A 56,270-nucleotide genomic window follows, 5' to 3' on the forward strand; every position below is an offset into this window, starting at 1 on the left:
CCGTGCCCGTCTTGGACACACGGCCGACATCGTTTCGGCCCAGGTCCAGCAACATCAGATGCTCGGCCAGTTCCTTGGGATCGGACAGCAGGTCGGCGGCCAGTGCCTTATCTTCCGCCGCGTCCTTGCCACGCCGGCGGGTGCCGGCGATGGGGCGGATGGTGACGGTGTCGTCACGCAGGCGGACCAGGATTTCCGGGCTGGAGCCCACAACGGACAGGCCGCCGAAATCCAGGAAGAACAGGAAGGGCGAGGGGTTCAGGCGGCGCAGCGCGCGGTACAGCGCGAAGGGCGGCAGGGTGAAGGGGACGGAAAAACGCTGGCTTGGCACGACCTGGAAGATGTCGCCGGCGCGGATATATTCCTTCGCCTTCTCCACAATGCCGTAATATTCCTGCCGCGCCGTGTTGGAGGTGGGTTCGGGCAGGGCCGTCACGTCCAGCGTGGTTTCATGGCCGGCCGGTACGGGGCCTTCCAGATCGGCCACGGTTTCCGCCAGCAGCGCCTTGGCGGCGGCCAGCGCCTGATCGGCCGTGACGTCCGGACGGGGACGGATGGGTGTCACTACCGTCACGACATTTTCGATCCCGTCGAAAATCGCCATGACCGTCGGCCGGATCATGATGCTGTCATCAACGTCCAGGTCGTTGGCATTGCTGTCGGGCAGCTTCTCCATCAACCGGACCATGTCATAGCCCAGATAGCCGAACAGGCCGGCCGACATGGGGGGCAGTTCCGCCGGCAGGTCGATGCGGGACTCCTCCAGCAAGGCCGCCAGCACCTTCAGCGGGTCGCCCTCGCACGGGGTGAAGCTATGAGCGTCGGTGGCGGCGTTGCGGTTGATTTCCGACGCCGTGCCGCGACAACGCCAGATCAGGTCCGGCTTCAGCCCGATCAGGGAGTAACGCCCGCGCACCGATCCGCCGGTCACCGATTCCAGCAGGAAAGCGTTGGGACGCCCGCGCACCAGCTTCAGCATGGCGGAAACGGGCGTGTCCAGGTCGCTGACCAGCCGGGTCCACAGCACCTGCGCCGCCCCGGTCTCATAGGTGCGGGCAAAGCTGGCATCATCCGGGAAGGTGCGCACGGGAATTTACTCCTGCGTGGTGCGGTAAAGCTGGTTGATCAGGGTCTGGTTGATGGTCACGCCGTAATGGGCGCGCAGCGCGGCAAGGTACTGCAGGACCAGTTCGTCCTGCATGGCCTGCTGCGTGCTGCCGCCCAACTGGCTGAGCTGGGCTGAGGCCGGGGCCAGGGTCGGATCGGCCGGGATCACGCTGGTCAGCTTGGCCACCACCTGGCCCGTCGGCTTCTCCGCAGTAGTGACGGCACCGATTTCGGCCCCGAACAGCGTCTGCACGGCGGCGGCGGGGATGATGGCGCTGGGTGCACCGCTGCGCATGATCGGATCGACGGACTGGGCCAGGGCGCCCTTGATACCGGCGGCGGCGTCCTTGGCGGACGCGCCGGCCTTCATCTTGGCCGCCACCTCGTCGGCCAGCTTCTTGGCGGCCAACTGCTTCTGCTCGGCCTGCCAGTCGCCCAGCACGACGGACTTGATCTGGTCCAGCGGCTTCACCGCCGGCGGGTCGATGGCTTCCACCTGCACAGCGAAGAAGGCGTCGCTGCCCGCTTCCTCCACACTGCCGGTCTGGCCGGCATTCAGGGTGAAGGCGGACGCCAGGATCTTGTCCAGCGCCGGCAGACCCTCGCCGACAGCCCTGCCGGCCGTGTCGGTGCCACGATTGTCGAACTTCTCCAGCTTCACGATGCGGGCACCCACGGCCTCCGCGGCTTCCGCCATCGGGGTGCCGCCGGCCAGCGAATCCTCCAGCTTGGTCGATACCTCGAACAGCTTCTCCACGGCCTTCTCGTGCCGGACCTTGACCGCCATCTCATCCTTCACCTGGTCGAAGGTACGTTCACCACCGGTCTTTACCGCGGTGATGATGGCGACATGGAAGCCGAAGGCGCTTTCAACGGGACCGATGGGCTTGTTCACCTCGGCCGTGAAGGCGGGGTCGGCCAGTTCGGTCGGCAGCTCGGACTTCTGCACATCGTCCAGCGACACGGCGTCCACGCCGGCGGCCTTGGCCACATCCGCCATCTTCTTGCCCGAGGTGACCGCGGCCAGGGCCTTTTCAGCCGCCGCCTTGTCGGCGAACACGGCCTGGGTCAGGCTGCGCTTTTCCGGGGTGATATAGTCGGCGCTGTGGCCGTTGTAATAGTCGTGCAGGTCTTCGTCGCTGATCTGCACATCCTTGACCAGGGCGCCGGCTTCCAGCAGGGCGACATTGACCGTGCGGTATTCCGGGGCCGTGTAGCGGACGGCCTTTTCCTTGTGGAAGGCTTCCAGCGTCGCCTGATCGGGCGACGGCGCCTCCGGCATGGCATTGTTGGGGATGGTCACCGCCTCAAAGGTCCGTGCTTCGAACCGGTAGCGGTAGAGCGCTTCGGCCAGGGTCTTGGGTGCCTTGGCACCGACGGTGATGGCGCCGACCAGATCGCTGCGGGCCATGTCGCCGCGCACGTCCTCCACGAAGCCCTGCTCATTCAACCCGTTCTGCTGCAACAGGGCGCGCATCAGGTTGACGTCGAACACGCCCAGGCCGGACTTGAAGGCCGGGACCTTGGCAATCTCGGCAGCGACGGTGGCATCGGCCACGCGCAGACCCAGATCATCGGCGGCCATCGCCAGCAGCGTCTTCTGGATCAGCTGTTCCAGGGCGCGGTCGCGCAGGCCGAACTGGCGGGCCTGCGCCTCGGTGAATTCCGGCCCCACCATCTGCTTCATGCGGTTGAATTCGGTCCGGTAGGCCTTGTCGAATTCCTGGGGGGTGATGGTGCGGTCACCGACCTGGGCTACACCCGACTGGGTGCCCTTGGTCAGATCGCCGATGCCCCAGATGGCGAAGCTGATGATCAGGACGACGAACAGGATCTTGACGACCCAGGAGCCTGCGGTGCTGCGGATGATCTGGAGCATGGGAAACGCTGTTATCCATCTTGTGGCACAGGGTCCGCCGCTTATCGCGCGGGCACCGGCCGGGTCACGACCCGGCCGGACGCCAAAACGTCACAAGCCGGAAAGCGCGGCATCATAGGGAACCGATCCGGGCGGGGCAAGCCCGGGGGGCGGGCGTTGCCCATGCGCGTGCGGGCGGGGGCTACGACGTCCGTCGCCATTTCATCCAGACCGTCATACACGCATAATGGAATGGTCAAAAAAGGCCGGCGGACCGGGGCAAACCCGGCGGACCAGGCCAGACAAGAAGAATAGAGGATTGAAATGACCGTTCGTCGTTATCTGATCGCCGGCAATTGGAAAATGCATTGCCGGCGGGCCGATGGGCTTGCGCTGGCGACATCGCTGGCCTCGCTTGTCGGCGCCAAGGCTGATCCGCGATTCGACCTGCTTCTCTGTCCGCCCGCAACCATTGTCGGCCCCGTGGCCGACGGGGTGGCCGGCAGCGCCGTCTTCGTGGGCGGGCAGGATTGCCATGCCGATCCGCAAGGTGCCCATACGGGCGACATTGCAGCGGAAATGCTGGCCGATCTGGGCGCCAGCCATGTCATCGTCGGCCATTCCGAACGCCGTACCAACCATGCCGAAACCAGCGCCCAGGTGCGCGGCAAGGCCGGTGCCGCCCTGCGCGCCGGCCTGACGGCCATCGTCTGCGTGGGCGAGACGGAAGCACAGCGTGATGCCGGTCAGGCCGAGGCTGTCGTGGCCGAGCAGTTGGCCGGCTCGATTCCCGCCGGTGCCACGGCCGCCAATCTGGTCGTTGCCTATGAACCGGTCTGGGCCATCGGCACGGGCCGGACCCCGACCATCGCCGACATTGCAGCCATGCATGCCATGATCCGGGCCTGCCTGACCGGCCTGGTCGCCGATCCGGATGGCGTCCGCATCCTTTATGGCGGTTCGGTGAAGCCGTCGAATGCCGCCGAAATCCTTGCTGTGGCGGATGTCGACGGGGCCCTGGTCGGGGGTGCCAGCCTGAAGGCCGACGACTTCTGGGCAATCGCGCAAGCCTGCCCCTAAGCACTTCGCTCTGGCATGTCGCCGCGGGACCGGTTAAGAAGCGCGACAGTTCAATGACACGCGGCACCGGCCGCTTTCCCAAGGCGGGAGAGCGGTCGGGCTTGCGTTTGGGCGTTTGTTGCGCCATTTGCTGTTCTGCGGCGGTGCGGGCCCCCGGTTCCGGATCGCCAGTTCGACAAAAGCAGGGATGTTGGGATGCAAGAGGTAGTCCTGGTCGTGCATCTGTTGATCACGCTGGCCTTGATCGGCGTGGTCCTGGTGCAGAAGTCCGAAGGTGGCGGCCTTGGCGTCGGTGGCGGCACCATGGGTGGTTTCATGACCGCCCGTGGCAGCGCCAACCTGCTGACGCGCACGACCGCCATTCTGGCGGCCCTGTTCTTCTGCACGAGCCTGATCCTGGCCATCATGGCCGGCACGGGCAAGAGCGACAAGAGCCTGTTCGACAAGCTGCCGGCCCCTGGCAGCGAAGCCCCGGTGGCGCCCGCCGAGCCGGCCAAGCCGACGGTCCCCGTCGGTCAGTAACGCCCTTCAGGCGTTGTTCAAGACGCCCTCCGGGCGTAGGCCCGGTGGATAGGCAAGAGGCGGCAGACATGCCGCCTCTTTCCGTTAGGGCGTGTTTATGGTGGAATGGGCATCCGTGCCCCGATGTTAAATCCAAGGATGGGCCGGAAGGGCCCAACCTGTTGGCATGTTTGGCGAAGGTTAGGGTTCCATGACGCGCTTCATCTTCATCACCGGCGGTGTGGTTTCGTCCCTGGGCAAGGGTCTGGCTTCCGCCGCACTGGGTGCGCTGCTGCAGGCGCGCGGCTACAAGGTCCGCCTGCGCAAGCTGGACCCCTATCTGAATGTCGATCCCGGCACGATGAGCCCGTACCAGCATGGTGAGGTGTTCGTCACCGACGACGGTGCCGAAACCGACCTGGATCTGGGCCATTATGAGCGCTTTACCGGCGTTCATGCGACGAAGTCAGACAACATCACCACGGGCCGCATCTATTCCAACGTTCTGGCCAAGGAACGCCGTGGCGATTATCTGGGCGCCACGGTGCAGGTGATTCCGCACATCACCGACGCCATCAAGGATTTCATCGCCGCCGATCTGGATGGCGAGGATTTCGTGCTGTGCGAAGTGGGCGGCACTGTCGGCGACATCGAATCGCTGCCCTTCCTGGAGGCCATCCGCCAGTTCGGCAATGACCAGGGGCCGGAGAACGTCCTGTTCTGCCACGTCACCCTGGTGCCCTATATCCCGGCCGCGGGTGAGCTGAAGACCAAGCCGACCCAGCATTCGGTGAAGGAACTGCTGTCCGTCGGCATCCAGCCGCAGATGCTGCTGTGCCGCGCCGACCGTGACATTCCGGAGAATGAGCGCCGCAAGATCGCGCAGTTCTGCAACATCAAGAAGGAATGCGTGATCGCCGCCCTGGACGTCGACACCATCTATCAGGTGCCGATCTCCTATCACGAGCAGGGCTTCGACACCGAGGTGCTGAAATATTTCGGCATGGCCCATGACAAGGCCCCCAATCTGTCCCGCTGGGAAGAGATCGTGCGCCGCGTGCGCAACCCGGAAGGCACTGTCACCATCGCCGTGGTGGGCAAGTACACCAGCCTTCTGGACGCCTACAAGTCGCTGGGCGAGGCGCTGACCCATGGCGGCATCGCCAACAATGTGAAGGTCAAGCTGGACTGGATCGACGCCGAGATCTTCGAGACGGGCGAGGCTATCGAGCGTCTGGCCGGCGTCCATGGCATCCTGGTGCCCGGCGGCTTTGGCGAGCGCGGTACGGAAGGCAAGATCCGCGCGGTGCAGTTCGCGCGTGAGCACAAGATCCCCTATTTCGGCATCTGCTTCGGCATGCAGATGGCCGTGATCGAAAGTGCGCGCCACCTGGCCGGCCTGACCCATGCCGGGTCGACCGAGTTCGGCAAGCCCGATCCGGCTGTGGTCGGCCTGATGACGGAATGGGTGCAGGGCAACCAGCTGGTCCAGCGCCAGGAAGGCGGCGATCTGGGCGGCACCATGCGCCTGGGCAGCTACAAGTGCCACCTGCTGCCGGGCACGCGCGTCCATGACATCTATGGCGGCGATGACATTATCGAACGTCACCGTCACCGCTATGAAGTGAACATCAACTACAAGGACAAGCTGGAGCAGGTGGGCCTGAAATTCTCCGGCCTGTCGCCCGATGGCGTGCTGCCGGAGATCGTGGAACTGCCCGAACATCCCTGGTTCGTGGGCGTGCAGTTCCATCCGGAACTGAAGTCCAAGCCGTTTGATCCGCATCCCTTGTTCACCAGCTTCATCTCTGCCGCCATCGCGCAGAGCCGGCTGGTCTGATCGGACAGGACGTGAAAGGCCGGGGCGGGTGACAACCTTCCCCGGCCTTCTTTATTTTCAGCGACCCCAGCCCCATATGGCCGCGCAAAGGAGCAGCAACCATGACCCGCACCGTCAATGTCGGCCCGCTGTCGATCGCCAATGACCGGCCCTTCACCCTGATCGCCGGGCCCTGCCAGCTGGAAAGCCGCGACCATGCCTTCATGATGGCGGGCGCGCTGTCGGAACTGACACGCAAGCTGGGTATCGGCCTGATCTACAAGACCAGCTTCGACAAGGCCAACCGCACGTCGGTCAGCGCCCAGCGGGGCCTGGGCATGGACCAGTCGCTGCCCATTCTGGCGGACATCCGGGAAAAATTCGGCTGCCCTGTCCTGACCGATATCCATACGGCCGAACAATGCGCGCCCGTGGCGGAAGTGGTGGATGTGTTGCAGATCCCCGCCTTCCTCTGCCGGCAGACGGACCTGCTGCTGGCGGCGGGGGAAACGGGCAAGCCCATCAATGTGAAGAAGGGGCAGTTCCTAGCGCCGTGGGACATGAAAAATGTCGCCGCCAAGATCGCGTCCACCGGCAATCACAATATCCTGCTGTGCGAACGCGGGGCCAGCTTCGGCTACAATACGCTGGTCAGCGACATGCGCTCCCTGCCGATCATGGCGCAGACGGGATATCCCGTCGTCTATGACGCCACCCATTCCGTGCAGCAGCCGGGCGGGCAGGGGACCAGCAGCGGCGGCCAGCGTGAATTCGTGCCCGTCCTGGCCCGCGCCGCCATCGCCATCGGTGTGGCGGCCGTGTTCATGGAAACGCACGAGAATCCCGACAGTGCGCCCAGCGACGGGCCGAACATGGTGCCGCTGGACCAGATGGAAGGCGTGCTGACCACCTTGCTGGCCCTGGACCGTATCGCCAAGGCGAGCCCGGTCTCTATCTGACAAGATTCGGCATCGGCGGTGATATGGGGGCGGTCGGACAGGGCGGGTCCGCTTTGACTTTGGGTGCGGCATGCATCACCATCGACATATAACCAACGGGTGTGCCGGCCCGCATAAAAGCCAGGAAGGACGCAATCCATGTCAATGCTGGAAGGTAAGTCGCGCGCCCCGCGGCGCGGCGGGCCTGTGTCGCGCGCCATTGGCGGGTTCGCGCTGAAGCTTCTGGGTTGGCGGGTGGCGGGCAGCTATCCGGACCTGCCCAAGTTCGTCACCATTGGGGCGCCACATAGCTCCAACCATGATTTCATCGTGGCCATGGCGACGATCCTGGCGATCGATGTGCGCATTCACATCCTGGGCAAGCATACCCTGTTCTGGGGGCCGATGGCGCCGATCATGCGCTGGTGCGACGTGCTGCCCGTGAACCGGTCCGCGCCGAATGGGGTGGTCGGGGAATGCGTGGCGGCCATCCAGGACAATGACGAGATGGTCATCGGCATCGCGCCCGAGGGCACCCGAATGCCGAAACCCGGGTCAAACTGGAAGACCGGCTTTTGGCATATTGCGCGACAGGCCGGCGTTCCGATCATACCTGTCGCGCTGGATTATGCCACGCGCACGGTTCGTATCGGCGCTCCGGTCACACCGACGGACAATATGGAAGCCGATTTCGCCCTGCTTTCCGCCTTTTATGCGGGCGTGAAGGGCGCACGGCGGACACTGCCGGATGCCATTCCGTTTCAGAAGCCAAAGACCTGACGGGACCACACGGCGGCCGGGTCGTCGAACTGTCCCTTGTCCGCACGCGGCGTCGGGGTTATCCCCTTCAATCCGTGTCACACCCCCACAACGCGGGGTCACGCGAGCCCTTGCGAGGAGATAAAGGCCCATGTCCGCCATCATCGACATTCATGCGCGCGAAATCCTGGACAGCCGCGGCAACCCGACCGTCGAGGTCGAGGTCCGGCTGGAATCCGGCGCCCTTGGCCGCGCCGCCGTTCCGTCGGGTGCCTCCACCGGCGCGCATGAGGCCGTCGAGCTGCGCGATGGTGACAAGTCCCGTTATCTGGGCAAGGGCGTGCTGAAGGCCGTCGAGGCCGTCAATGGCGAGATCTTCGACACCCTGTCCGGTCTGGAAAGCACCGATCAGGTCGGCATCGACCAGGCCATGATCGAGCTGGACGGCACGCCCAACAAGGGCCGCCTGGGTGCCAACGCCATTCTGGGCGTGTCCATGGCCGTGGCCAAGGCGTCGGCCGAGGAACTGGACCTGCCGCTCTACCGCTATATCGGTGGCGCCAATGCCCGCATCCTGCCCGTGCCGATGATGAACATCATCAATGGCGGCGCCCATGCCGACAACCCGATCGACATTCAGGAATTCATGATCATGCCCGTGGGCGCCGAGACGGTGGCCGAGGGTATCCGCGTGGGTGCGGAAATTTTCCACGCCCTGAAGAAGAAGCTGAAGGCCGCTGGCCACAACACCGCCGTAGGCGACGAGGGCGGTTTCGCCCCCAACCTGTCGTCGGCCACCGATGCCCTGGACTTCATTGTCGCCGCCATTGCCGACGCCGGCTACAAGGCTGGCGAGAATGTACTGCTGGCGCTGGACGCCGCCTCCACTGAGTTCTTCAAGAACGGCAAGTACGAGTTGGAAGGCGAGGGCAAGAGCCTGACCCCGGCCGAAATGGTCGCCTACTGGGCCGATCTGGTGTCGAAGTACCCGATCGTGTCGATCGAGGACGGCATGGCCGAGGATGATTGGGAGGGCTGGAAGCTGCTGACCGATACCATCGGCGGCAAGGTGCAGCTGGTCGGCGATGATCTGTTCGTCACCAACCCCATCCGCCTGACCGACGGCATCAAGAAGGGCGTGGGCAATTCCATCCTGGTGAAGGTCAACCAGATCGGCACCCTGACGGAGACGCTGGAAGCCGTCCGCATCGCCCAGAACGCGGGCTACACCGCCGTTCTGTCGCACCGTTCGGGCGAGACCGAGGACAGCACCATCGCCGACCTGGCCGTCGCCACCAATTGCGGTCAGATCAAGACCGGCTCCCTGTCGCGTTCTGACCGGATCGCCAAGTACAACCAGCTGATCCGCATCGAGGAAGGCCTGGGCGGCGCTGCCGTCTATCCCGGCCGCGCGGCGCTGAAGCGCGGCTGATCGGCCGGCCGGCAGAACATGGGAAGGGGCGGTCTTTCGGGGCCGCCCCTTTTTCATTGGCGACCAGGCGGTTCCTTTAACTCTTTCGGACGTACCCGGCTGATTTAGCGTGATTTTTTGACGCGTTTCCACCTTTCTCATTGACCGGTCGACTCGGGCTGTGATTCCATCGCGGCCATGACGATGATCCGCACCCTTCGCTCCGCTCTTGGTCGCACCATCCGACAGATTGTCGGGCCGGTGATCGGCGTTTCCGTGGTCGCCTACTTCGCCTACCACACGGTGCATGGTGATCGCGGTCTGGTCGCCCTGACGCACCTGCAAAGCGAAGTGGCCCGCGCCCAGTCAACCCTTGACCAGGTGAAGGCCGAGCGGGATGAGATGGAGCGTCGCGCCAGCCTGCTGCGTCCCGACAACCTGGATCCCGATCTGCTGGAGGAGCGCGCCCGTGCGGTGCTGAACCAGTCGCACCCTGACGATTTGGTAATCCTCTTTCCGCGACGCTCTGCCACGCAGTCAACGCAGGGCGTCCCCGAGCAGGGTCGGTAAGTTACTGAAAAGGCGACGATTAGCCTGAATTGGGTTAATGCCGATTTTCTCAAGTAAAACAATCTTTTGCACTGCACACTCCTTGCCATCGGCCGCATGTGACGGTACCTCTGTATCGCATCGCAATGCGATGACCAGTTGCACCCCGCATCCCTGGGAGGAGCCCGTGGCAGTCACCAAGCGCCGCACCACCCGTACCGAGGCCCAAGCGGCCCCGGCCTTGCCCAGCAAGGACGAGCTTATCCGCTACTACCGCGATATGCTGTTGATCCGCCGCTTTGAAGAGAAGGCGGGCCAGCTGTACGGCATGGGCCTGATCGGTGGTTTCTGCCACCTCTATATCGGCCAGGAAGCCGTCGTTGTCGGTATCCAGGCCGCAATGCGTGAAGGCGACAGCGTCATCACCTCCTACCGTGACCATGGCCATATGCTGGCCTGCGGCATGGAAAGCCGTGGCGTCATGGCTGAACTGACGGGCCGTGCCGGCGGTTATTCCAAGGGCAAGGGCGGTTCCATGCACATGTTCAGCCGTGAGAAGAAGTTCTACGGCGGCCATGGCATCGTCGCGGCGCAGGTGCCGATCGGCGCCGGCCTGGGCTTTGCCCACAAGTACCTGAATGATGGTGGCCTGAACGCCTGCTACATGGGTGACGGCGCCATCAACCAGGGTCAGGTTTACGAGACGTTCAACATGGCAGCACTCTGGAAGCTGCCGACCCTGTTCATCATCGAAAACAACAAGTATGCCATGGGCACCGCCCAGGCCCGCGCCTCGGCCGGCGAGTTGTTCGAGCGCGGCAGCGCCTACGGCATTCCGGGCTATCAGGTGAACGGCATGGACGTGCTGGAAGTGAAGGCCGCCGCCGACAAGGCCGTGGCCCATATCCGCGCCGGCAATGGCCCCGTCATCCTGGAAATGAAGACCTACCGTTATCGCGGTCACTCCATGTCCGATCCGGCCAAGTACCGGACCAAGGAAGAAGTGAACAAGATGCGGTCGGAAAGCGATCCGATCGACAATCTGAAGAAGCTGCTGCTGGACCAGGGCATCACCGATGAGGAAGCCCTGAAGGTGATCGACCGCGAGGTGAAGGATATCGTCACCGACGCGGCCGAATTCGCCACCACCAGCCCCGAACCCGATCCGTCCGAACTGTGGACGGACGTTCTGGTCGAAGCCTGAACCGGCCGCAGCGGAGGATTAGAGACATGCCCGTAACGGTTCTGATGCCGGCCCTGTCGCCGACCATGACGGAAGGCAAGCTGGCCAAATGGCTAAAAAAGGTCGGCGACACCGTGAAGAGCGGTGACGTCCTGGCCGAGATCGAGACCGACAAGGCGACCATGGAAGTGGAAGCCGTCGATGAAGGTACGGTCACCGCCCTTCTGGTTGCCGAAGGCACCGAGAATGTGGCTGTGAATACCCCCATCGCCACCATTGCCGCCGAGGGCGAGGATGCCAGCGCTGCCCCGGCGCCGGCACCCGCCATTGCTTCCGCCGCCGCACCGGCCCCCGCTCCGGTGGCTGCTGTCCCGGCCGCCCCCGCTCCGGCACCGAAGGCGACGCCTGCGGCATCGGACGAGGATAAGTGGTACAGCTCCACGCAGACCATGACGGTCCGTGAGGCGCTGCGCGATGCCATGGCCTCGGAAATGCGCCGTGACGAGACGGTGTACCTGATGGGTGAAGAGGTCGCCGAATACCAGGGCGCCTACAAGATCTCCCAGGGTCTGTTGCAGGAATTCGGTGCCAAGCGCGTCATCGACACGCCGATCACCGAACATGGCTTCGCCGGTCTGGCCGTGGGCGCGGCTTTCGGCGGCCTGAAGCCGATCGTTGAGTTCATGACCATGAACTTCTCGATGCAGGCCATCGACCACATCATCAACTCGGCCGCCAAGACGCTGTACATGTCCGGCGGTCAGATGGGTTGCCCCATCGTGTTCCGCGGCCCCAACGGTGCCGCCGCCCGCGTGGGTGCACAGCACAGCCAGTGCTATGCCTCCTGGTACGCCCACGTTCCGGGTCTGAAGGTCCTGGCGCCCTACAGCGCCGCTGACGCCAAGGGTCTGCTGCGCGCCGCCATCCGTGACCCGAACCCGGTCGTGTTCCTTGAGAACGAGATCATGTACGGGCACAGCTTCGAGGTGCCGACCGATCCCGACTTCATCCTGCCCATCGGCAAGGCGAAGGTGGAGCGTGCCGGCACCGATGTGACCATCGTCGCCTATTCCATCTGCGTCGGCCATGCCCTGGCCGCTGCCGAAAAGCTGGCGGCCGAAGGGATCAGTGCGGAGGTCATCAACCTGCGCTCCATCCGTCCGCTGGATGTGGACACGATCGTGGAGAGCGTGAAGAAGACCAACCGTCTGGTCTCCGTCGAGGAAAGCTGGCCCTTCGCCGGTATCGGCGCCGAACTGGCCGCGACCATGATGGAGCACGCCTTCGACTATCTGGACGCGCCCGTCGTCCGCGTCTGCGCCAAGGATGTGCCGCTACCCTACGCGGCCAACCTGGAAAAGCTGGCGCTGCCGCAGCCCGACGATGTCGTGGCCGCCGTCAAGTCCGTCACCTACCGCAAGTAAGGCAGAGGGAGGCTTTAAGATGCCCGTTGATATCCTGATGCCCGCGCTGTCGCCGACCATGACGGAAGGCAAGCTGGCGCGCTGGGTGAAGAAGGAAGGCGACAAGATCAAGTCCGGCGATGTGCTGGCCGAGATCGAAACCGACAAGGCCACCATGGAAGTGGAGGCCGTGGACGAAGGCACGCTGGGCAAGATCCTGGTCGCCGAAGGGACCGAGGGCGTGGCGGTGAATACCCGCATCGCCGTCATCCTGGAGGAAGGCGAGGATGCGTCGGCCCTGTCCGCTGCGCCAAAAGCCGCTCCGACTCCGGCCGCTGCTCCGGCTGCTGCTGCTCCGGTGGCTGCTGCTGCCCCGGCCGCCCCGGCTGCGGCTCCCGCCGCTGTCGCCCATGGTGACCGTGTGTTCGCCAGCCCGCTGGCCCGCCGCATGGCGGCGCAGAGCGGTCTGGACCTGACAGGCGTGGCCGGCTCCGGTCCGCATGGGCGCGTGGTCAAGGCCGATGTCGAAGCGGCACTGAAGGGTGGGGCGCCCAAGGCTGCTGCGGCTCCGGTTGCTGCTGCCGCTCCGGTCGCTGCCGCCCCGGTGGCTGCCCCGGCGCCGGTCGCTGCGGCTGCCGCGCCGAAGGGTGTGGACGCCAAGGCTTTGGCCGACAAGCTGGGCATGAAATACAAGGTTCTGCCCAACAGTGGCATGCGCAAGACCATCGCCAAGCGCCTGACCGAAGCTTGGCAGACCATTCCGCACTTTGGTCTGGCCGTCGATTGTGAGATCGACAACCTGCTGAAGCTGCGCGCCGAACTGAACCAGAAGTCGGGGGAGAAGATCTCCGTCAACGATTTCGTGGTGAAGGCGGTGGCCATCGCGCTGGCCAAGTACCCGGCGGCCAACGTGTCCTGGCACGAGGATGGCATTCTTCAGTATGAGAATGTCGACGTCTCCGTCGCCGTCTCCACCGATGGCGGGCTGATCACCCCCATCGTGAAGAATGCCGACCGCAAGGGCTTGGCCACCATCTCCGCCGAGGTCAAGGAACTGGCGAAGAAGGCCAAGGATGGCAAGCTGAAGCCGGAAGAGTTCCAGGGCGGCACGTTCAGCGTGTCCAACCTGGGCATGTTCGGCATCAAGAGCTTCACCTCCATCATCAACCCGCCGCAGAGCTGCATCCTGTCGGTCGGTGCGGGTGAGAAGCGCCCGGTGGTCAAGGGCGACGCGCTGGCGATTGCCACCGTCATGTCCCTGACGCTGACTGTCGATCACCGTTCGGTGGACGGTGCTGTGGGTGCGGAGTTCCTGAAGCTGCTGAAGGGCCTGATCGAAGACCCGATCACCCTGATGCTGTAAGCCTAGTCGTCAATGGCCGCAGGGCGGGTCTTGTTCCGACCTGCGGCCGCTGGAATTCAGGATATCGGGGTGGCGGGGATATGAAGGCGGTTGTTGGTTACCTCCTGTACATCCGTACCCAACTTGCTTGTCTTCTGTTTCTGGTACTCGGCTCATTGGGGCTGGCGCTGATCCCAAAAGAACTGGAGCTGAATTTTCCATTGACCGTTGCGTTTGTCGGGGTTGGCCATTTCTGTCTTTGGATGATCATGGACATGCTGGTCCCCCTCTTTCTCAACACCGTTCGTGACGCGTGGAAGAAAGGTGGCTGGTTGACGCCGTTCCGAATTTATGTCGCGATCATGGATGAGCAGGGTTTTTTGTTGTCCCTGGGTTTGGCCTTCTTCGCGTTGCTAGGCTTAGTCTTTCTTTTCGGCTCAATACATGGCGAGATGAAGGAGGCGGCCGGTTTTCCCTTCCGTTACTTGTTCTTCATCTGCCTGTTGATGACAGGGATCCTGCTGGCCCATGCCGGCTGGTACATCTGCCGCCAAGGGAAAATGGATAGCGATAAGCAATGACGGCAACCCTGCGCGACGCCACCCTCGCTGATCTACCCATCATCTTCCGTTTCGTCCGCGATCTGGCCGAATACGAAAAGCTGGCTGATCAGGTGGTGGCCACGGCGGCGGATTTCGAGAAGGCGCTGTTCGGGGACAATCCCCGTGCCTTCGCCTTGATCATGGAAATAGGCGGGGTCCCGGCTGGCTTTGCCCTTTGGTTTTACAATTTCTCCACTTTCCTGGGCCGGCATGGCATCTGGATCGAGGATGTGTATGTGGCTCCGGAATTCCGGGGGCAGGGTCTGGGTGGCAAGGTATTTCGCCATCTGGCTCAACGGGCCGTGGCCGAGGGGCTGGGCCGTCTGGAGTGGTGGGTGCTGGATTGGAACAAGCCGGCGATCGATTTCTATCAGGGGATCGGGGCCGTGCCGATGGATGAATGGACGGTGCAGCGGGTAACGGGCGAGGCCTTGCTTCGTCTGGCCGGCCAAGCGCCCTGAAACGAAGGAAAGCGACACTCATGGCCGAGAATTTCGACCTCATCGTCATCGGCGCCGGCCCCGGCGGTTACGTCGCCGCCATCCGCGCTGCCCAGTTGGGCCTGAAGACCGCCGTGGTGGAGCGCGAGCATCTGGGCGGCATCTGCCTGAACTGGGGCTGCATCCCGACCAAGGCGCTGCTGCGCTCCGCCGAGATCGCGCATTACATCCAGCATTCCCAGGCCTATGGCATCAAGGTCGAGGGCAAGGTGACGTTGGATGTGGAAGCCATCGTCAAGCGTTCGCGCGGCGTGGCCAATCAGCTGTCGGCGGGCGTCAAGGGCCTGTTGAAGAAGAACAAGGTCACCGTCCTGGACGGTTCCGCCAAGCTGCTGGGCGGCGGCAAGATCGCCGTCACCGCCAAGGATGGCAAGGTGACCGACGCCACGGCCAAGCACATCATCATCGCCACCGGCGCCCGCGCCCGCGTGCTGCCGGGCCTGGAGCCGGACGGCAAGCTGGTCTGGACCTACAAGGAAGCCATGGTGCCGACGGCGACGCCGAAATCGATGCTGGTCATCGGCACGGGCGCCATCGGTGTGGAATTCGCCTGCTTCTACAAGGCCATGGGCGTTGACGTGACCCTGGTCGAGGTGCTGGACCGCATCCTGCCGGTGGAAGACGAGGAAATCAGCGCCTTTGCCGCCAAGGCCTTCACCAAGCAGGGCCTGAAGATCAAGACCGGCGCCAAGGTGGTGAAGCTGGACCGCCATGCCGACAGCGTGACGGCCCATATCGATGTGGGCGGCAAGGTGGAGACGGTCACCGTTGACCGCATCATCTCCGCGGTCGGTATCGTTGCCAACACCGAGGGGCTGGGCCTGGAAAACACCAAGGTCAAGCTGGACCGCGGCCACATCGTCAATGACGGCTATGGCCGTACCGACGAGCCGGGCGTCTATGCCATCGGCGACGTGGCCGGTGCCCCCTGGCTGGCGCACAAGGCCAGCCATGAAGGCATCATCTGCGTGGAGAAGATCGCGGGCCTGCCGCATGTTCACATGATGGACAAGACCAACATCCCCGGCTGCACCTATTCCTTCCCGCAGGTCGCCAGCGTCGGCCTGACGGAAGCCAAGGCCAAGGCCGCCGGGTATGAGGTGAAGGTCGGCCGCTTCCCCTTCATTGGCAATGGCAAGGCCATTGCCCTGGGCGAGCCGGAGGGTCTGGTTAAGACCGTGTTCGATGCCCGGACCGGGGAGTTGCTGGGCGCCCACATGATCGGTGCGGAAGTGACCGAGCTGATCCAGGGTTACACGATCGGCAAGACGGCGGAACTGACGGAAGCCGAGTTCATGCACACCGTCTTCCCGCATCCGACTCTGTCGGAAATGATGCATGAGTCGGTGCTGGCGGCCTATGGCCGGGCCATTCATTACTGATCGGCCGCACCATCGGGGACCTTGTGGTTTTTCCCCCGCATGCGCACATAGAGGGGCACGTCCGATCGGGCGTGCCCTTCTTGTATTCTTGACCGGGCCCGACGACGCATCTTGAGCCAGGAAACGATCCAGAAAAATGCCGGCGGTGTCCTGGCCTGGGCGTGGTGGACCGCGCTGGTCGGCGCGGGCGGGATGATCCTGCTGCTGACGCTGATGCGATGGATCCCCGGTGGCTGGACCGTGGCCGACCATCTGCGTTACGGCCTTCTGGGCGTAGCGCTGGTCCTGGCGCTGCTGGCCGCCCGCGCACGGAATTGGCCGGCCTTGGCACCGCTGGCGCTGTCCATCCTGATCAATGGCGTCGTGATCGCGCCGACCCTGGTTCCCGCCCCAATGCCGGCCGGGGCCGGTCAGGGGGGGGAAGTCCGGCTGATCCATGCCAATGTCTGGGTCAGGAATAACGACCTGACGCGGTTGGTGGCGCAGGTCGATGACGGCAATGCCGACATCCTGGTGGTCATTGAACGTTTCGCTTTCAACGGCACGGACTGGATGGCACCGTTCCAGCAGCGCTTGCCCCATATGGCTGGCTGCGCCGAAGCCGATTGCGGCAGCAATGTCTTCTCCCGCTGGCCGATGCGACGCCTGGGGATCGTCACCAGCCAGTGGCACGATGCCGAGGATATTCCCAGTTTCATGGCCGTGCGGGTTCTGCGGCCCGACGGGCCTTTCACGCTGGTCGTCGCCCATTTCAGCCAGCCGTTCAGCGTTGCCGAACATGCCGGGCAAGCCCGCTGGCTGGCCGACAAGCTGTGTGAACTGCCGTCGCCGGTCATCCTGACGGGCGACTTCAACGCCGCCCCCTGGTCGACGGCCATCCAGACCATCATCCGCGATGGCGGCGTGGTGCGGCTGTCCAACACGGGGCCCACCTGGCCCACCTGGGTGCGCCCCATCGGTGTTCCCATCGACCATGTGCTGGCCGGGCCCGATGTCGGTGCGCGGGACGTACATGTATTAGGGGATATCGGATCGGATCACCGGCCCGTCGCCGTCACCCTGCTGCTGCCCAAGGCGGAATGACGCTCAATGGCCGCCGCCGTCGCCGCTGCGCACGGGGCTGGTGACGATATCGGCGGTTGTCTTCACCGCCGTCGTGGCGACATCGGCCGTGGTTTCCACCACCGCGCCGACAACCGATGCCGTCGTGGTCACCACCGCACAGCCGGGCAGACAGGCAAAGGCCGCCACCAGAAAGAACAACCCCGCCTTTGACGCAAGCATGGTTCCCATCCCGACCATTTGCCCACCAAAGGGTTATACGGCCGACGCGGGCAGCACCAGCGCGAATAGTGTGTCCCTTGCCGATCGCCCCCTTCCCGTGACAATTTGGCCTGTGGAAGTGGGGTGCGACCAACGATCACCGGCGGCAAGACCGGGGCGGCCCGCAATGCCGGTCAGGCATTGACGGGTGGGGGAGCAACAAAGGATGACAAAGGTGATGTCGACGGCCGATGGCCGCATCGACCGCGTCGACGCCCTGCGCGGCACGGCGCTGATCGGGCTTTTCCTGGTACATATGGTCGAACATTTCGACCTGCTGCGTTATCCCGAAGGTGTTGTCCCCTGGCTGCGCCGCCTGGACAGCGTGGTCAATGATGCGGTCTTTTTCCTGTTTGCCGGAAAATCCTACGCCATCTTCGCCATGATGTTCGGGATCAGCTTTACCCTGATCCTGCAAAGCTGGTCGAAGACGGCGCCGGATGCTCGGGTGCGGCTGCGCTTTCTGTGGCGTCTGCTGATCCTGGGGGCCTTGGGCTATGTCCATGGGTTGCTTTATATCGGCGACATCCTGTCGGTGCTGGCAATTCTGGGCCTGCCGCTGGTCCTGATCTACCGGCTGCCGGACAGGGTCCTGTGGCTGCTGGCGGGCTTTCTGCTCATTCAGGTGCCGTCGGTCTGGGCGACGGTTTCGCTGCTGCTGACCCCGGAGGTGGAACCCACCAACCCCTCCCACTGGGCGCTCTATGGCCGCTTGTTCGAGGTGTCGATGAAGGCGTCGCTGGTGGAGATGCTGCACAACAATCTGTGGACCGGACAGACGGCGCGGTTCTGGTTCTTCATCGAATCCGGACGCTGGCTGCAGATGGCCGGCCTGTTTGTCATGGGTCTGCTGATCGGACGCCACCGGCTTTATATCGACAGTCCCGATGCGCGCCGTATCTGGGCGCGGGTCTTCAAGGGGGCCCTGGCCGCGTTCGTGCTGTTGTTCCCCCTGTCGCTCTGGGTCGACACCCTGCCCCTGAAGGGTATGGCGCGGTATGAGGCGACGATGCTGACAGGGGCCTGGGCCAATCTGGCGCTCACCTTTGCCTGGGCGTCCGGTTTCGCCCTGGTCTGGCCGCAGCTGGAGGGCGGGGCGCTGGCCCGGCATCTGGCCAGCTATGGCCGGATGAGCCTGACCTGCTATCTGATGCAGGCGCTGGTCTGGGTGCCCGTCTTCTACGGTTTCGGGCTGGGCTATTACAAGGAATGGGGCGTCTCTGCCAGCGTGGCGGCAGGAATCGTTTTCATCATCGCCCAGGTGCGCTTTGCCGGATGGTGGATGCGCCATTACCGGTACGGGCCTGCCGAGTGGTTCTGGCGCTGCGCCACCTTTCTGCGGTTCGACGTGCCGCTACGTCGGCCGGCCTCCGCGTGACGTCTCTCTTCAGCCCCCCGCCCCCGCCTTGCAGCCCATGCGGGGGTGGGTGGCGGCACACCGCGCTTGGTTCGGGACCATCGGCGGCTTATGTTCTTTGCCAAGGCAATCCCAAGGTCAGGCCATGACGATCGAAGAACCCCGCGTCCGCCACCCGGAAAAGGTCAACCGCCCGGACAATCCGATCCAGCGCAAGCCGGAATGGCTGCGCGTCAAGGCGCCGACCAGTCGCGAATATGCGGAAACGCGCGACCTGATGCGCGGGTTGAAGCTGCACACCGTGTGCGAGGAGGCGGCCTGCCCCAATATCGGGGAGTGCTGGAAGAAGAAGCACGCCACCTTCATGATCCTGGGCGCCATCTGCACGCGCGCCTGTGCCTTCTGCAATGTCGCCACGGGCAAGCCGCTGAACCTGGACCCGCATGAGCCGGAAAAGGTGGCCGAGGCTGTGGGCGGCCTGAACCTGGAACATGTCGTCATCACGTCGGTGGACCGTGACGACCTGCCCGATGGCGGTGCCGACCATTTCGCCCGCACCATCCGCGCCATCCGTCAGACGGCCCCGCAGACGACGATCGAGATCCTGACTCCGGATTTCATGCGCAAGCCGGGTGCGGTGGAACATGTGGCCGAAGCCCGGCCCGACGTGTTCAACCATAATCTGGAAACCGTGCCGCGCCTTTACCCCTCCATCCGTCCGGGTGCCCGCTATTTCACCTCGCTGGCCCTGCTGCAGCGGGTGAAGGAAGTCGATCCCTCCATCTTCACCAAGTCCGGCATCATGGTCGGTCTGGGCGAGACGAAGGAGGAGGTGGGTCAGGTCATGGACGATCTGCGCGCCGCTGACGTGGATTTCCTGACCATCGGCCAGTATCTGGCGCCCACGCCCAAGCATGCGCCGGTTGACCGGTTCGTGACGCCGGACGAGTTCGCCAGCTATGCCACCCTGGCGCGCGGCAAGGGCTTCCTGATGGTGTCCAGCAGCCCGCTGACCCGCAGCTCCTATCACGCCGGCGACGATTTCCGGAAGCTGCGCGCCGCGCGGGAGGCCAAGCTGGCCGGGACCCGCCCGGCGGCGGAATGACGACAGGTCCGGGTCCGACCCATGCCGACGCACGCTGAGCGGCGTATCCTGCCGCACACGCCGGAACAGCTTTATGCGCTGGTCGCCGATGTGGAACGCTATCCGGAATTTCTGCCCTGGGCCGTGGCCTGCCGCATCCGCAAGCGGCAGGACGCGGTCATCTGGGCCGATCTGGTCATCGGCTTCAAGATGATCCGGGAACGGTTCACCTCAAAGGTGACGCTGAACCCGGAAGCGTTGCGCATTGATGTGGAATATGTCGACGGGCCGTTCCATTACCTGAACAACCACTGGCTTTTCGAGGCGCATCCCGATGGCTGCACCGTCGATTTCTTCGTGGATTTCGAATTCAAGAACAAGGTCCTGCAAACCATCATCGGCGCCCTGTTCAACGAGGCCGTGAAGCGCATGGTGGCCGCCTTTGAAGGCCGCGCGAAGCAGCTTTACGGGTAAGGGTTAGCTTTTTGGGGGGCGCCTTCCTATCATTTCTCCGAGACTCGTATCAACCTTACTCGGTGTGATTTGGTGGTGAATGGTCTTCTGAATTAGAGACTCAAATAGGTCGAGTTGAACTGGGTTGTTGTTCTTCTTGACTCGCCATCTCAGATAGTAAAGGAATGAAGGTTCCGTGATGTAAAGCTTTTCTTCGCCCGGCATCCATTCTAGTAACTCAAATTTCCTAGTCTCCTGGAATTTTTTCAAAGCCCCAAGGGTTGAGTTGATTGAAGCAACAGGCGGTAATTCGGCTTTCTGAACGCCAAGCTTTCCTAGGCGCTCATTTATGCCATTCTTATCCAAAGAAAAATTAATTGGGTCAAGCGTAAAGCAAGCTAAGATAAGTTCATATGTTTTGTATTTTCTATTCTTCTCTCTTGGCCCTCTAATTAAAGTAGAATAATGAGACTCAAATTGCTTATATTTTACGGTCGCCACACCATGTAGGGCAATATCTAGAGTCTTGTCGGATATATTCAGGTCTGTTGCTTTTTTTGTTTGATCTTTTCTCTCGAATTTCCTGTCAGTTAATAGCTGGTAGCATATTTGCTGGACAATAATAGGTAGTCCAACAGCTTCAGTTGCGATCTTTTGTGTTATTGAGGACGAAATTTTTATTCCAAGATAATTGAAACCTTTCTTGCATATCTCCTCAAGATCTGTAGTTTCCCAGTGGCCAATATCAATCTGCGCAATGCGCCCAATAAGATCTCTGTTGCTGTTTGCAATATCTACGGCTCTGTGAGTTGTGCCAAGAACAATTACCGTTATTTCATTATCAACGAATCGCTTCCACTGCTGGAAAAGCAGTATTTTTTCATTATCGCTCAGATAATGAAAATCTTCAATTACCAGAATAAATCTACTTTCTTTGAGAATTTTGACTAAATGATCTGGGTTTGGTGTGGATATGGTTCTATTTTTTTGAACTGTTTTTTCGCGGTCAATTGAGCCAGCAGCCTTGCCGGTTAATTTGGCTTCACCTATGAGTGGAAGCGAAGATTCGACATTTCCGGTTGCCTCAATCTGTCCCGTTGCCTTTTTCCTTTCTTGTATCTGCGTAGTTTGTTCGTGCCCTAACGACTCCAGCGCCTTCCGCCATATTTCAGCGCAAGTAAGCTCCCTGTCGCATTGAACAACAAGTGGTGATTTGTCAATTTCCCCCAATACATTTCTGTATAAGGTGGATTTTCCCGTTTTTGATGGTCCTGTAATGAGGCATAGCTGTCCCTTTTCTTGAATTGCTGCCCTTAATGCGTTCTCGTGCTTACCACTATCTCTTTCAATATAAGTGATTGTAGGTTGGCCAACAGATTTAAAAACTTCTGAAATTGATTCTACCGCAGCCATTCCAGCCCCCTAAACACGGTAAACTTTAAGAATGGTAGCGAATAAGAAAAAACAAATCACCAGTCTTCTTAAAAGCGGGTTTATGTCGATACGAGATGACGTTGCCGCCCAGCCCTCTACGCCGTCGGGCGTTGTTCGAACCCGGTGACGCCCGGATCGGTGGTTTCCACCACTTTCACATTGATGACGATGGCCGAGGGCGGCCCCTGCCAGCAGGCGTCCAGCATGGCATCCACATCGGCGCTGCCGCCCGCAAATACGGCTTCCACGCTGCCATCGGTGCGATTGCGCACCCAGCCATCCAGCTGCCGGGCGCGGGCCTGTTCCACGGTCCAGCCGCGATACCAGACGCCCTGAACGCGCCCGGTGACGGTGACGCTGACGGCGCGCCTTTCGTCCATTGGATTTGCCATGAATGTCTCGCTTTAGTTGGGCCTATCCAGCCTGTTGACGGGGCACTTGTCAATCATGCTCGCCAAGGACGCGGTTCTGGGGCAGCATGGGTCTGTTGCCGACCAGCCGGGAGGGGGGCCATGAATGCCAGCCTGATCCGTCCTGCCACACCCGCCGATGCCGCGGGGATCGCCGCCGTTCATGTGGAAAGCTGGCGGGCCACATATCCTGGCATCCTGCCTGACCGATACCTGATCGGCATGTCGGCCAGTGTCCACGAACGGCGCTGGCGTGGGCTGCTGACGGGGGCGTCGCCGCGTGGCCGCCGCACCTTTGTGGCCCAGGATCGCACAGGCACGGTGGTCGGCTTTGGTTCCTGCGGCCCCCAGCGTACGCACCTGCCCGGCTTTGGCGGGGAATTCTATGCGCTTTATCTGCTGGACCATGTCCAGGGGCAGGGGCTGGGCCGCCGCCTGCTGGGGGCCATGGCCCAGCATCTGCTGTCGGCCGGCACGCGGGCGGCGGTGGTCTGGGTCCTGCGCAACAATCCTTCCCGCTTTTTCTATGAGCGTCTTGGCGGCGATCTGCTGGCCGAACAGCCGATCAGCGTGGCTGGCGCGCGCCTGACCGAACGCGCCTATGGCTGGACCGACCTTGTCCCCCTGGCGCGGCTGGCGGCCGACCCGCCGGTGGGCGGGTGAGTGTCACCACTCAATCGGCACCACCCATCGTCACCGCCCGCCGTAGCCGCCGGATGCCGATCCAGACCGCGGCGATGATGGTGGGCACGGCGATGGCGGTCATCAGGGTCTTGGGCGGCAGGGCGTCGACATGCGGCAGCCCCTCCACCACATATTTCACCAGCCCCAGCAGATAGTAAGAGATGGCGAAGACCGACAGGCCTTCCACCGCCTCCTGGATGCGCAGCTGGGTGCGGGCGCGGGCCTCCAGGCTTTTCAGGATTTCGGCATTCTGTTCGGCGCGCTGCACATCGACGCGGGTGCGCAGCAGGCTGCTGGCGCGGCTGATGCCGGCCGCCAGTTCGGCCTGACGTCTGGCTACCGCCTCACAGGTTCGGACAGCAGGGCGGAAGCGGCGTTCCAGGAAAACACCCAGCCGCTGTAGACCGGGTATCCGCTCCTCCCGCAGTTCTTCCACCCGCCGTTCCAGCAGTTCGGCATAGGCCTGGGTCGCGCCGAACCGATAGCGGCAGCGGGCTGACAGGGTTTCGGCCTCCGCCGCCAGCCGGGTCAGCGCGTCCAGAAGCCCGTGTTCCTCCGCCATGTCGCGGGCCGCCGCCGTGCGGGCGACGATGCCTTCCAGCCGGTGTTCCAGGGCCGCCAGCTCGGGCCCGGCTTCCCGCGCCAGGGGCAGGGCCAGCAGCGCCGTCATGCGGTAGGTCTCGATCTCCAGCAGGCGCTGCACGATGCGCCCGGCATGGGACGCCGACATGCATTTGTTGCGGACAAGCAGGCGGGTGAAACCGTCGCTGCCCCGGTGGAAGTCGGTCCAGACCAGGGCTTCGTCTCCACCCACGGCACTGCCCAGCAATTCCCCGCGGGGGAAGATGGCGCCCAGGCTTTCCGGTGTATGCCGTGGGTCCCCATCCGGCTCCAGCCGCAGGTGGCAGGCAACCAGGCGCAGCCCCGGCAGCCGCGCCACCCAGTCGGCCAGACGCGGGGACAGCCCGGACCAGTCGGTGGCATCGGCGCCTTCCATGTCGGCAACGGTGATGGCGGTGAATTCCGTGTGGCGTTCCCATTTCACCGTGCGGCCATCGACCAGCAACTGTACCTGTCGCAGTTCGTCCCCCGGCAGGGGCAGGCCGACCGTCCGGCACAATTCCACCAGATGCGCATGGTCGGCCCCAAGCTCGCCCGTCAGATGGGCGATATGGGTCAGGCGGGCCGGCGTCGTGATGCGCATGTGCGGCCGGGCGTGCAATTCATCGTTCAATGCCGCGCGCTGCGGGTGTTCCCGCCAATCCGCGCGATCCGCCCCCGTGCCCATGAAGTTCCCCCACCGCACTGTTCTTATTGCCGTCAACTATGAACAGATGCGCCCGTGCGCGCCATGAGACATCTTGGTCAGGCGCGCACGCCGGGTCCGCGCGGTGAAGACTGGACACGCGCCCATTGATGCGCCCCGGTTTGAAAGGCGATCGATCCCGAATAGCCGACGGTTTCCAGGCTGTCGCGGAAGATGGTGCCGATCTGCTGACGCACCTCTGCGGGCAGCAGGTTCTGGGTTCTGACCATCAGATCAAAGCGGCCGGGCCGGACCATGCCATCGAACTGCATCGGCCCGATGCGCGAGAAATTCAGGTCCAGAAGGAAGCGCTTTGCCGGCCCCTGCTTCTCCCCGTCGGTCCTGTCGTCCTTGTCCTGATCACCGGCATTCTTTACATGCAGCTGCGCGCGCATGAGCTGTTCGGGCGTGCCGAAGGGGATGGGCATGGCGCGCCAGCCATCGGCCGTGGGTTCCGCTCCCGCCTGCTGGGCCGCGCGGAAATCCTCCCGCAGCTGCGCCAGCAGCTTGGAGCCCCCCCGCGACTCCAGCAGTTCCGCCGCCGGTCCTCCCAGCCAGCCCGTCGCATCGCCACCACGCAGCGCCGACAGGAAGAAGGTCAGGTTGGTGGTCAGGCGCTTGTTGGGCTGCGGCAGGATGCTGGCGGCGATGGTCCTGGCCAGTACCGGATCGGCGGCGGCCAGGGTCGCCATCACTTCCCGCAGAACGGGCCAATCCAGACCCTGGGCCGGGTCCAGCGGGGGCAGCATGGCGGCCTTCGGGGTCGGCGGTATATCCACAGCCAACGCCAATGTCGTGCCGGCCGGCAGGTCCGTTCTGGCCCGCAGGACCAGGGTGCCCAGCGGGGTCGTCACCACCGGATGGCCTTGCGCTGTGCTGCCGACCAGGGTGCCGGTCACCGTCTGCTGGCTGCTGGAGTTGCCGGGTGCGGCGTCCAGAGCCAGGATCCGAAGGCGCACGGGCTGACCATGGGGCAGGGTCGGGCGATCGGGGATGGGGCCCGCCGGCAGCGCATCCGCCGGGGCACGGGAAGCGGGCTGACCGGCCATGCCGCGCGCCTCTGCCGACGGCTCTCCTGCGTCCATCTGGGCGAACTGAGCGGGGCTGTCCGGCTGCTGCCGGGGTGCCGGTACAGCTGGGCGGGGGCCCGGTGCGGCCGGAGCCTGAATGGTGGCGGGGGCTGTCGCCGGGGCAGGCGGTCGACCATCGCGCAACCGGGCCTGCAACAAGGCGTCGTCCGGCGTCGCCGGCACCGTCGACGCAGGCGACGATACCGATGGTTGCTGCGGCCGGCCGTCCTGTCCCGCTGGGGGCATCGGTCCCGTGGCCGCCGGGGATGGGGAGGGGGCTGCTGCGGGTGAATGCCCACCGTCCACGCGTGCCGGTGGCGAATTGGCCGGCGCGGAAATGGCCGGGACCGTTGCCGGCGGCGCGACCTCACGGCGTGGTGGGGGCGCCGCTGCCGGCGATGTGGGCGGCGCCGTGGCCGGGGCGGGAGGTGTGGTATCGCGCAGCCGTGCCAGCTGCGTGGCCGGGGCCGCTTCCTGTGCGGCGAGGGCGGCGGACATGGCCCCCTGCCGGTGCGGAACAGGCGGTGCGACGGGCGGGGTTTTCGGCTCCACCGATGGGGTGCCGACCGTCGGCGGGGCGCTGGGGGCGGCCGGGGGCGCCCCTTCACGCAGGCGGGCCAGTATCACGGGCGCGTCGGTGGCCGGGACCAAAGGCGGCGTTTGCTGCGGTACCGTGGGTTGCGGCGTCGGGCTGCCGGGCGTGGGAATGGTCGGTGGGGCGGTCGGCGGCGGCGATACAGTCTGCCCCTCGCGCAGACGGGTCAGCTGCATCGCCGGTTCGGGGGACGGCGCCGCCGCGGCCGGGGGTTTTCCCGGATGGCTGGGGTTCGTGGTCGGTGGGGCGGTGGGTCCGGTTGGCGGGGCGGTCGGTTCCCCGCCCTGCGGTGCCGTGCCGCGCAGGCGGGCCACCTCCACCGGCATATCGGCCGGAACAATCTGGGGCGAGGATGGGCTGGGTGCCGGCGGCGGCGTTGGAACCGTGGGCGCGGCAGTTGGCGGTGACGGCGGTGCGCCACCGCGCAGGCGCGCCATGATCAGCGCGTCCGGATCGACGGCGGGTGGGGCTGCCCCGGCCGGGACCGGCGGGGCGGCGGCCGGCGGGGATGGTACCGGTCGGGGGGGGAGCGGGGGCGCCGTGGTGGGCGCCGAACTGGCCGATGGGGTTGTGGGTGGTGCTGTCGGTGGTGCTGGCGGGCTACCTCCACGCAGCCGCGCCTCTGTCAGGGGCATGGACGCCGGCTTGGACCCGAATTCCTGCAATGACAGCAGCCCGCTGCTGGGCGCCTCGGTCGCGATATTGTAGCGGGCCAGCCGTGCCAGCCGGACAGCATCCGCCGCCGGGTCAGGCGGTCGCGGCGGTGTGGCTGGTCGTGCAGGCTCGCCGCCGTCGGCCGGGGACGTCTTGGCCTCCGCCGGGGGTGATGGACGGGAGGTCGCCCCCGCCACCGGGGCGGTGGATGCGGAATCGTCCCCGCCGCTGCCGCCCAGCAGGATTGTCAGCGGGTCCGGCCCGCCGGCAGGCTGCCCACCGCCGGGCGGGGATGTCGCTGGCAGCGTGGAACTGGCCGGGGGGCTGGTTGCCGGGCGCGCCGGGCCGGGCGCTGGCGCCGATCCCGTTGCGCCATCGTCCGCCACGGACGGTCCCGCCGGCACATCGTCCCCATCGGTGCTGCCCGGCGTGCCGGGTGCCGGTGGCGCGGGCGGGCGCGGCTGAATGGCCGCCACCACCATGGCGATGATGGTGGCGCCAGGCTGGATGCTGGGAAGGGGCGGAGGCGTCAGGCTGGCTGTGGGGGCCGGTGCCACAGCCGGCTGCGGACCTTCCGTGGCAGGCGCCGGGGCCTGCGGGGCGGGTGGGGCCGATGCCTGGGCCCGCGGCGGGGCGCCCGGCACCTGCGGCGGGATACGCAGGGTGACGGGCCGGTCGGTGGGCAGCGGGGCCGGTGTCTCCACCGTCACATCGCCGGCCGCCGTACGGATTGTGGCGGCGCCATCCTCCTGCGCGACCACCGTGCCGGAGATGCTGACGGTGCGGTCTAGGCCCGACAGCCGTTCCGGCAGCGCGCGTATCAGGACATCGCCCAGCGGAACAGGCGCACCGCCGCCGCCCGCGGGGGCGGGAGCAGCGGGCGCGCCGGCATTGATCCCGGGTGGAAGGGGGGCGGACATGGCGACACCCGCCCCGGACCGGTCAGCCGGTGGTCAGCTTCTGCGCCAGCGCCATGATGTCATGGGCGGCGTCGGAGGTGGGGGAACGGACCAGAAGCGGCGTCTGGGTCTTGATGCTTTCCCGTACCTTCATGTCGCGACGGATGATGCCGGCCAGCTGCGGGCTTTTGCCCAGGAACTTGCGGCAGGCGGCCAGCAGCGTCTCATAGGTCTTTTCCCCTTCCAGCCGGGTCTGCGCCATGTTGACCACGATGCGCAGATCGGCCGAGGGATTGGCCTGATAAGAGAGTTTCAGGAAGGCGTAGGCATCGGTGATGCTGGTCGGCTCGTCCGTCGTCACCACCAGCGAGATGCCGGCGGGCGCCGTGAAGGTGCGGACATTGCGATCCACCCCGGCCCCCAGGTCGATGACGATATTGTCGTAGGACCGGGCAAGATCGGTCAGGTCGTTGCGCAGCTGGGTCAATTTTGCCGGGGGCAGATTGGCCAGGCTGCCGGAACCGGACCGGCCAGCGATGATGTCAAACCCGCCTTCGCTGTAGCGGGTGGTGGAACCGGCCAGCGTCACCATGCCGTCGATCACCTGGCCCAGGTCGCGCTTGGGCATCAGTCCCAGTTGGATATCGACATTGGCCAGGCCCAGATCGCCGTCGAACAGCAGGGTCTTGCGGCCCAGCTTGCTCAGCGCATGCGTCAGGCTGATGGAGAAGAAGGTCTTGCCGACCCCACCCTTGCCGCTGGCAACCGCCAGGATATTGCGCTGGCGCAGCGGCGTGACATTGGCGGAGGCGGCCATCATCGCGGACAGGTCGGTCATGCGTGGGTCCCCGTTTGCTTGGCTCGCCGCTGATCGGCTTGCAGTTCCGGCATCATCATCTTGGCCAAAATTGTCGGCGTCAGGGCGGTCAGCCCGTCGGCAACTTTTGTCGTCGCACTCACATCTGCAAAAGCCAGGCCAGATTCGGCGGCGGCGGCCAGAAGGCTGCCGTAACGCCGGGCCATGTCCATGCGCGTTGCCAGCATCCGGCGGGCGCCGACGGCGCGGAAGGACTTGGCGATCTCCACCGCCTCCACCGCATCCAGCCCGGCGGGCAGCACCAGCACCGGCTCGATCTCCGTGGCAGAGATGAATTCCCGCAGATCCTTCATGTCCTGTGCGTTGTAGGGGTTGCGGCCGGCGCTGTCGACCAGCACCTGCTCCATTCCCCGGGATACCTCCACCGCATCGGACAGGGCCGTCGGGTCCTCCACCGTGATCAGGCGCAGTTTCAGCACGCGCGTGAAGGCCTGCAACTGCTCGATCCCGCCAGCGCGGATCGTGTCGGTAGAAATGACCCCGACGGGTCGCTTCTGCAGGGCGCAGCGGGCGCACAGCTTGGCGACGGTCAGGGTCTTCCCCCCACCCGGAGGTCCGACCAGCATGATCGGGCGGGGTGCGCGCCCATCGGGCAGCGGCTGAAAGGTGAAGACGGCGTCCAGGGCGGCGGCCAGCGCCATCAGCGGGTCACGGGTATCGAAATCCTCGATAGAGTCCATCAGCCGCTGGTTCAACTCCGCCGGCACGCCATGGCGCAGCAGCGCGTCGGAGACGACGTCGATCGGATCGGGTCCCTGCGGTTCCAGGAAGCGCAGGGGATTGGGGGCCGCCACCGGGGCATGGGTGGCCAGCATGCCCTCATCTTCCTCGATGGCCGCGGTGACACGAACGCCGACGCCTTCCTCCTCGCGCGTGGCGACGATGATCGCGTCATCGCCCAGCACCTCGCGAACCAGCCGCATGGCGTCCTGCATGGTCGGTGCATGGAACGATTTCAGACGCATGCTGCCCCTGCCTTCCCGGCCCTCCAGCCCCTGTCAGTGCCTTGCCATCCGATCATTATACGCGGCCCCATCAGATTTGGCCCAGAGTCTTGATTTTGGCCTTCGGATGAATCTCATTCTGCGACATCACGACGGTGGCCGGGCGGAAACGCTCGATGATGGAGCGGACGAACGGCCGGATCATGGGCGAGGTCAGCATCACCGGTGCCTCTCCCTGCATGGCGAACTTCTCGAATGACTGGCGCACGGCGGTGATGAACTGCTGCAGCCGCGACGGCACCATGGCCAACTGCTTGTCGTCGCCTTCACCGACAATGCTTTCCGCGAAGGCCTGTTCCCATTCGGGTGAAAGGGTGACCAGGGGGATGAAGCCCATGTCGTTGGTGTTGGCGTCGGAGATCTGACGGGCCAGCCGTGCGCGCACATGTTCGGTGATCTGGGTCATGTTGCGGGTATAGGCCGTCGCCTCCGCCACCCCTTCCAGGATGGTGGGCAGATCGCGCACCGATACCCGCTCGCCCAGCAGGTTCTGCAACACGCGCTGCAACCCGCCGATGGTGATCTGGGCGGGCACGACGTCGGCCACCAGCTTCTGGTGCTCCTTGCCCATCTCGTCCAGAAGCTTCTGCGTTTCCGCATGGGACAGCAGGTCGCCCATATTGTCCTTGACCACTTCCGTCAGGTGCGTGGTCACGACCGTGGGCGGATCGACAACCGTATAGCCCTTGAACAGCGCCTCTTCGCGATAGGCGCCGTCGATCCACATGGCGGGCAGGCCGAATGTCGGCTCCGTCGTCGCCTCGCCCGGCAGGCCGATGCGGTCGCCGCGCGGGTCCATGCACAACAGCATGTTGGGCCGCACCTCGCCCCGCCCGGCCTCGATCTCCTTAATGCGGATCAGGTAGGTGTTGGGGGGCAGCTGCAAATTGTCCTGAATGCGGACGGCTGGCATGATGATGCCGATTTCGCCGGCTAATTGCCGGCGCAGGCCCTTGATCTGATCGGTCAGCCGGTGCCCGGCTTCCGAATTGATCAGCGACAGCAGGCCATAGCCCAGTTCCAGGCGCACCAGATCAATGGCCAGCGCCGTGGAAATCGGCTCCTCCGCGATGGGCGTCGGCGCTGCGGCTGCCTGCTCCTCCTGCTCCGCCGCCATCGCCTCCTTCATCAGGCGCGACCGTGGCAGGTAATAGGCGGCGGCGGCCAGCCCCATTGCCAGCAGCCCGAAAGATATTTTCGGCATGCCGGGCAGCAGGCCCAGCGCCATGACCACGGCGGCCGTCAGGCCCAAGGCAGTGGGGTAGAAGGTCAGCTGCCCGAACACGGCCTTGTCGGTGGAACCGGTGGAGCCCGATTTCGACACCATCAAACCGGCGGCCAGCGACACCAGCAGGGCCGGGATCTGCGACACCAGACCGTCGCCCACCGTCAGCAGCGTGTAGGTCTGGCCAGCCTTCAGGAAACTCATGTCCTTCTGGGCGATGCCGATGACCATGCCGACCGCGATATTCAGGAAGGTGATGACCAGACCGGCCACGGCGTCGCCGCGCACAAACTTGGACGCACCGTCCATGGCACCGAAGAACTGGCTTTCATCCTCCAGATCCTTGCGGCGCTTCTTGGCCTCCGCCTCGTCGATCAGGCCCGAGGACAGATCGGCGTCGATGGCCATCTGCTTGCCGGGCATGGCGTCCAGGGTGAAGCGGGCGGCCACTTCGGCGATACGGCCCGAACCCTTGGTGATCACGCTGAAATTCACCAGCATCAGGATGCCGAACACCGTGACGCCGATGATGAAGTTGCCGCCCATGATGAATTTACCGAACGTCTCGATGACGTGGCCGGCGGCGGCTGGTCCTTCATGCCCGTGGCCCAGGATCAAGCGGGTGGAGCCCAGGTTCAGCGCCAGCCGCAGCATGGTGCTGACCAGCAGGATGGTGGGGAAGCTGCTGAATTCCAGCGGTTTCTGGATCGACAGCACCACCATCAGGATCAGGACGGAGAAGGCGAAGGAGATGGTCAGGCCGACGTCCAGCAGGAAGGTCGGCAAGGGCAGGATCAGGACGACGACAATCGTCAGGATGGCCAGCGCAAAGCCCACCTCGCCGCGCTTCAGCGCCTGGCCAATGATGCGCAGCGCATCGCCAGCGGAACTGATATTGCCTTGCGGTTGGTCGGTCATGGGGGCGGTTCTGGCTTTCGTCGGTCAGATCATCAGGTTCAGGGGGGACGCGGGCGGATCAGCCTACGGCGCGATCGTCTTCCACGCCACCTGCCGGCGGCGGAACGGCGATGCCGCCTTCGCTGTATTCCTTCAGCTTGTTGCGCAATGTACGGATGGAGATACCCAGGATATTGGCGGCATGGGTACGGTTGCCCAAGGTATGCTTAAGGGTATCGATGATCAGGTCGCGTTCCACATCCGCCACGGTGCGCCCGACCAGGGCCTGGGTGGCCGACCCGGCGGGGGCCAGGGGGCTGGTGGGGATGAAGGCGCCGCCGGCTTCGGCCACGGGGATGACCGGGGACGGTTGCGGCGGATAGGGTTGGGGGGCGTAGGGTTGTGGCGAATAGGCCGAGGCATTGCCATAGGAGCTTGCGGCCCGGACCGCGGCCGGTGGCGGAGCCGCCGGGGCCGGCTGGGGGGCTGGCGCCGCATAGCTCGGCTCCGCCCCTGTCAGCAGGATGGCGTCCGTCCCGATTTCCGTCCCGCGTGACAGCAGCACGGCGCGATGCATGGTATTTTCCAGCTCGCGCACATTGCCGCGCCAGTAATGGCCTTGCAGCAGCGTCATCGCCGCCGGCCCCACGGTCCGCTGCGGCAGGCCGTTGGCTTCGGAATATTTGGCAGCGAAATGCTGGGCCAGCAGGGCGATGTCGGCCGGACGTTCGCGCAGCGGCGGCAGGTTCAGGCTGACCACGTTCAGGCGGAAATACAAGTCCTCACGGAACCGGCCGGCCTTGGCTTCCGACAGCATGTCGCGGTTGCTGGTCGCCAGGATACGGATATCCACCTTCACCGGCGTATTGCCGCCGACGCGGTCGATGATGCGTTCCTGGATGGCGCGCAGCAGCTTGGCCTGCAGGCGCAGATCCATCTCCGAGATTTCGTCCAGCAGCAGCGTGCCGCCATTGGCTTCCTCGAACTTGCCGATGCGGCGCGCCACGGCGCCCGTGAAGGCGCCCTTCTCATGCCCGAACAGTTCGCTTTCCAGCAGGTTTTCCGGGATGGCCGCGCAATTGACCGACACGAAGGGTGCGCCAGAGCGGCGGCTCTTGCGGTGCAGGTAACGGGCCATCAGCTCCTTACCCGTGCCGCTTTCACCGGTGATCAGGACCGACGCATCGCTGGGCGCGATCTGGTCGGCAAGCGCCAGAGTGGCGCCCATGGACGGGTCGCGGCTGACGATGGCGTGGCTTTCCTCCGCCACAGCTTCCAGCACGGCGGCGATCAGGTTCGCGTCCGGCGGCAGCGGGATATATTCCTTGGCACCGGCCCGGATGGCCTTCACGGCGGCCTGCGCATCGGTGCCCACGCCACAGGCTACGACAGGCACGGCGAACCGCTCGTTCTTCAACTGGTCGACCAGGACGCGCACATCCAGCTTGACGTCGATCATTACCAGATCGGCCCCCTGGCCCGCCCGCAGGGCCGCCAGGGCGCCATCGATACTGTCGGTATGCGCGACCTTCGCCCCCTTCTGCAGGGCGATCTTGCCGGCGGCGCTGATATAGCCTTCGAGTGTGCCAACGATCAGAAGACGCATCGTTCTACCCTCTCACTCACCGGTCTGTCGTTTTGGATGTGATTTGACTTATTCATAGGCAGTCACCCGCAGTTCGGGCGGCAACACGGTGTTGATCATGACTTCCAGACGGCGCGGATTTTCCTGCCGCGCCACCGATCCGGCCGCCAGCAGATATAGCCCATCGATCATCGCCTCGCGCTCCGCATTGCGGTCGATCTTGGCGGCCAGGGGCGAGAAGACCATCGAACCCAGGATGGCGCCGTAGAAAGTGGTGATCAGGGCAACCGCCATGGCTGGGCCCACCGTCGACGGGTCGGACAGGTTGCCCAGCATCTGCACCAGACCTACCAGCGTGCCGATCAGGCCCATGGCCGGCGATACTTCCGCAGCGCGGCGCATCACGGCCGATGCCGTGCGGGCGCGCGCCACATTCGCCTCGATTTCGGTACGCAGGATGCGTTCGGCGTCGTCCGCGGGCAGGCCGTCCACGATCAGTTCGATGGCGCGGTTCAATACCGGCCAGCCGCGCGTGGCCTTCAACAGGGGCTGCAGGGCCAGCGGGCCGTTGCGCCGGGCATGTTCGGCCAGCGACAGGGCCGTCTGGGCCGCCGCACCCGGGTCGGACGTATGGGCGACCATGGTGCGGCCCATGGCGGTGGCCGCCGCCCGCATGTCGGACATGGAGAAGGAAATGGTCGTGATCGCCGCCGTGCCACCCAGCACGATCAGGACCGACGGGATGTCGATGAAGGACCGCGCATTGCCGCCCATGAACAGGGCGCCCAGGATCAACAGCAGCCCGGAACCCAGCCCCAGCACCGTCGCCAGATCCAGCCGCCGGTGCAGACGGGGCATGGGCGGCGGCTTGCCGACCGGTGCCGTCTGTGCGGCCGCCGGTGCAGGCGTCGACGCCGCCGCTGCCGCCGGTGGGGCGGAAGGGGGTGAGGGCCGGTTGCGTTGGGGGATGCGGTCGTTCATGTCTTACGCCCGCTCGGTCTTGATGATTTCGGTCATGGTCACGCCCAGCCGATCTTCCACGACCACGACCTCGCCACGGGCGACCAGCCGGTTATTGACATAGATGTCGATGGCTTCACCCACCTTGCGGTCAAGCTCCACCACGGCACCCTTGTTCAGGCGCATCAGGGTGCTGACCTGCATGTTGGTTTTGCCCAGCACGGCGGAGATCTGGACCGGGATGTCGTAGACGGATTCCAGGTCCTTGACGACAGGCAAAGCCTCCAGCTCACCGCCATTGCCGCCCGCGCTGCCACCGCCCTTGCCGGCCCCTTCGAAGTCGTTGAGTGACATGTCTTCCTTTGCCGCCATGTCAGTTTCCGGGATATCCGAGGATGGGTGGCAGACCGCCAAACATCATCATCATAATGCTGCCTCCCGTCGGGGAGCCGCCACCAGTTTGGCAGGCCCGCCGGGGAAATCGGCCAGCACGTCACCGGCCAGCCGTTCAATATCCGCCCACAGCTTGCCGACCTCACGCTCGGCGCCACCGGCGGCCCAATCCACCTTGATGTCCATCTCGCTCAGCTTCGGATCGGCCAACACATTGACCTGCCCGCCAAAGCCATGACGCATGGCCATGTCGCCGATGCGGCCGCGCAACTCGTCAAACCAACGCTCGTTGACGCGGAAGACCAGCTTTGGTTCTTCCGCCAGTTCGGCCAGGAAAGCGGCGATGACGCCTTCGATCTCGGCCAGCCCCTGATGTTCGACCAGACCGGGCCACAGCTTGCGCATGATGGCCAGCACCAGTCGTGTCGTATTGTCCCGCCGGGCCTGCGTTTCGGCGTTCTGTACCGCCAGCAGTTGCTTCAGCGCCGTCTCCGTCGCCCGCAGTGCGGCCGAAACTTCCTGCTGAGCCGCGACTTCCGCCTGTTCCTTGCCCTGGGCTCGCCCTTCGTTCAGGGCCTGGTTGCGCGCCTGCTCCTTGGCCAATTGCACCTGCCGCTGCAGATCCTCCAGGCTGAAGGTCGGCGGCGGCGGGGGAGGGGGGGGCGATGGCGGCGGCGGGGGGGCCTCCGGCTCCGGTTCCACGGGTTGTTTCGCCGCACCGGGAGCGGTCGGATCTTCGAAATCCTCCTCGAACAGGAATTTCTGGATGGTGGCCATGGGGTTTCGCTCTCAGCCGCCTTCTCAGTTTTCCTGGTAGAGCCAGTTGCGGATGATCGACACGGCCTCTTCGGGGTGCTTTTCCACGATCTCGCCGACCTTGCGCAGCGACGATGCGCGCACGCGCCCATCGACGCGGTTGATGTCGATCATCTGCTCCAGTTCCTCGTTGGCCTGTGCGGCCTCCATCGCCAGTTCGCGCGACAGGGCGCCGCCGCCCGGGCCGGCCAGCTGCGGCATGCCGCTGCCGTCCGACAGCAGATCGGGCTCTTCCTCCAGCGTCGGCGAACGGTCCAGGGCGCGGGTCACCAGCGGCTTGATCACCAGCAGGATGACCAGGATGGCGACGATGGCCAGGATCAGCGTCTCGGCGATGCGGATCACGTCGGCCTTGGGCATGCCGAAGATGGTCTCTTCCATCGCGGCCAGTTCGTCTTCCGGACGGACGAACTCCATCGACACCACTTCCACACTGTCCCCGCGTGAGGCGTCGAAGCCGACGGCGGACTGCACCAGCCGCTGCAGCTGCGCCAGTTCGGCATCGGTACGCGGCTTGTAGGTGCGGGTGCCATCCTCCGCCGTGGTGTAGGTGCCATCGACCAGCACGGCGACGGACATGCGCCGAACCTGACCCGACTCCCGCTCATGCACCTTGGTGGTCTTGGAAATCTCGTAATTCACCGTCTCTTCCGACCGGTTCTTCTTTTCCGAAGAACCGCCGGCCAGGGACGACGTGCCGTCGGCGTTGGGCAGGTTGTTGGCGACGGTAACGGGGTCGACCCCGTCCTTATTCTGGCTCTCCGCGTTCTCCGTCACCGACTGGGTGCCACGGACCACCTGACCTTCGGGATCATAGATCTCGCTGTTGGTGGTGATGCGGTCGAAATCCATATCGACGGAGACCTGGGCCTGCACCTTGCCATGGCCCACGGACCGCCCCAGCAATTCCTCAATGATCTGGGTCAGCTCATGCTCGCGCGCCAGGCGCCGCTCCTCGGCACTGGCGGCCAGAGCCTCCGGTGTATTGGGGCGCAGGCCGCGCGACAGCAGATTGCCCTTGTCATCCAGGATGGAGACATTGGCCGCTTCCATCTGGGGCACGGCGGTGGATACCAGCTGCTGGATGGCCGCCACCTGTTCCTTGGACAGCGGATGGCCCGGCTTCAGTTTCAGCAGGACCGACGCGGTGGCGGTCTGGGCCTGCCGCGCGAACAGCTCACGCTTGGGCAGGACCAGATGCACGCGGGCTGCCTGCACCTGCTGGAGGGTCTGGATCGAGCGGACCAGTTCGCCTTCCTTGGCGCGCAGTTGCTGGATGCCCTGCATGAAGGCCGTCGTGCCCAGCCCTTCCGGCTGATTGAAAATCTCGTTGCCGACGCTGCCGCCGGACGGGATGCCCTGCTGGGCCAGCATCATCCGCAGGCGGCCTACCTGCTCTGCCGGCACTTCGATGCGGGTGCCGTCGGGCGAGGCCTTGAACGGTACCTGCTGTGCTTCCAGCTGCTGGATGATGGCGCCGCCGTCAGACGGCGACAGATCGCTGTAAAGCAGCGACATATTGGGCGTCGACCATTGCCCGGCAAAGAAGATGATGGCGCCGATGGTGACAAGCACGGCGGCCCCGATCCCCGCGAGACGCAGGGTGCCGAGATTCCGCATGGTTTGCAGAAACGACTCCACGAGAGACATCTCCTGTCGGGCAAGGGCGCTTCAGCCACAAAATACTAGCGATTCACTGCATTTACGAGCAGCTTTGCATCCGCGGTGTGAGCGAATGCGGAGTCAACTGGGCAAATTTTGCCCGATTCGCCGGTACTGTGACATAAAAAGCACGCCTTGCGCAATCTCCAATATCCCGGATGCAGGGGGCTATGCAGAATGCAATATCCCCCTCGCGACGCAGCGGGATTGATGCGTCCAGGGAGGAAAGCAGCAAATCGGGTGCCAGCGGGATGGTCCGGCGGCGCAGATGCGGTCAGACCAAACAGATGGCCGACAGGCCGCGTCCGTAATCGGGTTCCTGGCGCAGGCAGGCCCGGCGATAGCTGAAGAACAGGTCCTCCCGCGCCAGCGTGTCCAGGCCCGTTGTAGCAATCTGGGTCACGCCGGCCGCGCGCAGGCGGCCATCCACAAAGCCGCCAATATCGAACATCCAGTGGCCGGCACGGGCCGAGGGACGGAACAAGCGGTCATGATCCCCATCCATCGACAGGAACCGGTCGCAGAATTCGGGCCCCACCTCGTAGCTGTCCCAGCCGATATGGGGGCCGATGCCCGCCAGGGTGCGGTCGCGCCGGGCGCCCAGCGCCTCCATGGCGTCCAGCGTCGCCTCCAGCACGCCGGTCACGGCCCCTTTCCAGCCAGCATGGGCGGCACCGATGACACCCACTGCCGGGTCGTGGAACAGCACCGGCACGCAATCGGCCGTCAGGATGCCCAGCGCAATGCCCGGCCGATCGGTGACCAGCGCATCGGCCTTGGGTGCGGCCGAATGTGGAAATGGGTCGGTGACCGTCACGACATCCGGGCTGTGGATCTGAAAGATGGTGGTCAAGGCGTTGGCCGGCATGCCCAGCAGCGACATGGCCCGCGCCCGGTTGGCCGTGACATTGGCCGGATCATCGTTGGACCCGTAGCCGCAATTCATGGCGGCCAGAATGCCGGTGGAGACGCCATCGCTGCGGGTGAAGAAGCCGTGGCGCACGCCGTCCTGTGCGGCGAGATGGTCCAGGGTGATCATGCGCTTTCTCCCGAGGGGACAAAAAATCCGGCCGGTGCGGGCGTGTCGGGACCGGTGATGGCGATGGCACGAAACAGGCGGCCCATGGCACCCGCTTCCGTCAGGCGGGCCAGGGCGGCCCGGATGTCGGCCTGCTGTGCCGGCGTGGCACGGGCCGCCAGGGCGGCTGCCCGCGTGGCGATCCCCAGCGACGCGAGCAAGGCCCCTTGTTCCAAGCTGCAGCCCACACCGGGGTGGGCGGTGGCGCCGGTCTTCACGGCGGCTTGGGCCAGGGCCGTGAAATCGACATGCGCTGTCAGGTCGGCCGTGCCGGGGCCATCCAGCACGGGCACGGGCTGGTGTGCGCGCAAGGCCTGCAAGGTGTCGCCGATGGCCGGTCCGTCATAACCATAATCCACAATCAGTGCTGCCCCGCCATGGGCTGCCATGCGCCGCCCGATTTCCGCCGCGATGGCGATGCCGGCGGGGCAGGTCTCCGCGATCGCTCCGGGGGCGATGCGCGGGTCCAGATGCAGCGGGGTCAGCAGGGCACCACCTGGGGCGGGATCGAAGGTGAAGGCCAGTTCCCCATGCGCGTTCAGTCCCACCTTGCGCTCTGCCCATCCTGCGGGCGTGCGGATGAACTGCCGGATGGGCAGGGCGTCGAAGAACTCATTGGCGACCAGCAGGGTCGGTCCATTCGGTACGTCATCGAAACGATCATGCCAGGTAGGGCTGAAGCTCTGCAAGGCCGCGGCTTGGCGTGCCCGCAGGGCGGGGCTGGTTTCCACCAGATGCAGACGGATGGCGGCGTGGAAACCCGGTACCCGTGCCGTGGCGCGCAGGGCGTCAGCCATCAGCGTGCCGCGTCCCGGACCCAGCTCCACCAAGTTTACTGGATCGGGGCGACCCTGGTTGATCCAGCAATCGGCCAGCCAGACACCGATCATTTCCCCGAACATCTGGGAAATCTCCGGTGCCGTCGTGAAATCGCCCTCCGCGCCCAGCGGGTCGCGGGTGATGTAGTAGCCATGCTGTGGGTGCCCCAACGCGTCGGCCATGAAGGACGCGATGCTGATCGGTCCCGTCAGGGCGATACGTCGAAGCAGAAGCTGCTGCAGATCGGCGGTCATTTCGGCTGCGGAACAGTATCGGTCGCCGGAACGGGTGTACCGAACGGTGCCCGCAACACCATCCAGACACCGGCCAGCAGCATCGGTACCGACAGGATCTGCCCCATGGTCGTGCCAAAGGCCAGAAAGCCCAGCTGTGCATCGGGCTGGCGGAAGAACTCACCGATCATGCGGGCGATGGCATAGCCGATCAGGAAGATGCCCGACAGCGTGCCTGTGCGCGTGCGCACGGCCGGGACTCGGGCCAGGAAGAAAATGATGGAGAACAGCAGCACCCCTTCCAGCGTTGCCTGATAAAGCTGACTGGGATGACGGGGCAGGCCGGCCGGATCGGTGGGGAAGATCATGGCCCAGGGCACATCGGTCGGGCGTCCCCACAGTTCGGCATTCACGAAATTGGCCAACCGGCCCAGGAACAGCCCCACGGGAGCGGCGCAGGCCACCAGATCGCCCAATGCGAAGGGTGAGAAGCCGCGCCGCCAGGAGAAAGCCAGGATGGCCACGATGACGCCCGTCAGCCCGCCATGGAAGGACATGCCGCCATGCCAGACCCGGAACATCTCCAACGGATCAGCGATATAGGTATCCAGATTGTAGAACAGGATGGAGAACAGTCGTCCGCCGATGAGGATGCCCCCCGCCGCCCAGACGACGAAATCACCCAGATCATCGACGGTGGGGCGTACCCCGCTGTTGCGCGCCAGCCGCGAACAGTACCAGAGCGCAAAGGCGATGCCGGCGGCATAGGCCAGCCCGTACCATTTGATGGAGACGGGCCCCAGCGCCAGCGCCACGGGGTCCAGTTCGGGGAAGGGGATGGCGAGCAGCATGCAAAATTCCATCAAGGGCGCCATCCCCGGCGGGGACAGGCGTGCCCTATATAAGGGGCGGGAGATCATGGCGGCAAGGCGCGGGTCGGACCCGCCACCAACGCCATGGACAGGCATGGGGCCTATCCCCATAATGCGGCGCTTTTTTGAAAGGGGATCCGCCATGCAGGTGGAAAACAAGCTTTTCGATGACCTCGCCCGCGTTGCCAGCGGCGCCATGGGTGCCCTGTCGGGAATCCGCGGCGAGGTCGAGGGGCAGATTCGCCAGCAGTTCGAACGCGTGCTGTCCCAGATGGATGTGGTCAGCCGGGAAGAGTTCGAGGCGGTGAAGGCGGTGGCGGCAGAAGCCCGTGCGCGCCAGGAAGCGCTGGAGGAGAAGCTGGCGGCCCTGGAAGCCCGGCTTTCCGGTACTTCCCAGGACTGATCACCCTGGTTTGGCTGCCCCCGATGTCGGGGGCGGATTGGACGATTTCGTTTCACGTTCCGGTTTGGGGCCGGAATCCGGTTGCACGCGCGAAGGGGCGCTGGCACCGTGTTTCTGGTAGCTCCAATACCGGCTGGGCCACAATATCTGGTGATCCCCGATTTTTGTGGTCCGCCACCGCGCCCCGCGGGATCGGGCACGGCGGCAGGGCTTTAGGGAAGAGGGGGACAGCATGACGGCACTTTCGATCGACACGCAGGGGTCGACCCATAATCCGCTGGATATGCTGGAAGAGATGGTGGTGGCCAATGAATGGCCGTTCGACCGCGTCAGCGAAGACGAGATGGTGGTCGAGATCAATGGCCGCTGGTGCGAATACCGCTTGTATTTCATGTGGCAGACGGAAGTGTCGGCCATGCAGTTCTCCTGTCAGTTCGACATGAAGGTCCCGGCTGGCCGCAAATCGGCCGTCAATGAACTGCTGGGCGAGATCAATCCCAAGATGTGGCTGGGCCATTTCGACGTCTGTCTGGAACAGTCCACGCCCATGTTCCGCCAGACTACGCTGCTGCGCGGCGCGCGCGGCGCCAGTGCGGAGCAGTTGGAAGACCTTATGGACATCGCGCTCTCGGAATGCGAGCGTTTCTACCCGGCCTTCCAGTTCGTGATCTGGGGCGGCAAGTCGCCGGCGGAAGCCGTGTCGGCCGCCATCCTGGACACGGTGGGGGAGGCCTGATCAACAGGCGGGCAAAGGTCGAGCGCCGGGGACCAATCCCCGCGTCCCCGCCGGTCAACAGGGGGAAACACCGGATGAGTGCGAAGTTGCTGCTGGTCGGATGCGGGAAGATGGGCGGCGCCATGCTGTCCGGGTGGAAGGCCGCGGGGGCTGCCGGCGCCGTGGTGGTCGTGGAACCGTTCGGCGCCCCCAGGGGCCTGCCTTCGGATGTGCTGGTGGTGAAGGATGCCACTGACATTCCCACCGACTTCACGCCCGATGCCGTGATCCTGGCTGTGAAGCCGCAGATGATGGACCAGGCGCTGCCCCATTATGCCCGCTATGCCGGGGCGTCGATGTTCCTGTCCATTGCCGCTGGCAAACCCATTGCCTATTTCGAGAAATATCTGGGCGCGCAGGCTGCCATCGTGCGCGCCATGCCCAATACGCCCGCCGCCGTGGGGCGCGGCATCAGTGCGGCCGTACCCAACGCCCAGGTCAGCGAGGGGCAGAAGAAGCTGGCCCACACGCTGCTGTCGGCAGTGGGTGAGGTGACCTGGGTCGCGGACGAATCGCTGCTGGATGCTGTGACGGCCGTATCGGGCAGCGGTCCGGCCTATGTGTTTCTGCTGGTAGAGGCCATGGCCCGCGCCGGCATCGCCGCCGGTCTGCCGGCCGACCTCGCCATGCAACTGGCCCGTGCCACCGTGATGGGATCGGGGGAACTGCTGCGCCAGAGCCACGAGTCGGCCGAGCAGCTCCGCCGCAATGTCACCAGTCCCAAGGGCACGACCGAGGCGGCGCTGAATGTCCTGATGACGGAAGGGCCCGGCGGGCTGCATGAACTGATGACGCGGGCCATCGCGGCGGCCACCAACCGTTCGCGCGAACTGGCCGGCTAAGTCTAAAAAGGGGAGTGACGGGGGGATGGCCGGACCGCTTAGTCCAAGCGCGCAGAAAATTCAGAACCTGCTAAATGATCTGGGCCATCCCATCCATGTGCTGGAATTCGCTGCCTCCACCCGCACCTCGGCGGAGGCAGCGTCGGCCATCGGCTGTGACGTGGCACAGATCGCCAAATCGATCATGTTCCGCACGCGGGACACAGGCCGACCCGTGCTGGTCGTCGCCTCTGGTGTCAATCGAGTGAACGAAGCGACGGTGATCCGCGTGCTGGGGCCGGCCTTGGGCGGGGAGAAGCTGGCCAAGGCGGATGCCGATTTCGTCCGGCAGAAGTCCGGCTATCCCATCGGCGGTGTGCCGCCGCTGGGCCATGCCGTGCCGCCCATCACTCTTTTCGACCGCGACCTGTTCAACTTCACCACCGTCTGGGCCGCCGCTGGTACGCCCAACACGGTTTTTCCCATCGCGCCTGATGCCCTGTCGCTGATCGTCGGCGGGGTGGTGGGAGAGGTGGCCTGAAATTGGAAAGGGCCGGAACCTGGTTGTTCCGACCCTTCGATCCGCTGCGTTCAGGAAATGCTTACTCTGCCGGCATCATCCGCCGGGCACCACCAACGCGCGTCATCGGCGCCGTGCGGGCCCGGTCAATGACGCTGGCCAGCCGTTCGGCGGCGCGCGCCAGCCGTTCCGGCGTGAAGGCGGCGTATCCCAGCACGACGGCCCCGGGATCGCCGGACGGGCCAGCCGTACGGCGATAAGCGGAAATGGCGGGCAGGGCGATGCGGGACTGAACGGCAAGGGCCGACAGCGTGGCATCATCCACACCGATATTGGCTGACAGCCGCCCGATCAGATGCAGGCCGCTGCCGGCCGCCTCCAGACTGATGGCACCTGACCAGTGGCGTTCGGCCGCGAACAGCAGTGCCTGCTGGCGTTCGGCGTAAAGCCGGCGCGTTCGGCGCAGATGGCTGGCATAATGGCCTTCCACCAGGAAATCATGCACGGCCATCTGCTCGGGCAGGGGCACATGCAGATCCATGCGCGCACGCAGGGCCTGGGCCGCCCCGACAAGGGAGGAGGGGACGACCAGCCAGGCCAGGCGCAGGGCCGGGACCAGCGTATTGTCCAATGCCCCCAGATGCAGGACGCGCTCATTCTCGTCCAGGCCCTGCAGGGCCGGCAGCGGCCGGCCGGTGTAGCGGTAGCCACCGTCCCGGTCATCCTCCAGCAGCCAGGCACCGTTCCGGCGGGCCCAGGCCAGCACGGCCATGCGGCGGCGCAGCGGCATGGTGCCACCCATCGGGAACTGCCAGCCCGGCGTGACCACGGCAAGCCGGGCATCGGGGGCCAGACGGGCTCCCCGGTCCGGGTCCATGCCGTCGGCATCGACCGGCACATGGGCGACGTTGTAGCCGCGGCCACCGAAGGTCAGCGCCTGCACGGCGCAGCCCGGTTCCTCCAGCCACACGGTATCGCCAGCCGTCAGCAGCAGGGTGGCGACGAATTCCAGGCCCGACCGGCGGTCCGGCAGGATCATGATCTGTTCGGGATCGCAGGACACACCACGGCTGGTCTGCAAATGGCCCGCCAGGGCGCGACGCAGCGCCATCCAGCCGCCAGCCGTGTCATGGCCCAGCAGCAGCCCGCCGGCATCGCGCCAGCGCTTGGCCAGCAGTCGGCGCCAGGTGTCGATGTCGAACTGGTCATAGGCGGGGGCGCAGGGCTCGAACGGCAGCAGTTCCGCACCGGCGGCGGGCACCGGCACGGCCGCGGTCTTCACCGGAGTGCCCGCGCGTGATGCCGGGGCCAGGCGGACGGCCGGGGCCATGGCGTCGTCGGGCAGCGTCCGGCAGACAAACGTGCCAGACCCGATGCGGGCTTCCAGATAGCCTTCCGCCGTCAGCCGGTCGACAGCCGCGACCACAGTGTTGCGTGACACACCCAGATCGGCCGCCAATGTGCGGGTGGACGGCAGGCGTTCACCGGGGCGGATGGCACCGTTGACGATGGCGCCGCGCAGCCGGTCGAACAGGCGCTGCTGCAGGGGCGTGCTGTCGCCGCCATCGAACAGGGAAAGCAGGGGGCCTTGGCTGAGTTTCATGCGGACCATTCCTCAACGGATGGAAAAGGGTGGTGCCGGCGGGCGGGGCGTGATGGGGTCGCCCATGTGCCCGCCGGCCCGTCCCAGGAGCGGCCGGACAACCGGGGAAGCCGCTCCACCATCGCCAGCGACGGGGCTTGCTGGCGATGATCTCGGGTGATGGATCAGCCGCCAACCTTCCCGGTGGCGGCGTCGATCTTCAGCGTGGTGAGGCGGACGCCGTCGGCGGATTGGATCTCCACGAGGAAGCGACCGTCATTGGGGCGGATGTCGCCGACACGGCCCATGCGCAAGTTGTTTTCCTTCATCCACGCCTTGGCGATGTCGCGGGCTTCGGCCTTGGTCACCGGCTCCGTGCGGGTCACGGCGACCGGTTCCTTGGCGGCGACCTGGGCGGTGTCATCAGCATGGGCCGCGGTGACACCCAGGGCGGCCACGAAGGCGAAAGCGATCAGGGTACGCATGGCGGTTCCTCTTCATCTCTGTTCCAGCAGCCGGTTCCATCCGGCGACATGGCCATCACAACACCAGCGCATTGCCAGCCGATGACGAGGAACAGGGGGTTGTGAAACACTCTGTTTCCGGCCCCCTGGAACGTTACATTGTGGTAACAACAAGGGCGTCGGCACCCCGCCCGCTAATCGATTATGATCCGTGACATGACCGAGAGCAGCACCCACCTCCTGGTCGTCGATGACGACCGTGAAATCCGCGATCTGCTGACGCGCTATCTGACGCGCCATGGCTACCGTGTGACGGCAGCCAAGGACGGGCAGGAGATGCGTCGCTACCTCGCCGACCGCAACATAGACCTGATCGTGCTCGACCTGATGATGCCGGGCGAGGATGGCTTGTCGCTCTGCCGCGCCGTGCGGGCAGAGGGCGGCCCCCCGGTTGTCATGCTGTCGGCCATGGGAGAGGATGCGGACCGCATCCTGGGCCTGGAGATCGGGGCGGATGACTATCTGCCCAAGCCCTTCAATCCGCGTGAACTGGTGGCCCGCATCAAGGCCGTGCTGCGCCGGGCGACCACGCCCAATGGGGCTGCCGCCGTGACAGCCGGCGCCATCCAGTTTTCCGGGTTCGTCCTGGATCAGGCGCAGCGCCGTCTGACAGACGCCAAGGGCGAAGAGGTGACGTTGACAGCCGGCGAATATGAATTGCTGGTGGCGCTGGCTACCCGCCCACGCCGGGTGCTGAGCCGCGATGACCTGCTGGAGATCACGCGCGGCCGTTCCGCCGGTCCGTTCGACCGGTCGATTGATGTGCAGATCAGTCGCCTGCGCCGCAAGATCGAGGTGGACCCGGCCGAGCCCGCCATCATCAAGACGGTGCGGTCCGGCGGCTATATCTTCTCGCCGGAGGTGCAGGCACCATGAAGGCGCTCACCGACCGCATGTCCTATTCGATCTTCGCGGTGCTGGTCGGTGGCATTCTTCTGTCGCAGGCCATCGCGCTGGGCCTGTACCGGTCGGACCGGGCGGAGGCCGTGGCCGACGCGGAAGGCGGGCAGTTGGCGAATTGCCTGGCGGGCTTTGCCGGGGCGATCGAGGAACAGCCGACCGAGGTGCGCCTGGCCGTCCTGCGTTCCCTGAAGGAACGTGAACTGACCGTCAGGACCAGCGCCGGGCACAAGGTCCTGCTGGATGTCTATGAAAAGCAGCCCAAGACGCCGGGCAAGCCGGAAATGTCGCCGGCCGTATCCATCCCGCCCTTTGGCATGCCCGTGCCGCCCCCGCCGGAACCCAGCGTCATCGAAGTATCCCGACAGTTGAAGGATGGCACCTGGATGCGGTTCCATGCGCCGGTCACCGCCACGGATGCGCTGCGCGAGCCGGGGTTCCTGGCGTCGCTGGGCGGGTCGGCCGCCGTGGCCATCCTGCTGTCCGCCTGGGTGCTGGGCTTCACGACGCGGCCCCTGCGCCGGTTCGCGGCGGCGGCCAACCGGCTGGGAATCGATATGAACGCCCCGTCGCTGGACGAGGCGGGCCCACGGGAGGTGCGGTTGGCCGCCGCCGCCTTCAACAAGATGCAGCGGCGCCTGCGTGCCTTTGTCGAAGATCGCACGCGCATGCTGGCGGCTGTGAGCCACGATCTGCGCACGCCGCTGACCCGCCTGCGCCTGCGCGCCGAATTCATCGATGATGATGTCGTGCGTGACAAGATGCTGGAAGATCTGGCGGAGATGGAGGCGATGATCGGCTCCACCTTGGCCTTTGCGCGGGACGAGGCGGCGAAGGAGGCGATCGAGCCGCTGGAACTGAACGCCATCCTGACCCGGTTGGGCGAGGATATGCGCGATGCGGGCAAGCCCGTGGGTGTCGCGCCGGCCCCGTTCCCCATCCATATCGCTGGCCGACGCATGGCCCTGCGCCGCGCCCTGGGCAATCTGATGGAAAATGCAGTCAAATATGGCCAGGTGGCGTCGGTGGCGGTGGCCATCACGGGCGAGAACGTGACCATCACCATTGAAGATCAGGGGCCCGGCATTCCGGAGGTGGAATTCGAGAATGTCTTCCGCCCCTTCTTCCGCCTGGAAGCCTCGCGTTCGCGCGATACAGGCGGTACCGGTCTGGGCCTGTCGGTTGCCAATGATGCGATCCGGGCCCATGGCGGCGAAATCCGTCTGGCGAACCGGCCGGAGGGGGGCCTGCAGGTGACCGTGGTTCTGCCGATCGAACCTGTTGTGGCGTGATGTCCGTTTCATTGGTGGTTCGACGGGGGCGGCACCGACAGGTGACCGCCCCCGTCTCACTTTCAGAAGGTGTAGGAGAGGCCCAGGCCGCCCATGAACTGGTCGCGGCTGCCATTATCCTTCACAATAGGGCTGTCAGCGGCGTCGCCCAACAGGCGGGAATAGCTGCCGAAGCCGGTGATCGACCAGTTGTCATCCAGGGGATGGATGGCAATCGCCGTCAATCCTGCATCCTTGAACCCGCCCTTGGCCTTGAACCCCGTACGGGAACCGAAGCGGGCCAGCGCCGCCGGGTTGGTCGACGCGAACCGATCCGAGGTCGTGCTGAAATAGGAGTTCATATAATCGTCGCTGGCCCAGGTGATGCTGGGGCCGAACAGCAGAACCGTGCGACCGACCGGGTTGAACATGTACATGGCGCCCAACGTCGCCGTCGTGCCCTTGTGCCCGTCACTCAACAGGTCGGTGCTGACGTCCGCCGACAGCATCCAGCGGTCGATGCGATATTCGGCAAAGACGCGGCCAATGGCCGTGTCTCCGACATTACGGAAGCCCGTCAGCGCATCATCCTTGCTGGATTTGCGGCCGCCGTCGAAGGCGATGGCGGCGCCCAGGGTCAGATTATCAGTGGTGACCAGATTGACCCCCAGCCCCTGCCGCGACAGGAAGAAACGGTTGTCATAGGTGATCTCGATATCGGGGAAGGGACGGACCTTGTAATGGTCCGAGCCCTCATATTCCGGGGCAATGAAGCCCATGGTGCCCAGACGTACGTACCAGCCGTCATCAGGGCGGGCAAACTGGGCGGAGGCGGCAAGGGGACTGCCAAGTGCAAGCAGGGCCGCGATGGCGGTAGCCATCTGCAGATTTCCAACGGAACGGTTTTTCATCGTTGATCTCTCCGGTTCTGAATGCGGAAACGGTCCGTTGCCCCACCGGTTCCGTGCCGGCACTGTGGCGAACAGTCCGCGGCGGGCCAGTGATGGGCATCACGCAAAATGAACATTGATCAAAATGTCATCTTTCAAGCCCTGGGACGTTTCGGACGTTCCCAGCCAGCGGCTTAGCCGATAGAGTGTCGGCAACGTCGCTTGCGACCAGTTTTGTGAACAAGGCGGCATGGGCCAAGGGGCGACCGGGGCCGGTGCCGCCTGCCGGAGTTTCAGGGATCATGCCCATCATCAACCGTATTGCCGATTTCCACGCCGACATGACCGCATGGCGGCACCACATCCACGAGAATCCCGAAACGGCGTTCGAGGAGTTCAAGACGTCCGACTTCGTGGCGGAAAAGCTGACATCGTTCGGGATCGAGGTGCATCGCGGCATCGCCGGGACCGGGCTGGTCGGCGTGCTGCACGGGAACAGCGGTCCCAATGGCAAGTCCATCGGCCTGCGCGCCGACATGGACGCGCTGAACATGGATGAAGACAACAGTTTTGCCCATGCCAGCAAGGTGCCGGGCAAGATGCATGGCTGCGGTCATGACGGCCACACCACCATGCTTCTGGGCGCCGCCCGTTATCTGGCCGAGACGCGCAATTTCAGCGGCACGGTGAATTTCATCTTCCAGCCGGCCGAGGAAGGGGCCGGCGGTGGCCGCAGGATGGTGGAGGAGGGGCTGTTCGACCGCTTCCCCTGCGACATGGTCTTCGGCATGCACAACTGGCCGGACCTGGCGCCGGGCGAGATGGTGGTGAAGGCCGGTCCGATCATGGCCGGCGCCGACCAGTTCGAGATCAAGGTGGCTGGCAAGGGCGGTCACGCCGCCCTGCCGCACCATGCCGTCGATCCGGTCGTCATCGCCGCGCACATGGTGACGGCCATCCAGACCGTCGTCAGCCGTAATGTCAGCCCGATTGAAGCCGGCGTCATCTCCGTCACGCAGATCCATGCGGGCAGCGCCTATAACGTCATCCCGCAGGAAGTCATCATGCGCGGCACGGTGCGTGCCCTGACGCATGAGGTGCGCCAGCAGCTTGAGGATGGCCTGCGCCGAATCGTGGAGACGCTGCCGGCCACCTTCGGATCCAGCGCCACCCTGACCTACCGCCGTGGATATCCGCCCACAGTCAATCACGCCGGCCTGCCGACCGATCTGGCGTCCAAGGTGGCGCAGGAACTGGTCGGTGCCGACAAGGTCCATAGCGATGTCGGCCCCAGCATGGGGGCAGAGGATTTCGCCTTCATGCTGATGGAACGGCCCGGCTGCTATGTCTGGGTCGGGCAGGGCGGGGCCGGGCTGGGCTGCCTGCTGCACAATCCGCGTTATGATTTCAATGACGAGATCCTGCCGCTGGGCACCAGCTACTGGGCACGGCTGGTGGAAACGGCGTTGCCGGCGGCGGCCTGATCATGACCAGGGGGCGTGGCGTGATGATGGGGCGCGCGCTGCTGACGGCGCTGACTCTTTGCGCAGTTGCCCTGCTGCCGGGCTGCGGTGGGGCGCGGGACTGGCTGGCGGGAGAGACGGCGGAAGGGACGGCGGGCATGGCGGGTGACGCGCCGCCGCCGCTGTCGGCACGGGCCATGTGGCGGGCCGACAATGCCCGTGCCCAATCGCAATCCTTCCTGGTGGCGCGCAATGATGCCGAATGGGCGGCACTATGGGACATGGCGGGGCGCACCCCGCCCGGCAAGCTGCCGCCGGACCAGATGGCATTGGGTGTCTTCCTGGGCACCCGGACGACGACGGGCTATTCCGTCGATATCATCCGGCTGCGGCCCGAACGCCGCAACGGACAGCGCGACCGGCTTGTCGTGGAATACCGGGAAGTCAACCCGCCCGACGAGTTGATCAAGACCCAGGTACTGACCAGCCCCTATGCCATCATCCTGGTCGATCGCAGCGAGGCCATTGTCCGCTATAACCGCATGCCGTGATGGGGACCGGCCGGACCCGGCCCCCAATCGCGAAAAGCATAAGAACAAACGGGGAGCATCCATACATGAACAGCCAGACCCGCACCGGCGGGCGTATCCTTGTCGACAGCCTGGTGGCGCTGGGCGCGCATACCGCCTTTTGCGTCGCCGGTGAAAGCTATCTGGAGGTGCTGGACGCGGCCGCCGACCGGCCCGACCTGCGCCTGATCACCTGCCGGCAGGAGGGCGGGGCCGCCTTCATGGCAGAGGCCTGGGGCAAACTGACGGGGCGGCCCGGCGTGCTGATGGTGACGCGCGGGCCCGGCGCCTGCAACGCGTCCATCGGCATTCATACGGCTTTCCAGGACAGCAGCCCGATGGTGATTCTGGTCGGGCAGGTGGCGCGCGACCAGCTGGACCGGGAAGCGTTCCAGGAGATCGATTACCGCCAGATGTTCGGTCCCGTCGCCAAATGGGCGGCCCAGATCGACAGTGCCGAGCGTATTCCAGAATATCTGGCCCGGGCCTTCCGCATCGCTACGGCCGGCCGGCCGGGCCCCGTCGTCCTGGCCCTGCCGGAGGACATGCTGCGGGAAGGCGCCGTCGTGGCCGACCCGGTTGTCGGTGATTTCGCGGGCGCCACCCTGGATGCCGACACGGCCGACAAGATCGCCGTCATGCTGCGCACGGCGCAGCGGCCGCTGGTCCTGGTCGGTGGTGCCTTCTGGGACGATGATGCGTCCGCCGACCTGCGCCGGTTTGTGGAAGCCTGGAACCTGCCGGTGGCCTGTTCCTTCCGCCGCCAGGATGTGCTGCACAATGACAGCCCGTCCTATATCGGCGACCTGGGCACGGGGCCGAATCCGGCGCTGGTTGCCCGCGTGCGACAGGCTGACATGATCCTGGCCATCGGCACGCGCCTGGGGGAGATCATGACCCAGGGTTATGAGTTGCTGACCCCGCCGCGCCTTGCTGTGCCGCTGATCCATATCCATGCCGATGCCGACGAACTGGGCCGTGTCTATCAGCCGGATCTGGGTGTGCAGGCGACACCGGCCAGTGCTGTTCACGCATTGGCCGCGCTTGCGGCCCCGGCCGATTGCCTGTGGTCGGAATGGACGGCGGCGGCGCGGGCCGACTACCAGGCGTGGCAGGTCCCGGCCGCCTATCAGGGGGCCTTGGATCTGGGCGCGATCTTCACCTGGTTGCGGGACAATCTGCCGGAAGATGCCATCATCACCAATGATGCCGGCAATTTCTCCGGCTGGGGCCACCGGTTCCTGCGCTTCGGCCGGCCGGGGCGGCAGCTGGGGCCGGCCAATGGGGCCATGGGTTACGCCTTCCCGGCAGCCCTGTCGGCCAAGCTGGCCTGCCCGGAACGGCTGTGCCTGTCCATGTCCGGGGATGGCGGCTTTCTGATGACCGGTCAGGAACTGGCCAGCGCTGTCCATGCCGGGGCGGCCCCGATTGCCCTGATCTTCAACAATGGCATGTACGGCACCATCCGCATGCATCAGGAGCAGCGTTTCCCCGGTCGTGTCAGCGCCACCACGCTGACCAACCCGGATTTCGCCGCCCTGGCGAGGGCCTATGGCGCCTTCGGGGCGGTGGTGGAGCGGACGGAGGATTTCGCGCCAACCTTCCAGGCAGCCATCGACAGCGGCAAGGCCGCAATCATCGAACTGCGCATGGACCCGGAGGTCATCACCACCCGCACAACCCTGTCGGCCATGCGGGCCGCCGCCCTGGCGCGGCAAGGGGCATAGGGCCCAGTATAAGAAAGCCGGAGAAGCGACCATTACCGCTTCTCCGGCCCCCCGCATCACATTCCTGGCTATTCCGGCGTGCCGTCGGCAACCACGCGGTTACGGCCGCTGCGTTTGGCCTGATACAGCGCCGTATCGGCGCGGCGCAGCAGCGCGTCGCCCGACTCCGGCTTTCCATCCGCATCCAGACTGCCGTCGGCCACAGCCACACCGATGCTGATGGTCACGTCGATCTTGCCCACGGGTGCGGTTACCGCGAACGCTTCCTCGGCAATGCGGCGGCGCAGGCGTTCAGCCACGGCCATAGCCTGGCTGCCGTCGGTGTCGGGCATGATGACGACGAATTCCTCGCCACCCAGCCGGGCGACAAGGTCAAAATTGCGCAGATTGCGGCTGGCGCGCTGCGCCACTTCCTTCAGCACTTCGTCACCGACACCATGGCCCCAGGTGTCGTTCACCACCTTGAAATGGTCGATGTCAAACAGCAGCGCCGACACGGGCTTGTTGTTGCCACCCGACCGGTCCAGCAGGCGGGGCAGGTGGGCCGACAGATAGCGGCGGTTGAACAGGCCGGTCAGGCTGTCGGTCAGGGCCATGGACAGGCTGGCCTCATAATTGGCGCGCAGCTTGTCCTGATAGCGCTTGCGCCGGACCTGCGTGCGGGTTCGGGCCAACAGCTCATTCCGGTCGATGGGCTTGATCAGGTAATCGTTAGCCCCCAGCTCCAGCCCCTTGGCGACCCGGTCCATGTCCGTTTCGTCAGCCAGCAGCAGCACAGGAATCTGGCGCGTCTTCTCATGGCTGCGAAGCTGGGAGCAGAGACGCAAACCGTCCTCCCGCATCAGCGTCAGCGAGATGACGATCAGCTCGAATTCCTCCGCCAGGGCCAGTTCCAGGCCGCCGGCGCAGCTGTCGGTGTCCGTCACCTCGTCCCGGTCACGGGCCAGCGTTTCCGTAATCTTGTCCAGGTCGATGGCGCTGTCTTCCACCACCAGCACACGGGCGGCCTCGGCCGTCTGGGTGTGAACCGAGTCTGTTGACACCAGCATGCCCAGCTGGCCCGACGTGCTTTCGCGCAGGCGCCATTCGTCCGTCATCATTTTCAGACGGACCAGGGAACGGACGCGGGCGAACAGGGCCACGTCGTTGACGGGTTTGGTCAGGAAGTCATCGGCGCCCGCCTCCAGCCCCCGCACGCGGTCCGACGCGTCGGAAAGGGCGGTGACCATGACGACGGGGATGTGCATGGTGGCCGGGTCGGCACGGATTTTCTCGCACACCTCGAACCCGTCCATGCCGGGCATCATCACGTCCAGCAGAACGATGTCGGGGTGTTGCGCCTTGATTCGCTCCAGCGCTTCGGGGCCGGAATTGGCCGTCACAACGTCGAAATATTCCCGGGTCAGCTTCGCCGCCAGGAGTTTCACGTTGGGCAACACATCATCAACGACAAGGACCCGAGCCGACATTGTTTTCTACCCAAGGGTGGCCCGGGGCTTGTCGTCCCAGGCTTTCAGAGGAAACGTTGCACCGTCTGCAGGAACTTCGCCACCGAGATCGGCTTGGCGATGTAATCCTCGCAACCACCTTCGCGAATCTTCTCTTCGTCGCCTTTCATCGCGAATGCGGTCACGGCGACCACGGGGATCGTCCGCAGATCATCATCTTCCTTCAACCACTTGGTAACCTCAAGTCCGGATACCTCCGGAAGCTGAATATCCATCAGAATCAGGTCAGGCCGGTGGCTGCGTGCCAGCCGCAGCGCCTCCATCCCGTCCTTCGTCTGCAAGGTCGCATAGCCATGGGCTTCCAGCAGATCGTGGAAGAGCTTCATGTTCAGCTCATTATCCTCCACGATCAGGACGCAGCGCTGCCTGGGCGCGCTGGCGCCGTCACCAAGTTCCTTGTCCGGTAACATCCGCAACCGCTCCGCCTCGACGTCGAACGCCTTCTTGCCCCATGGTACCGGCGGTGGGATTAGATCCCGTCAGCCCCCGCGCCACCGTGTATTCATTAGACAGAAGCAAGCCTTAACCATTCGTTACCATAAACCATGATGCAGCAGGAACAAGCAGAGCCCGGTAAAGGTGGCGCCGAAACGGCGGGCGCGCTATGCCGCGATTGCGGCTTGCCCCAACCGTCGGCGCGGCGCTGCCGGGATTGCGGCTCCGTGCGCATGGTCAGCCATCCCGAACTGCACCACCTGTCCATCGCGCATATCGACTGCGATGCCTTTTACGCCAGCGTCGAGAAACGTGACCGGCCGGAACTGGCCGACCAGCCGGTGATCGTCGGCGGCGGGCATCGCGGCGTGGTTTCCGCCTGCTGCTACATCGCCCGGCTTTACGGTGTGCGTTCCGCCATGCCGATGTTCAAGGCGCTGGAGCTTTGCCCGGGCGCCATCGTGATCAAACCCGACATGCGCAAATATGTGCAGGTCGGGCGGCAGGTCCGGGCGCTGATGGAGGAAACGACTCCGCTGGTGGAGCCGATTTCCATCGACGAGGCTTTCCTGGACCTGACGGGCACAGAGCTGCTGCATGGCGGGAGCCCGGCGCGCACGCTGGTTCGGCTGGTGCGGCGGATCGAGACGGAGATCGGCGTCACCGCCTCCATCGGTCTGTCGCACAACAAGTTCCTGGCCAAGCTGGCCTCCGACCTGGACAAGCCGCGTGGTTTCGCCACCATCGGCCGGGCGGAAACGCTGGGCTTCCTGGCGCCCAAACCCGTGGGGATGATCTGGGGCGTCGGCAAGGCCCTGGCTGCCAAGCTGGCGGCCGATGGGGTGCGCAGCATCGGGCAACTGCGGGACCTGGAGATGAAGGTCCTGGTTCAGCGCTACGGCACCATGGGCATGCGTCTCTATTCCTTCAGCCGGGGCGAGGATGACCGTCGCGTCACCCCGCACAGCCCGACGAAAAGCGTGTCGGCGGAAACGACCTTCAACAGCGATCTGTGGACGCTGGCCGATCTGGAGCGGGAATTATGGCCGCTGGCGGAGACGGTCTCGCGGCGCATGAAGGCGGGCGGTCATGCCGGCATGACCGTGACACTGAAGCTGAAAACTCCCGATTTCAAGCTGATCACCCGCAGTCAGCGCCTGTCGACGCCGACGCAACTGGCCGACCGCATCTTCCGGACGGGGCGCGACCTGCTGAAGGCCGAATGCGACGGGCGGCGGTTCCGCCTGCTGGGCATCGGTTGCCATGACCTTGTCGATCCCCGGGATGCCGATCCGCCCGATCTGGCTGATCCCAGCCTGCAGCAGCGGGCCAAGGTGGAACGGGCAATCGATGCCGTGCGGGCCAAGCTGGGCGGCCAGGCGATCGCAAAGGGCAGGGGGCTGCCCGCCGCAGGTGGCAAGGCCGAACGTGATCGGGACAAACGGGATTAGGGTAGGGGCCCAAAGGCCGTGTTTACTTGCCGAAGGTGAAGCGGACGCCCGCCAGCGCCGTCCAGGTCTGCACCGTGCCATGGGTGGCGAAATCGTCCGTGGCGGTGAAGCCCGGTTCGGTCCCACGCAGGAAACGGCCATCGGCAAAGAAGGAAAGCCCGTCACTGAAAGGCACCGACAGACCGACCACGCCCTGATAGGTCAGCACTTCCGCCCGCGAATCGGCATAACCCAGGGCCAGCCGCTCCGCCTCCGTCCGGGTCCAGCCCAGGCCGACACCGACATAGGGCATCAGCCAGTCGGCCACGCGCATGTTGAAACGGGCGTTGGCCATGCTGCCCAGCGTACCGATGGCGCCATCCGTGGACGGTGCGGTCAGCAGCGCCGCATCGCGATCGCGATAGGCATATTCAAGCTCCAGCCGGAAGCTCTCCATCGGATGCCAGTTATTGCTGTAATCACCCGCGGCACCCAAGCCATATGTAGTGGCATTACCGGCGGCTCCGCCCACATACCGGCCGGACAGACCCTGGAGATAGGCCTGCGACAAATCCGAATCCGGGGAGGTCGCTTCCTGCGCAGAGGCCGAAGCGACAAAAACGCCGATGCAGAGAAGGGTTAGGGCAGACTTCAGCGACTTCATGACATCAACTCCGAACCCCCTCTTCATAGTGCAAACGCTTGAAGGAGTCATGCGCCCATCCAGGGTGGTGCGATGTCGACTATAAATCACTCGCCATGTGTGACGGCCCCGACACGGAATTTTATTCCCACCTGGTGGTTACGACCCGCGCCAGGCCCCCACGCGGTTCAGTCGGGACGGGCCCGGCGGTGCGCCCGTCGCCTCCGTCCGCACCCGTAGATGCAGGGTCCCGGTGCCGAAATCCAGCGCGAATCCGTCACTGATGCCCAGGATATCCATGCCCAGGATGAAGGCCGGCTGATTTTCCATGCCCATGGCCGCGAAGGCATGGGCGTCCACCAGGGTCGTTGCCAGATTGGTGATATTCAGCGGCCCCAATTCGACCCGCGGCAGCAGGAACACTTCTCCAACCTTGGTCTCTCCGGCCAGATTGATGACCTCGATCCGGCCGATCAGGCTCGCCGGATGGCCGCGTGCAGCCAAGGCATCCCGCAAAGCGCTGTTGAACATGGATCGTTCAGCGCCGGTATCGACCATGGCCATGACGCGGACCCCGCCAATCTCCACGGGCACAACGACCAGTCCCGTCGGATGCACATTGCCCTTCACGCTGTCATAGCCGGTGGGGGCGCCGCGCCGGGAATTCTCGATGCGGATTTCATCG

General features: G+C 64.9%; 53 protein-coding genes (2 of these 53 running past the window's edge). 28 read left to right on the top strand and 25 right to left on the bottom strand.

All coding sequences use genetic code 11. From position 1 onward, the window contains the following. Together trpE and ACODTW_RS10435 are read right to left on the bottom strand one after the other, a co-directional pair. Positions 1–1,087, bottom strand: the 5' portion of a protein-coding gene (gene trpE / locus ACODTW_RS10430; protein ID WP_488945920.1) for an anthranilate synthase component I. Its footprint begins 428 nt before the window's first position; only the first 1,087 of its 1,515 coding nucleotides appear in the window; its start codon is at positions 1,085–1,087; its stop codon lies beyond the left edge, outside the window. Positions 1,088–1,093: 6 nt separating this feature from the next. Continuing rightward, positions 1,094–2,986 (bottom strand): peptidylprolyl isomerase, encoded by a 1,893-nt coding sequence (locus tag ACODTW_RS10435; protein WP_488945921.1) that lies wholly within the window; start codon positions 2,984–2,986, stop codon positions 1,094–1,096. A 303-nt stretch (positions 2,987–3,289) separates the two neighbouring features. Between ACODTW_RS10435 and tpiA the strand changes: the two genes are divergently transcribed. The 14 genes from tpiA (at position 3,290) to ACODTW_RS10505 (ending at position 17,517) form a co-directional block, all read left to right on the top strand. Next, positions 3,290–4,045 carry a triose-phosphate isomerase gene (tpiA, locus tag ACODTW_RS10440; protein ID WP_488945922.1) on the top strand — a complete coding sequence of 252 codons (756 nt, stop codon included), beginning with the start codon at positions 3,290–3,292 and terminating at the stop codon, positions 4,043–4,045. Between the two features lie 195 nt (positions 4,046–4,240). Continuing rightward, positions 4,241–4,567, top strand: coding sequence for a preprotein translocase subunit SecG (gene secG, locus ACODTW_RS10445; protein ID WP_488945923.1), 327 nt, complete (start codon positions 4,241–4,243; stop codon positions 4,565–4,567). 190 nt (positions 4,568–4,757) lie between these two features. After that, the gene (pyrG, locus tag ACODTW_RS10450; RefSeq protein ID WP_488945924.1) at positions 4,758–6,386 is read left to right on the top strand and encodes a CTP synthase; all 1,629 of its coding nucleotides are present in this window, start codon (positions 4,758–4,760) and stop codon (positions 6,384–6,386) included. Positions 6,387–6,487: 101 nt separating this feature from the next. Further along, positions 6,488–7,324 (top strand): 3-deoxy-8-phosphooctulonate synthase, encoded by an 837-nt coding sequence (gene kdsA, locus ACODTW_RS10455; protein ID WP_488945926.1) that lies wholly within the window; start codon positions 6,488–6,490, stop codon positions 7,322–7,324. Between the two features lie 138 nt (positions 7,325–7,462). Next, a complete protein-coding gene (locus ACODTW_RS10460) occupies positions 7,463–8,083 on the top strand; it encodes a lysophospholipid acyltransferase family protein (protein ID WP_488945927.1) in 621 nt (206 codons plus the stop codon). 130 nt (positions 8,084–8,213) lie between these two features. Next, positions 8,214–9,494: a phosphopyruvate hydratase gene (eno, locus tag ACODTW_RS10465; protein WP_488945928.1), complete on the top strand. Its 1,281-nt coding sequence runs from the start codon at positions 8,214–8,216 to the stop codon at positions 9,492–9,494. Positions 9,495–9,671: 177 nt separating this feature from the next. Further along, positions 9,672–10,043, top strand: coding sequence for an FtsB family cell division protein (locus ACODTW_RS10470; protein WP_488945929.1), 372 nt, complete (start codon positions 9,672–9,674; stop codon positions 10,041–10,043). A gap of 166 nt (positions 10,044–10,209) precedes the next feature. Then, positions 10,210–11,226 carry a pyruvate dehydrogenase (acetyl-transferring) E1 component subunit alpha gene (pdhA, locus tag ACODTW_RS10475; protein WP_488945930.1) on the top strand — a complete coding sequence of 339 codons (1,017 nt, stop codon included), beginning with the start codon at positions 10,210–10,212 and terminating at the stop codon, positions 11,224–11,226. 26 nt (positions 11,227–11,252) lie between these two features. Further along, a complete protein-coding gene (locus ACODTW_RS10480) occupies positions 11,253–12,629 on the top strand; it encodes a pyruvate dehydrogenase complex E1 component subunit beta (RefSeq protein ID WP_488945931.1) in 1,377 nt (458 codons plus the stop codon). Positions 12,630–12,648: 19 nt separating this feature from the next. After that, entirely contained in the window at positions 12,649–13,971 is a 1,323-nt protein-coding gene (locus tag ACODTW_RS10485; RefSeq protein ID WP_488945932.1) for a pyruvate dehydrogenase complex dihydrolipoamide acetyltransferase, read from the top strand. A gap of 80 nt (positions 13,972–14,051) precedes the next feature. Next, the gene (locus ACODTW_RS10490; protein WP_488945933.1) at positions 14,052–14,531 is read left to right on the top strand and encodes a hypothetical protein; all 480 of its coding nucleotides are present in this window, start codon (positions 14,052–14,054) and stop codon (positions 14,529–14,531) included. After that, a complete protein-coding gene (locus tag ACODTW_RS10495; RefSeq protein ID WP_488945934.1) occupies positions 14,528–15,013 on the top strand; it encodes a GNAT family N-acetyltransferase in 486 nt (161 codons plus the stop codon). Before ACODTW_RS10490 ends, ACODTW_RS10495 begins: the two co-directional genes overlap by 4 nt. A 20-nt stretch (positions 15,014–15,033) precedes the next feature. Continuing rightward, positions 15,034–16,434: a dihydrolipoyl dehydrogenase gene (lpdA, locus tag ACODTW_RS10500; RefSeq protein ID WP_488945935.1), complete on the top strand. Its 1,401-nt coding sequence runs from the start codon at positions 15,034–15,036 to the stop codon at positions 16,432–16,434. A gap of 111 nt (positions 16,435–16,545) precedes the next feature. Next, positions 16,546–17,517 carry an endonuclease/exonuclease/phosphatase family protein gene (locus tag ACODTW_RS10505; RefSeq protein ID WP_488945936.1) on the top strand — a complete coding sequence of 324 codons (972 nt, stop codon included), beginning with the start codon at positions 16,546–16,548 and terminating at the stop codon, positions 17,515–17,517. 3 nt (positions 17,518–17,520) lie between these two features. Here ACODTW_RS10505 and ACODTW_RS10510 read toward each other — a convergent pair whose 3' ends face one another. After that, positions 17,521–17,718, bottom strand: a complete 198-nt coding sequence (locus tag ACODTW_RS10510) for a hypothetical protein (protein WP_488945937.1) — start codon at positions 17,716–17,718, stop codon at positions 17,521–17,523. 205 nt (positions 17,719–17,923) lie between these two features. Here ACODTW_RS10510 and ACODTW_RS10515 point away from each other — a divergent pair, with 205 nt between their 5' ends. The 3 genes from ACODTW_RS10515 (at position 17,924) to ACODTW_RS10525 (ending at position 20,672) form a co-directional block, all read left to right on the top strand. After that, positions 17,924–19,135 (top strand): DUF418 domain-containing protein, encoded by a 1,212-nt coding sequence (locus ACODTW_RS10515; protein WP_488945938.1) that lies wholly within the window; start codon positions 17,924–17,926, stop codon positions 19,133–19,135. 124 nt (positions 19,136–19,259) lie between these two features. Continuing rightward, positions 19,260–20,219 (top strand): lipoyl synthase, encoded by a 960-nt coding sequence (gene lipA, locus ACODTW_RS10520; RefSeq protein WP_488945939.1) that lies wholly within the window; start codon positions 19,260–19,262, stop codon positions 20,217–20,219. A gap of 21 nt (positions 20,220–20,240) precedes the next feature. Next, positions 20,241–20,672 (top strand): type II toxin-antitoxin system RatA family toxin, encoded by a 432-nt coding sequence (locus ACODTW_RS10525; protein WP_488945940.1) that lies wholly within the window; start codon positions 20,241–20,243, stop codon positions 20,670–20,672. A gap of 3 nt (positions 20,673–20,675) precedes the next feature. Here the strand turns inward: ACODTW_RS10525 and ACODTW_RS10530 are convergent, their stop codons facing one another. Next, positions 20,676–22,064 carry an ATP-binding protein gene (locus tag ACODTW_RS10530; RefSeq protein ID WP_488945941.1) on the bottom strand — a complete coding sequence of 463 codons (1,389 nt, stop codon included), beginning with the start codon at positions 22,062–22,064 and terminating at the stop codon, positions 20,676–20,678. A 116-nt stretch (positions 22,065–22,180) separates the two neighbouring features. After that, positions 22,181–22,477 (bottom strand): acylphosphatase, encoded by a 297-nt coding sequence (locus ACODTW_RS10535; protein WP_488945942.1) that lies wholly within the window; start codon positions 22,475–22,477, stop codon positions 22,181–22,183. 120 nt (positions 22,478–22,597) lie between these two features. Here ACODTW_RS10535 and ACODTW_RS10540 point away from each other — a divergent pair, with 120 nt between their 5' ends. After that, complete coding sequence (locus ACODTW_RS10540) at positions 22,598–23,158, top strand: GNAT family N-acetyltransferase (protein ID WP_488945943.1); 561 nt, start codon at positions 22,598–22,600, stop codon at positions 23,156–23,158. Positions 23,159–23,168: 10 nt separating this feature from the next. Here the strand turns inward: ACODTW_RS10540 and ACODTW_RS10545 are convergent, their stop codons facing one another. The 13 genes from ACODTW_RS10545 to lgt all read right to left on the bottom strand — a co-directional run bounded on the left by ACODTW_RS10545 (position 23,169) and on the right by lgt (position 40,103). Beyond that, positions 23,169–24,467, bottom strand: coding sequence for a DUF3422 family protein (locus ACODTW_RS10545; protein WP_488945944.1), 1,299 nt, complete (start codon positions 24,465–24,467; stop codon positions 23,169–23,171). Positions 24,468–24,544: 77 nt separating this feature from the next. Beyond that, positions 24,545–27,724 carry a hypothetical protein gene (locus ACODTW_RS10550; protein ID WP_488945945.1) on the bottom strand — a complete coding sequence of 1,060 codons (3,180 nt, stop codon included), beginning with the start codon at positions 27,722–27,724 and terminating at the stop codon, positions 24,545–24,547. 22 nt (positions 27,725–27,746) lie between these two features. Then, the gene (locus ACODTW_RS10555; RefSeq protein ID WP_488945946.1) at positions 27,747–28,541 is read right to left on the bottom strand and encodes a MinD/ParA family protein; all 795 of its coding nucleotides are present in this window, start codon (positions 28,539–28,541) and stop codon (positions 27,747–27,749) included. Continuing rightward, positions 28,538–29,545: a flagellar biosynthesis protein FlhF gene (locus ACODTW_RS10560; RefSeq protein WP_488945947.1), complete on the bottom strand. Its 1,008-nt coding sequence runs from the start codon at positions 29,543–29,545 to the stop codon at positions 28,538–28,540. Before ACODTW_RS10560 ends, ACODTW_RS10555 begins: the two co-directional genes overlap by 4 nt. Positions 29,546–29,615: 70 nt before the next feature. After that, on the bottom strand, positions 29,616–31,727 hold the full coding sequence (gene flhA, locus ACODTW_RS10565; protein ID WP_488945948.1) for a flagellar biosynthesis protein FlhA: 2,112 nt from the start codon (positions 31,725–31,727) through the stop codon (positions 29,616–29,618). A 58-nt stretch (positions 31,728–31,785) separates the two neighbouring features. After that, on the bottom strand, positions 31,786–33,312 hold the full coding sequence (locus tag ACODTW_RS10570; protein WP_488945949.1) for a sigma-54-dependent transcriptional regulator: 1,527 nt from the start codon (positions 33,310–33,312) through the stop codon (positions 31,786–31,788). A gap of 48 nt (positions 33,313–33,360) precedes the next feature. Then, complete coding sequence (locus ACODTW_RS10575; RefSeq protein ID WP_488945950.1) at positions 33,361–34,272, bottom strand: motility protein A; 912 nt, start codon at positions 34,270–34,272, stop codon at positions 33,361–33,363. A 3-nt stretch (positions 34,273–34,275) separates the two neighbouring features. After that, a complete protein-coding gene (fliN, locus tag ACODTW_RS10580) occupies positions 34,276–34,623 on the bottom strand; it encodes a flagellar motor switch protein FliN (protein ID WP_488945951.1) in 348 nt (115 codons plus the stop codon). Positions 34,624–34,674: 51 nt separating this feature from the next. Beyond that, positions 34,675–35,421, bottom strand: a complete 747-nt coding sequence (locus ACODTW_RS10585) for a FliH/SctL family protein (protein WP_488945952.1) — start codon at positions 35,419–35,421, stop codon at positions 34,675–34,677. Positions 35,422–35,445: 24 nt separating this feature from the next. After that, positions 35,446–37,101: a flagellar basal-body MS-ring/collar protein FliF gene (gene fliF, locus ACODTW_RS10590; RefSeq protein ID WP_488945953.1), complete on the bottom strand. Its 1,656-nt coding sequence runs from the start codon at positions 37,099–37,101 to the stop codon at positions 35,446–35,448. Between the two features lie 295 nt (positions 37,102–37,396). Beyond that, on the bottom strand, positions 37,397–38,161 hold the full coding sequence (pgeF, locus tag ACODTW_RS10595; RefSeq protein WP_488945954.1) for a peptidoglycan editing factor PgeF: 765 nt from the start codon (positions 38,159–38,161) through the stop codon (positions 37,397–37,399). Beyond that, the gene (locus ACODTW_RS10600) at positions 38,158–39,273 is read right to left on the bottom strand and encodes a class I SAM-dependent methyltransferase (RefSeq protein ID WP_488945955.1); all 1,116 of its coding nucleotides are present in this window, start codon (positions 39,271–39,273) and stop codon (positions 38,158–38,160) included. Before ACODTW_RS10600 ends, pgeF begins: the two co-directional genes overlap by 4 nt. After that, on the bottom strand, positions 39,270–40,103 hold the full coding sequence (lgt, locus tag ACODTW_RS10605; protein WP_488945956.1) for a prolipoprotein diacylglyceryl transferase: 834 nt from the start codon (positions 40,101–40,103) through the stop codon (positions 39,270–39,272). The genes ACODTW_RS10600 and lgt overlap by 4 nt, the downstream gene beginning before the upstream one ends. 163 nt (positions 40,104–40,266) lie before the next feature. Between lgt and ACODTW_RS10610 the strand changes: the two genes are divergently transcribed. The 4 genes from ACODTW_RS10610 to ACODTW_RS10625 all read left to right on the top strand — a co-directional run bounded on the left by ACODTW_RS10610 (position 40,267) and on the right by ACODTW_RS10625 (position 42,664). Beyond that, complete coding sequence (locus ACODTW_RS10610) at positions 40,267–40,527, top strand: accessory factor UbiK family protein (RefSeq protein ID WP_488945957.1); 261 nt, start codon at positions 40,267–40,269, stop codon at positions 40,525–40,527. 232 nt (positions 40,528–40,759) lie between these two features. Then, on the top strand, positions 40,760–41,263 hold the full coding sequence (locus tag ACODTW_RS10615) for a type III secretion system chaperone family protein (protein ID WP_488945958.1): 504 nt from the start codon (positions 40,760–40,762) through the stop codon (positions 41,261–41,263). A 74-nt stretch (positions 41,264–41,337) separates the two neighbouring features. Further along, positions 41,338–42,144 (top strand): pyrroline-5-carboxylate reductase, encoded by an 807-nt coding sequence (proC, locus tag ACODTW_RS10620; RefSeq protein ID WP_488945959.1) that lies wholly within the window; start codon positions 41,338–41,340, stop codon positions 42,142–42,144. A gap of 25 nt (positions 42,145–42,169) precedes the next feature. After that, the gene (locus tag ACODTW_RS10625; protein WP_488945960.1) at positions 42,170–42,664 is read left to right on the top strand and encodes a YbaK/EbsC family protein; all 495 of its coding nucleotides are present in this window, start codon (positions 42,170–42,172) and stop codon (positions 42,662–42,664) included. 61 nt (positions 42,665–42,725) lie between these two features. Here the strand turns inward: ACODTW_RS10625 and pdxR are convergent, their stop codons facing one another. Both pdxR and ACODTW_RS10635 read right to left on the bottom strand, forming a co-directional pair. After that, complete coding sequence (gene pdxR / locus ACODTW_RS10630; RefSeq protein ID WP_488945961.1) at positions 42,726–44,246, bottom strand: MocR-like pyridoxine biosynthesis transcription factor PdxR; 1,521 nt, start codon at positions 44,244–44,246, stop codon at positions 42,726–42,728. 164 nt (positions 44,247–44,410) lie between these two features. Beyond that, on the bottom strand, positions 44,411–44,710 hold the full coding sequence (locus tag ACODTW_RS10635; protein ID WP_488945962.1) for a hypothetical protein: 300 nt from the start codon (positions 44,708–44,710) through the stop codon (positions 44,411–44,413). A gap of 195 nt (positions 44,711–44,905) precedes the next feature. Between ACODTW_RS10635 and ACODTW_RS10640 the strand changes: the two genes are divergently transcribed. Beyond that, the gene (locus tag ACODTW_RS10640) at positions 44,906–45,625 is read left to right on the top strand and encodes a response regulator (RefSeq protein WP_488945963.1); all 720 of its coding nucleotides are present in this window, start codon (positions 44,906–44,908) and stop codon (positions 45,623–45,625) included. Beyond that, positions 45,622–46,941: an ATP-binding protein gene (locus ACODTW_RS10645; RefSeq protein ID WP_488945964.1), complete on the top strand. Its 1,320-nt coding sequence runs from the start codon at positions 45,622–45,624 to the stop codon at positions 46,939–46,941. The genes ACODTW_RS10640 and ACODTW_RS10645 overlap by 4 nt, the downstream gene beginning before the upstream one ends. A 62-nt stretch (positions 46,942–47,003) precedes the next feature. On the opposite strand, the gene ACODTW_RS10650 is transcribed toward ACODTW_RS10645, so the two are convergent. Beyond that, positions 47,004–47,801: a MipA/OmpV family protein gene (locus ACODTW_RS10650; protein ID WP_488945965.1), complete on the bottom strand. Its 798-nt coding sequence runs from the start codon at positions 47,799–47,801 to the stop codon at positions 47,004–47,006. A 311-nt stretch (positions 47,802–48,112) separates the two neighbouring features. Between ACODTW_RS10650 and ACODTW_RS10655 the strand changes: the two genes are divergently transcribed. The 3 genes from ACODTW_RS10655 to ACODTW_RS10665 all read left to right on the top strand — a co-directional run bounded on the left by ACODTW_RS10655 (position 48,113) and on the right by ACODTW_RS10665 (position 51,569). After that, positions 48,113–49,294 (top strand): M20 aminoacylase family protein, encoded by a 1,182-nt coding sequence (locus tag ACODTW_RS10655; protein ID WP_488945967.1) that lies wholly within the window; start codon positions 48,113–48,115, stop codon positions 49,292–49,294. Positions 49,295–49,296: 2 nt separating this feature from the next. Further along, positions 49,297–49,824, top strand: coding sequence for a protease complex subunit PrcB family protein (locus ACODTW_RS10660; RefSeq protein WP_488945968.1), 528 nt, complete (start codon positions 49,297–49,299; stop codon positions 49,822–49,824). A 65-nt stretch (positions 49,825–49,889) separates the two neighbouring features. Continuing rightward, a complete protein-coding gene (locus tag ACODTW_RS10665; RefSeq protein WP_488945969.1) occupies positions 49,890–51,569 on the top strand; it encodes a thiamine pyrophosphate-binding protein in 1,680 nt (559 codons plus the stop codon). 68 nt (positions 51,570–51,637) lie between these two features. Here the strand turns inward: ACODTW_RS10665 and ACODTW_RS10670 are convergent, their stop codons facing one another. Beyond that, positions 51,638–53,038: a PleD family two-component system response regulator gene (locus ACODTW_RS10670; protein ID WP_488945970.1), complete on the bottom strand. Its 1,401-nt coding sequence runs from the start codon at positions 53,036–53,038 to the stop codon at positions 51,638–51,640. Between the two features lie 44 nt (positions 53,039–53,082). Continuing rightward, positions 53,083–53,487, bottom strand: coding sequence for a response regulator (locus tag ACODTW_RS10675; protein ID WP_488945971.1), 405 nt, complete (start codon positions 53,485–53,487; stop codon positions 53,083–53,085). Positions 53,488–53,625: 138 nt separating this feature from the next. Between ACODTW_RS10675 and ACODTW_RS10680 the strand changes: the two genes are divergently transcribed. Further along, complete coding sequence (locus tag ACODTW_RS10680; protein ID WP_488945972.1) at positions 53,626–54,963, top strand: DNA polymerase IV; 1,338 nt, start codon at positions 53,626–53,628, stop codon at positions 54,961–54,963. Between the two features lie 22 nt (positions 54,964–54,985). Here the strand turns inward: ACODTW_RS10680 and ACODTW_RS10685 are convergent, their stop codons facing one another. Together ACODTW_RS10685 and ACODTW_RS10690 are read right to left on the bottom strand one after the other, a co-directional pair. Continuing rightward, positions 54,986–55,606: an outer membrane protein gene (locus ACODTW_RS10685; RefSeq protein WP_488945973.1), complete on the bottom strand. Its 621-nt coding sequence runs from the start codon at positions 55,604–55,606 to the stop codon at positions 54,986–54,988. 138 nt (positions 55,607–55,744) lie between these two features. Beyond that, on the bottom strand, positions 55,745–56,270 hold the 3' portion of the coding sequence (locus tag ACODTW_RS10690; RefSeq protein WP_488945975.1) for an aspartyl protease family protein. The gene runs 491 nt beyond the window's last position; the window shows 526 of its 1,017 coding nt (coding positions 492–1,017); the start codon falls outside the window, past its right edge; the stop codon is at positions 55,745–55,747.

Source organism: Niveispirillum sp. FG148 (assembly GCF_057809655.1).

What these genes read in the sequence shown, in the direction of transcription:
- ACODTW_RS10615 (WP_488945958.1), top strand. Translation starts at nt 40,760, where the DNA reads ATGACGGCACTTTCGATCGACACGCAGGGGTCGACCCATAATCCGCTG.
- ACODTW_RS10485 (WP_488945932.1), top strand. Translation starts at nt 12,649, where the DNA reads ATGCCCGTTGATATCCTGATGCCCGCGCTGTCGCCGACCATGACGGAA.
- ACODTW_RS10460 (WP_488945927.1), top strand. Translation starts at nt 7,463, where the DNA reads ATGTCAATGCTGGAAGGTAAGTCGCGCGCCCCGCGGCGCGGCGGGCCT.
- pdxR (WP_488945961.1), bottom strand. Translation starts at nt 44,246, where the DNA reads ATGAAACTCAGCCAAGGCCCCCTGCTTTCCCTGTTCGATGGCGGCGAC.
- lpdA (WP_488945935.1), top strand. Translation starts at nt 15,034, where the DNA reads ATGGCCGAGAATTTCGACCTCATCGTCATCGGCGCCGGCCCCGGCGGT.
- kdsA (WP_488945926.1), top strand. Translation starts at nt 6,488, where the DNA reads ATGACCCGCACCGTCAATGTCGGCCCGCTGTCGATCGCCAATGACCGG.
- ACODTW_RS10560 (WP_488945947.1), bottom strand. Translation starts at nt 29,545, where the DNA reads ATGCGTCTGAAATCGTTCCATGCACCGACCATGCAGGACGCCATGCGG.
- ACODTW_RS10650 (WP_488945965.1), bottom strand. Translation starts at nt 47,801, where the DNA reads ATGGCTACCGCCATCGCGGCCCTGCTTGCACTTGGCAGTCCCCTTGCC.
- ACODTW_RS10675 (WP_488945971.1), bottom strand. Translation starts at nt 53,487, where the DNA reads ATGTTACCGGACAAGGAACTTGGTGACGGCGCCAGCGCGCCCAGGCAG.
- ACODTW_RS10635 (WP_488945962.1), bottom strand. Translation starts at nt 44,710, where the DNA reads ATGCGTACCCTGATCGCTTTCGCCTTCGTGGCCGCCCTGGGTGTCACC.
- ACODTW_RS10480 (WP_488945931.1), top strand. Translation starts at nt 11,253, where the DNA reads ATGCCCGTAACGGTTCTGATGCCGGCCCTGTCGCCGACCATGACGGAA.
- ACODTW_RS10525 (WP_488945940.1), top strand. Translation starts at nt 20,241, where the DNA reads ATGCCGACGCACGCTGAGCGGCGTATCCTGCCGCACACGCCGGAACAG.
- ACODTW_RS10600 (WP_488945955.1), bottom strand. Translation starts at nt 39,273, where the DNA reads ATGACCGCCGATCTGCAGCAGCTTCTGCTTCGACGTATCGCCCTGACG.
- lipA (WP_488945939.1), top strand. Translation starts at nt 19,260, where the DNA reads ATGACGATCGAAGAACCCCGCGTCCGCCACCCGGAAAAGGTCAACCGC.
- lgt (WP_488945956.1), bottom strand. Translation starts at nt 40,103, where the DNA reads ATGCTGCTCGCCATCCCCTTCCCCGAACTGGACCCCGTGGCGCTGGCG.
- ACODTW_RS10470 (WP_488945929.1), top strand. Translation starts at nt 9,672, where the DNA reads ATGACGATGATCCGCACCCTTCGCTCCGCTCTTGGTCGCACCATCCGA.
- ACODTW_RS10680 (WP_488945972.1), top strand. Translation starts at nt 53,626, where the DNA reads ATGCAGCAGGAACAAGCAGAGCCCGGTAAAGGTGGCGCCGAAACGGCG.
- ACODTW_RS10625 (WP_488945960.1), top strand. Translation starts at nt 42,170, where the DNA reads ATGGCCGGACCGCTTAGTCCAAGCGCGCAGAAAATTCAGAACCTGCTA.
- ACODTW_RS10570 (WP_488945949.1), bottom strand. Translation starts at nt 33,312, where the DNA reads ATGCGTCTTCTGATCGTTGGCACACTCGAAGGCTATATCAGCGCCGCC.
- ACODTW_RS10540 (WP_488945943.1), top strand. Translation starts at nt 22,598, where the DNA reads ATGAATGCCAGCCTGATCCGTCCTGCCACACCCGCCGATGCCGCGGGG.
- ACODTW_RS10640 (WP_488945963.1), top strand. Translation starts at nt 44,906, where the DNA reads ATGACCGAGAGCAGCACCCACCTCCTGGTCGTCGATGACGACCGTGAA.
- ACODTW_RS10575 (WP_488945950.1), bottom strand. Translation starts at nt 34,272, where the DNA reads ATGAACGACCGCATCCCCCAACGCAACCGGCCCTCACCCCCTTCCGCC.
- ACODTW_RS10655 (WP_488945967.1), top strand. Translation starts at nt 48,113, where the DNA reads ATGCCCATCATCAACCGTATTGCCGATTTCCACGCCGACATGACCGCA.
- ACODTW_RS10665 (WP_488945969.1), top strand. Translation starts at nt 49,890, where the DNA reads ATGAACAGCCAGACCCGCACCGGCGGGCGTATCCTTGTCGACAGCCTG.
- ACODTW_RS10530 (WP_488945941.1), bottom strand. Translation starts at nt 22,064, where the DNA reads ATGGCTGCGGTAGAATCAATTTCAGAAGTTTTTAAATCTGTTGGCCAA.
- tpiA (WP_488945922.1), top strand. Translation starts at nt 3,290, where the DNA reads ATGACCGTTCGTCGTTATCTGATCGCCGGCAATTGGAAAATGCATTGC.
- ACODTW_RS10660 (WP_488945968.1), top strand. Translation starts at nt 49,297, where the DNA reads ATGACCAGGGGGCGTGGCGTGATGATGGGGCGCGCGCTGCTGACGGCG.
- ACODTW_RS10510 (WP_488945937.1), bottom strand. Translation starts at nt 17,718, where the DNA reads ATGCTTGCGTCAAAGGCGGGGTTGTTCTTTCTGGTGGCGGCCTTTGCC.
- ACODTW_RS10495 (WP_488945934.1), top strand. Translation starts at nt 14,528, where the DNA reads ATGACGGCAACCCTGCGCGACGCCACCCTCGCTGATCTACCCATCATC.
- ACODTW_RS10550 (WP_488945945.1), bottom strand. Translation starts at nt 27,724, where the DNA reads ATGTCCGCCCCCCTTCCACCCGGGATCAATGCCGGCGCGCCCGCTGCT.
- flhA (WP_488945948.1), bottom strand. Translation starts at nt 31,727, where the DNA reads ATGACCGACCAACCGCAAGGCAATATCAGTTCCGCTGGCGATGCGCTG.
- ACODTW_RS10670 (WP_488945970.1), bottom strand. Translation starts at nt 53,038, where the DNA reads ATGTCGGCTCGGGTCCTTGTCGTTGATGATGTGTTGCCCAACGTGAAA.
- eno (WP_488945928.1), top strand. Translation starts at nt 8,214, where the DNA reads ATGTCCGCCATCATCGACATTCATGCGCGCGAAATCCTGGACAGCCGC.
- ACODTW_RS10585 (WP_488945952.1), bottom strand. Translation starts at nt 35,421, where the DNA reads ATGGCCACCATCCAGAAATTCCTGTTCGAGGAGGATTTCGAAGATCCG.
- proC (WP_488945959.1), top strand. Translation starts at nt 41,338, where the DNA reads ATGAGTGCGAAGTTGCTGCTGGTCGGATGCGGGAAGATGGGCGGCGCC.
- ACODTW_RS10545 (WP_488945944.1), bottom strand. Translation starts at nt 24,467, where the DNA reads ATGGGCACGGGGGCGGATCGCGCGGATTGGCGGGAACACCCGCAGCGC.
- ACODTW_RS10435 (WP_488945921.1), bottom strand. Translation starts at nt 2,986, where the DNA reads ATGCTCCAGATCATCCGCAGCACCGCAGGCTCCTGGGTCGTCAAGATC.
- ACODTW_RS10685 (WP_488945973.1), bottom strand. Translation starts at nt 55,606, where the DNA reads ATGAAGTCGCTGAAGTCTGCCCTAACCCTTCTCTGCATCGGCGTTTTT.
- ACODTW_RS10515 (WP_488945938.1), top strand. Translation starts at nt 17,924, where the DNA reads ATGACAAAGGTGATGTCGACGGCCGATGGCCGCATCGACCGCGTCGAC.
- secG (WP_488945923.1), top strand. Translation starts at nt 4,241, where the DNA reads ATGCAAGAGGTAGTCCTGGTCGTGCATCTGTTGATCACGCTGGCCTTG.
- pgeF (WP_488945954.1), bottom strand. Translation starts at nt 38,161, where the DNA reads ATGATCACCCTGGACCATCTCGCCGCACAGGACGGCGTGCGCCACGGC.
- ACODTW_RS10490 (WP_488945933.1), top strand. Translation starts at nt 14,052, where the DNA reads ATGAAGGCGGTTGTTGGTTACCTCCTGTACATCCGTACCCAACTTGCT.
- ACODTW_RS10645 (WP_488945964.1), top strand. Translation starts at nt 45,622, where the DNA reads ATGAAGGCGCTCACCGACCGCATGTCCTATTCGATCTTCGCGGTGCTG.
- ACODTW_RS10555 (WP_488945946.1), bottom strand. Translation starts at nt 28,541, where the DNA reads ATGACCGACCTGTCCGCGATGATGGCCGCCTCCGCCAATGTCACGCCG.
- ACODTW_RS10535 (WP_488945942.1), bottom strand. Translation starts at nt 22,477, where the DNA reads ATGGCAAATCCAATGGACGAAAGGCGCGCCGTCAGCGTCACCGTCACC.
- pyrG (WP_488945924.1), top strand. Translation starts at nt 4,758, where the DNA reads ATGACGCGCTTCATCTTCATCACCGGCGGTGTGGTTTCGTCCCTGGGC.
- fliN (WP_488945951.1), bottom strand. Translation starts at nt 34,623, where the DNA reads ATGGCGGCAAAGGAAGACATGTCACTCAACGACTTCGAAGGGGCCGGC.
- ACODTW_RS10610 (WP_488945957.1), top strand. Translation starts at nt 40,267, where the DNA reads ATGCAGGTGGAAAACAAGCTTTTCGATGACCTCGCCCGCGTTGCCAGC.